Origin of the sequence: Nonomuraea sp. ATR24 (genome assembly GCF_041950485.1) — a bacterium.
GTDB classification, from domain to species: domain Bacteria; phylum Actinomycetota; class Actinomycetes; order Streptosporangiales; family Streptosporangiaceae; genus Nonomuraea; species Nonomuraea ceibae.
Genome location: NZ_JBGNUU010000007.1, coordinates 220,199 through 273,820 on the forward strand (window position 1 = coordinate 220,199; position 53,622 = coordinate 273,820).

The following is a 53,622-nucleotide window of genomic DNA, read 5'->3' on the forward strand; positions in this document are numbered from 1 at the left end:
ACGACCTGCGCGCCGCCGTGGCGATGGGCCAGCTCCGCAACATGCTGCGCGGCATGGTGGTCGACCGGCGCGAGCCGCCGGGGGAGATCCTGTCCCGGCTCAACATGGCGACCGAGACGCTGTACGGCGACGAGACGGCGACCTGCGTGCTGGCCAGGATCGAGCCGCACGACGGCGGCCACCGGCTCAACTACGCGGTCGCCGGGCACCCGCCGCCGCTGCTGGTCACGTACGCGGGCGAGGGGCGTTTCCTGACGGCGGGGGCCAACCCCCTGCTCGGCGTGCCCTACCCCCGCGAGTACGTCTCGGCGCGCGAGCCGCTGCCCCCGGGGGCGACGCTGCTCCTCTACACCGACGGCCTGGTGGAGCGGCCAGGGGAGAACCTCGACGACGGCCTGGCCCGGCTGAGCGAGCACGCGGGCGAGCTGGCGCGGGCGCCGCTGGAGCAGTTCTGCGACGAGGTGCTGAGCCGCATGCCGGTCTCCGGGCAGGACGACATCGCCATGATCGCGCTGCGCATGCCCGGCCCCGGCTAGCGGGACGGTCGGGCGTCGCCGTCGTCGACGGCCTTGGCGGCCCGGACGCCGGCCACGCCGCCCGCCACGGTCATCACGAGCAGGCCGGCGATCGTCACGTAGGCGGCGGTGACCTGCCCGGACGGCATGAGCCACACGGCCGCGCCGCCGGCCAGCCCGATGCCGCCCGCGACCAGCATGGGGACGCCGGCGGCCTTGTTGGCGGCCCGGAAGGCGGCCTCGCTGCGCATCGTGCCGGGGGTGCGGACGCCGACGGCGCCGTTGCGGGGCAGCCGCTCGGTCAGGCCGAGGAAGCCGGTGACGACCACGGTGAGGCCTCCGGCCGCGAGCACGTACGGGAGGATCTCCACCATTCGATCGTGAAGCGGGGCGAAGGCCCGTACCAGTCACAGATCCCTGTGCTGGAAGGACACCGCGGTGAGCGCCCACATCATCGCCACCCACGCCGCCGCCCACCCGAGGTAGGCGGCCGAGAGCGGCGCCGCGCCCAGGAACGGGAAGCCGTCGAACTCGGCGCCGAACCGCGCCAGGACCACCGGGTCCTGCAAGGCGTGCATGGCGCCGCGCCACAGCCCGTCGGTGGGCAGCAGCATCCGTGAGACGGCGCCGACGCGCGCGACGCCCTCGTTGCCGAGCGCCTCGCCGATGCCGCCCACCACCCCGGCGACCCAGGTGGCGCCGAACAGCCCCACCGCGACGACGCCGGAGGCCATCGGCGAGACGACCGTGGCCAGCAGCAGGCCCAGCGTGAGCAGCACGACCGTCTGCCCGGCGAGCAGCGCCAGGGCGGTCGCCGGTCGCGGCGGCCAGTAGCCGACCGTCGCCAGGACGACGAGGCACTGCGCCAGCCCGGCGAGCACGACGAAGCCGCTGCCGAACGCGGCCAGGCCCAGCCACTTGCCCAGCAGAACCGCCGAGCGGCGGACCGGCCGGGCCAGCACCGCGAGCGCGATGCCCGACTCGGTCTCGCCCGACAGCGTGGGCCCGGCGAGGAAGGCGGTGCCGAGCGCCGCGATCAGGCTGAGGCCGAACATCACCAGGTTGAGCAGCTGGGAGGCAGCCAGCCTGGCCTGGCCGCTGGTGAGCGTGCCGAGGCCGCTCTCCGCCGCCAGCCGGGAGAACCCCCAGCCGCTCAGCAGGAGCAGCGCGGCCGTGAGCACGACGACGGCCAGCAGCGCGCGCCGCCGGGAGGCCTCGCGCAGGGTGAGCGCGGCGACGGTGAGGACCGTCATGCGGCGTCCTCCTGACCGGCCCGCAGGATGCCGAGCAGGCGCTCCTCCAGGCTGACGCGCGCCGGCTCGACCGCGTGCACGCGCACGCCGAGCGCGACCAGGTCGCGCACCAGCTCAGGGACGGCCGCCTCGTCGTCGCCGGCCGGCAGCGCCACGGTGAACCCGTCGCCGTCCCGCCGCACGTCCCCGGTCGCGGCCAGCCGCGCCTGCGCCTCGGGGGAGAGGTCCGTCAGGCGCAGCCGCAGCTTGCGCCGCCCGAGCAACTCGCCGAGGGTCCCGGACGCGGCGACCCGGCCCCGGTCGAGGATGACGACGCGGTCGCAGACCCGTTCGACCTCGCCGATGAGGTGCGAGTTGAGCAGCACGGCGACGCCGCGCGCCTTCAGCGCCAGGACGATGTCGCGCACGTCGGCGCGGCCGAGCGGGTCCAGCGCGCTGGTCGGCTCGTCCAGGATCACCAGCTCGGGCCGGGCCACCAGGGCGACCGCCAGGCCGAGCCGCTGCTGCATCCCCTTGGAGAAGCCGCCCACGCGGTCGGCGGCGCGCTCGCCCAGCCCGACGAGGGACAGGCAGTCGTGCCGCTCCGGCGCGGGCACGGTGACGCCCGCCAGCCTGACGTGGAGGGCCAGCACCTCGGCCGCGCTCAGCCACGGCTGGTAGCGGAAGAGCTCCGGCAGGTAGCCGACGCGGGCGCGGGAGGCGGGATCGCCCGCGGGCCGGCCGAGCAGCACCGCCTCGCCCGCGTCGGGGCGGACCAGGCCGAGCAGCATCTTGATCACCGTGGACTTGCCGGCGCCGTTCGGGCCGAGCAGCCCGACCACCTCGCCGCGGCCCACCTCCAGCGACACGTCCTCGACGGCGGGCCGCCTGCCGTAGCGCCTGCGCAGGCCCGAGCACCGCACGGCGGGCGGGCTCGGCGGCGTGCCGCCGGTCATCGGAGGTCCCCGGCGACCGCCAGCACCTCGGCGGCGTCCAGCGCGCCCGCCACGGCGGTCACCACGCCGCCGTCCACCCACACGACGGCCGCCAGCGTCCGGTCGCGGGTGGCGATCACCGTGGCCGGCACCCCGTGCACGCTCGCCCGGGAGGTGGTGAACCGCCCGGCCGGCACGGGCAGCGGCAGGGTGTCCCGCTCCGGGCCGAACGCGCGCAGCAGCGCGGCGGCCTCGTCCGGCAGGCCGGGCAGCGTCAGCAGGTAGTCGCGCACGCTCGCGTACGGGACGCCGGACGACAGCGCGCGGGGCGCGACGGCGCGGCCGACGACGAGGGCGGGCACCCCGGCGGGCTGCGACCAGATCCCGGCCACACCGGGCCCGGCGACCAGGCGCACCCGCTGCCCGTCCAGCCCCGGCGGGGGCGGCGGCAGCGGCTGCCCGGCCTCGGCGGCGGCCTTGCCGGCCCGGTCCGCGGAGAACGTGAACGTCGCGGTCATCTCGCCCACGACCTGGTGGACGGGCTCGCCGGCGACGCCGCGCGGCAGCGTGCGCACCACGGGCACGTCGAGCCCGGTGCGCGCCTTGGCGGCCGCCGCGTCCGGGACCTCGCGCGGCCCGTCGCCGCCGGTCACCACGACGTCGCCGTACGCGCTCAGGTCGGGCAGGGCGACGAGGTCGGCGGCGCCGACACCGACCGGCTCGATCCGCTCGGTCCGGAAGATCGGCACCCAGTCGTTGGCGGCGGCCGTGCCCGCGCCCGCCAGGACGACGGCGACGGCGAGCGCGGCGGCCACGGGGCTGCGCAGGACGGCCCGGACGGCGCGCCGGGGCGGGTGTTCTGTGGGATGACGCATGACGGTTCGGCTCCTTGTCCCCTCGGGCACGGCGTCATCAAAGCAGACGGGTTTGCGGGCGCCGCGCAGCCTGTGTGCGGGTCCTGTGCAGGTCGTGCGCGCTTACGGAGTAGTTAACCCCGGCCATATCTGCAACCATCTAATGTCCTAGAACACTAGATAAATGGAGAAATGGTGATCGAGTTCTACCTGGACGCCAAGTCCGGCCTCGCGCCCTACCAGCAGATCGTCCAGCAGGTACGGCACGCGCTCCGGCTGGGGCTGCTCCACGAGGGCGACCAGCTCCCGACCCTCAAGGAGGTCGTGGCGCAGTTGGCGATCAACGCCAACACCGTCCTCAAGGCGTACCGGGAGCTCGAGCACGAGGGCCTGGTCGCCGCCCGGCCGGGCGTCGGGACGTTCGTGACGGCGACGCTCGCCGGCACGTCGCTGGCCGCGCACGGCCCGCTGCGGCTGGAGCTGCGGCACTGGCTGGCCAAGGCGCGCCGAGCCGGGCTCGACGACGAGAGCATCGAGGCCCTCTTCATGACCACATTCAGGACCGCCGCACAGGAGGACATCGCGTGAGTTCCGTCTTGGAGGCCCGCGGGCTGGGCAAGCGATACGGCAGGCGCTGGGCGTTACGCGAGTGCACCATCGACATCCCCGACGGGCACGTCGTCGGGCTGGTCGGGCCCAACGGAGCCGGCAAGACCACGCTGCTGAAGCTGGCCGGCGGCCAGCTTCAGCCGACGACCGGCGGGCTGTCGGTGCTGGGCGGCCGGCCCGCCGCCGGGCCCGCGCAACTGGCCAAGGTCGGCTTCGTCGCCCAGGACACCCCCGTCTACGCCGGGCTGAGCGTCGCCGAGCACCTGCGGCTGGGCGCCCGGCTCAACACCGGCTGGGACGCCGCAACGGCGCGCGAGCGGATCGCCCGGCTCGGCCTCGACCCCGCCCAGCGCGCCGGCCGGCTGTCCGGCGGCCAGCGCGCCCAGCTCGCCCTGACCCTCGGCCTGGCCAAGCGGCCCGAGCTGCTGATCCTGGACGAGCCGGTCGCCTCGCTCGACCCGCTGGCCCGCCGCGAGTTCCTGCAAGGGCTGATGGAGGCGACGGTCGAGCACGAGCTCAGCGTCGTGCTCTCCTCCCACCTGGTCTCCGACCTGGAACGGACGTGCGACTACCTGATCGTGCTGGTCGACTCCCGGGTCCGGATCGCGGGGGAGGCCGAGCGGCTGCTGGCCACCCACCACCGCCTCACCGGCCCGCGCCGCGACCCCGGCACGCTGCCCGCCGACCAGCACGTCGTCTCCGCCCGGCACACCGACCGGCAGAGCACGTACGTCGTCCGCACCGACCGGCCGATCCTCGACCCGGCGTGGACGGTCAGCCGGCTCACGCTGGAGGACCTGGTCCTGGCGTACATGGACGATTCCACCGCCGCCGGCCCGCGGCCCGCCCTGGAGGTGCGGCGATGATCTGGCTCACCTGGCGGCAGTTCCGCGGCGCGGCCCTGATGACGTCCGCCCTGCTCGTGGCGCTCGCCGCCGTCCTGGCGCCGACCGGCTCGCGGCTGGCCGCCGACTACGCGGCCGGGCTCGCCGCCTGCGCGCCCGGCGCGGAGTGCCTGCACTTCTACGACCGGTTCTTCGACGCGTACCGGATGCCGTTCCTGGCCGGCACCCTCGTGGTCCTGATCCTGCCCGCCCTCGTCGGCCTCTTCTGGGGGGCGCCGCTGATCACCCGCGAGCTGGAGGCCGGCACCCACCTGCTGGTGTGGAACCAGGGCATCACCCGCAGGCGCTGGCTGGCGGTCAAGCTGGCCCTCACCGGCCTGGTCGCGGCCGCCGCCGCCGGGGTCAGCGGGCTCGCGGTCACCTGGTGGTCGGGCCCGCTCGACCAGTCGGCGCCGGAGGGCTTCGCGCTCATGGACCCGCTGGTGTTCAGCGCGCGCGGCATCCTTCCGCTCGGGTTCGCGGCCTTCGCCTTCGTCCTCGGCGTGAGCATCGGCATGCTCGTCAAGCGGACGCTGCCCGCGATGGCGCTCACGCTGCTCGTCTTCACCGCGGTCCAGGTCGCCATGCCGCTGCTGGTCAGGCCGCACCTGATGCCGCCGGTCACCTCGACGTTCGACCTCACCCAGGAGAACGTCGACATGTTCGGCGTGCGCCGCGACGGGCTGACCACGGTGACCCTGACCCAGGCGATCCCCGGGCACACGGGGGCGTGGGTGCTGTCGAGCGAGCTCATCGACGGATCGGGCCGCACGCTGGCCGCGAGCGGTGACGAGGCGGTCGTCCACGGCGTCTCCATCACGTCCGGGCCCTGCGGGACACAGCAGGCGCGGCAGGGCCCGGGGGCCTGCCTGTCCGAGCTCAGCCGGCTCGGCTACCGGCAGCGGGCCGCCTACCAGCCCCTCGACCGCTTCTGGGCCCTGCAGTGGATGGAGACCGGCATCTACGCGCTGCTCACCGCCGCCCTGACGGGGCTGTCCTTCCGGTGGGTGCGGAGGCGCCTGTCATGACGGCCAGGACAGCGGCCGCCGGGCTCGCCCTGCTCCTGGCCGCCACCGCGTGCACGGCGCCCGCGCCGCCGCGCAGCCAGGGCGGCACAGGCGGAACAGCGGCCGGGACCGCCTGCGAGCGCCCCGCGGGCCCGCCCGCCGCCGAGACGGCCACCACGATCGACGTCATCGAGCAGGCGTACTTCTGCATCCTCGGCTCCTACTACGGCGGCGCCGCCCTGGACGCCCGCTCGCTGCTGACCGCCGGGTTCGCCGCGCTGGCGCGTGAACTCGACCGCCACGGCCGCGACCTGCCCGAAGCCACCATGCCCGCGCTGACCGGCGACCGGAAGGCCGACTGGGCCGCGTTCGAGACCGCCTTCCGGAAGATCACCGGCCAGGTCCCCGGGCTGGGCGACCAGCCGGCCGTCGTCACCCTGGTGGCCATCGTGGCCAGCCTCGGCGACAACCACGCCCGCTGGACGCACGGCCTCGCCCGGCCGCCGGGCCACTACGACGGCGACGGCTACGGCCTGGGCCTCCAGGCGAGCGCCGACGGCCCGCAGGTGCACGGCAACCCAGCCGCCGCCGTGCCCCCGCTGTTCGTCACGGCCGTGCACGGCGGCGCGGCGCGGGCCGCCGGGCTGCGGCCCGGCGACGTGATCGAATCGATCGACGGATCGGCCCCGTTCATCGGCGGGAAGGCCACGGCCGCGATCGCCGCCCTGTACGAGCCCTACCCCCGGGCCCGGCCGGTCCGGCTGAGCCTGCTGCGGGAGGGCACCGGCCGCCGCTGGAGCGTGACGCTCAGGCCCGGCCTCTACCAGCGGGACCTGGCCGAGCTGCAGGTGGTGCGGTCGAGGCTGCTGGACGACGACGTCGCCTACGTACGGGTGGCCGGGTTCGCGCCCGACTCGGCGAACCGGGCGCTCAGGGCGATCGCGCGGCTGCGCGCGGGCCGGACGCTCGCCGGTGTCGTGCTGGACCTGCGCGGCAACGGCGGCGGCAGCCCGGACGAGGCGGTGCGGCTGGTGAGCGCGTTCGCGCACGGCCAGGTCACCGCCTACCAGTGCGCGGGCGACGGCCGGTGCGAGGCGTCGCGCACCGACGACACCGTCGAGCTGGTCGGCCTGCCGCTGGTCGTGCTCGTCGACCGCAGCTGCGCCTCGGCGTGCGAGCACTTCAGCTCCGCCGTCAAGGCCCTGGGCGCGGGGCGGCTGGTCGGCACCAGGACCGCCGGGGTGATCTCCGGCCCGGCGCAGGCGTACCGGCTCGGCAACCACACCACGCTGAGCCTGCCGGGCAAGCGCCATCTCGGGCCGCGCCGCGAGGTGATCGACCGGATCGGCGTGCCGCCCGACCACTACGCGCCCCTGACCCCGCGCGACGCCGCCGCCGGGCGCGATCCCGCGCTGGCGCAGGGCCTGCGCCTGCTGAGGGAGGCCTCATGAGAGCGATCCTGGCGGCGCTCGCCGTCGTCACGCTGGCGACCGCGTGCGGCGCGCCCGCCCCGCCCCGGACGGCCGCCGCCCCGGCCCCGCCGGCCGGTCCCGCCACGCTGCCCGCCCCCACCGGCCCGCACCGGGTCGGCACCAGGACCATGTACGTGGAGGACGACTCCCGCCCCGACCCCTGGGATCCCGACGCCCGGACCCGGCGGCTCAAGGTCACGCTGTGGTACCCGGCCGAGCGGCGGGACGGGGAGCCAGCGCCGTACATGACGCCGAAGGAGTCGGAGCTCAACCTGAAGGGCGGCCGGATCGCGGGCGTCCCGTACGACCTGCTGAGCCGGACGCGGACGCACGCCGTCAAGGACGCCGAGCCGGCGGGGCGCGAGCTGCCGCTGGTGGTGCTGTCGCCCGGCTTCACCAAGCCGGTCAGCCTGCTCACGTCGCTGGCCGAGGACCTGGCCAGCCGGGGGTACGCGGTGGCGGGGATCGACCACACCCACGAGAGCTACGCGACCACGTGGCGGGACGGGACGGTCGCGGAGTGCCTGGCCTGCGACAGCGACACCGACCCCGGCTTCGGCGCCCGCGTGGTGCGCGGCCGGGCGGCCGACGTGTCGTTCGTCCTGGACCGGCTGGCGGACACCGAGCTGGTCGATCCGGGCAGGATCGCGATGGCGGGCCAGTCGATCGGCGGGGCCGCCGCCCTGGCGGCCATGGTGACGGACCCCCGGGTGCGCGCCGGGATCGACCTGGACGGCAGCACCTACGCCAGGATTCCCCGGGGCGGGCTCGCGCGGCCGTTCATGTTCGTCGGCACTCCGCAGCACGGGCCCGGCGGCGGCGACGGCTCGTGGGACCGGGACTGGAAGCTGCTGACCGGGTGGAAGCGCCGGCTCGTCGTGGCCGGGGCGGAGCACCAGTCGTTCACCGACGGGCCGGTGCTGACGGCCGCGTTCGGCGTCAGGCCCGCCACCGGGATCATGGCGGCGGGGCGCGCCGTGGAGCTCACCCGCACGTACGTGGCGGCCTTCCTCGACCGGCACCTGAGGGGCACGCGGCAGCCTCTGCTGGACGGGCCGTCGCCGCGACACCCCGAGGTCACGTTCGGCAAGGAACGCGCCTAGGACCGGACCTGACCAGGCGCGGGTCACGGCAGCAGGTGGCGCCAGCGTTCGGCGGACTCCAGGACGTCGAGGCTGATCCGCTCCAGGAAGGCGCCGCCGTGGGCGAGGCGGCGGCCGACGGGCGTCTCGGGGCCGAAGCTCTCGCCCGCCTGCTTGGCGGTCTCCGCCGCGTGGAGCGTCTGCCACGCGCTGGTCACGATCGCCTGGTACCAGGCGTCGTCGTCGACCACGTAGACGTCGCGGCGGCGTTGCGGATCGCGCTCGCGCCTGATCAGCCCCTGCTGGATCAGGTAGCCGACGGCCAGGGAGACCGAGGCGGGGCTGACCTTGAGCCGGTCGGACAGCCCGGCCGAGGTGAGCCTGCCCTCGTCGCTCAGCCACAGGGCGATGAGGACGCGGGCCATCATCCTGGGCAGCCCCATCGCGACCGCCATCTCGACGACGGTGTCCTCGGCCTGGGCGGCCCGGCCGGCATCGCCGTCGGCCGATCCGGCGGACCGGGGAGCGGCGTGGGGGCCGCGCCGGGCCCGCCGCTCGGTCGCCCGGTGGGCCTGCTCGGGCCGGTAGGCGGCGGGACCGCCGTTGCGGGCGATCTCCCGGCTGATCGTCGAGGTCGGCCGGTCGAGCCGCCGGGCGATCTCGGCATAGGGCAGCCCCTGGGCGAGCCCGGCCGAGATGCGCTGCCGGTCCCGCTGGGTCAAGCGTCCTCCAGGCATGCCGTCAGTATTGCGTTCGCCGCCATCCATTGCAACAAGTCGGTGCATTCGCCCCCATCGTCATTGCACCAGTTTCACGGCTCTGACCTGCGCAAATACAATCCGATTGATTGACAGCATTTCCGAACGCAACGTAGCTTTCAATGTATGTCGAACACGTACTATCGCGATGAGCCGGTCGCCCCGTCCCTGGACCGCGCGCCCGGCTGCCCCTTCGATCCCGCCCCCGCGCTCACCGCCCTGCGTGCCGAGCGGCCGATCGCCCGCCTGGCCACGCCCGAGGGCGCGCCCGGCGTGTGGCTGGCCACCGGCTACGGGGCGGTCCGGCAGATCCTCGCCGACCCGCGCTTCAGCTCCCGCTACGAGACCCTGTACCACCCGCTGATGGGCGGGCACCTGCCGCCGGCCCCCGTCGGCGACCTGACCGGCATGGACGCCCCCGAGCACACCCGCTTCCGCAAGCTGCTCACGGGCCGGTTCACCGTCCGCCGGATGAACCTGCTCACCGAACGGGTCACCGAGCTCACCCGCGAGCGGCTCGACGTCATGGAACGGCAGGGGCCGCCCGCCGACCTGCTCGACGTCTTCGCCCGGCCCGTCCCCGCGCTCATGATCTGCGAGCTGCTCGGCGTCCCGTACGAGGACCGCGACCGGTTCCAGGACCAGACGCGGACGCTCGCCGACGCCGGGACGGCGGAGGCCGCCGAGGCCCAGTACACCGCGTTCGCCGAGCTCGGCGTGTACCTGCGGGAGCTCGCGCTCGCCAAGCGCGCCCAGCCGACCGACGACCTCCTCAGCGACCTCGCGCGGGGCGGCGAGCTGGACGACGACGAGCTCGGCGGCGTGGCCGCCTTCCTGCTCAGCGCCGGGCTCGACACCACCGCCAACATGCTCGCGCTCGGCACCTACGCCCTGCTGCGCAACCCCGCGCAGCTCGCCGCCCTGCGCGCCGACCCCGGCCTGATCGGCGGCGCCGTCGAGGAGCTGCTGCGCTACCTGTCCATCGCCGCCCTCGGCATGCGCGGCGTGCGGGAGGACGTCGAGCTCGACGGCGTCCAGCTCCAGGCGGGCGACACGGTCGTCGTCGCGCTCGACGTCGCCAACCGGGACCCGGCCAAGTTCCCCGACCCCGACCTGCTCGACCTGCGCCGCGCCACCGCCGGGCACCTGGCGTTCGGCCACGGCGTGCACCAGTGCCTCGGCCAGCAGCTCGCCCGCGTCGAGATGCGCGTCGCCTTCCCCGCGCTGCTCGCCCGCTTCCCGGGCCTGCGCCTGGCCGTGCCGGAGCACGAGGTGCGGACGCGCACCGACCCCACGCAGGTGCAGGGCGTCATCAGCCTGCCCGTCACCTGGGACCGGAGGTGAGCGCGGTGGCGGACGCCGCCATCTCGGTGACCGGGCTGCGCAAGGCGTACGGGCCGCACCGCGTCCTGGACGGCATCGACCTCACCATCCCGCAGGGCACGATCTTCTCCCTGCTCGGCCCCAACGGCACGGGCAAGACCACCACGGTGCAGATCCTGTCCACGCTGATCAAGGCCGACGCCGGCGAGATCCGGGTGGCGGGGCACGACCTGGCCGCGGAGCCCGACAAGGTGCGTGCCGCGATCGGCGTCACCGGCCAGTTCTCGGCCGTGGACGGCTTCCTCACCGGCGAGGAGAACCTGCGGCTCATGGCCGACCTGCTCCACCTCGGCCGCGCCCGGGGCCGGGCACGCGCCCGCGACCTGCTGAAGCGCTTCGACCTCACGGAGGCCGCGGGCAAGCCGGCGGCCACCTACTCGGGCGGCATGCGGCGCAGGCTCGACCTGGCGATGACGATGGTCGGCACGCCCCGGCTCATCTTCCTCGACGAGCCGACCACCGGCCTGGACCCGCGCAGCCGCCGCACGATGTGGCAGATCGTCCGCGACCTGGTCGAGCAGGACGGCGTCACCATCTTCCTGACCACGCAGTACCTGGAGGAGGCCGACGAGCTGGCCGGCCGCATCGCCCTGCTCAGCCAGGGCGGGCTGGTCGCCGAGGGCACTCCGGACGAGCTCAAGCGGCTGGTGCCGGGCGGCCGCGTGGTCGTGCGTTTCGCCGACGCCGACGGCTACCGCAGGGTGGTCCCGCACCTGGGCGCCTCCTCGCGCAACGACGCGACGCTGACCGCACAGATCCCCAACGAGGGCGGCGTCAGGACGCTGAAGAAGCTGCTCGACTGGCTGGACGGCCAGGCCGTCGAGGTCGCCGAGCTGACCGTGCACAGCCCGGACCTGGACGACGTCTTCCTCACCCTCACCAAGGAGCCCGCCCGATGAACGCGGTCGTCGACTCGGTCACGATGCTGCGCCGCCAGGTCAAGCACATCTGGCGCTACCCGACGCTGATCATCACGTTCGCGGCCGTGCCCGTGGTGTTCCTGCTGCTGTTCGTCTTCGTCCTGGGCGGGACGATGGGCGTGGGCATCGGCGGCGACCGGGCCGCCTACACCGGCTACCTCACTCCCGGCATCTTGATCATGACGGTCGCGGCGGCCGCGCAGGGGACCGCGATCTCGGTGGCCACCGACATGACCGAAGGCATCATCGCCAGGTTCAAGACGATGGCCATCGCCCGGGTCTCGGTCCTGACCGGGCACGTGCTCGGCGCGATGGTGCAGACGTTCATCGCGATGGCGGTGGTGCTGCTGGCGGCGCTGCTGATCGGCTTCCGCCCGGCCGCCTCGGTGCTGGACTGGCTCGGCGTGGCCGCGGTGCTGGCGATGTTCACCTTCGCGATCACCTGGCTGGCGGTGGCGCTCGCGCTGATGTCCAAGAGCGTCGCCACGGCCAGCAACCTGCCGATGCCGCTGATGATGCTGCCGTTCCTGGGCAGCGGCTTCGTCCCGCCGGAGTCGATGCCGGCCGGGCTGCGCTGGTTCGCCGAGAACCAGCCGTTCACGCCGGTGATCGAGTCCCTGCGCGCGCTGCTGGACGGGCGCGCGCCGGGGGCGAGCCTGGCGCAGGCGGCGGTGTGGAGCGCGGTCATCGCGCTGACCGGCTATCTGCTGGCGCGGCGGCTCTACAACCGCTAGCCCGCGCGGGTCACAGGTGGATGGCGGTCTCGCTCGTCACGCGCGACAGCTTCTCGGGGTTGCGCACGTAGTACAGGCCGGTGACCAGGCCGTGCTCGACCCGCACGGCCAGGACGCCGTCGAGCTCGCCGTCGAGCCGGATCAGCATCGCGGGGCCGCCGTTGACCTGCGCCGGTTCGAGCGACATCGCGGCGCCGAACCTCTTCAGGCCGGTGGCGAAGACGCGGACGACCCGCTCGGCGCCGCGCACGGGCCGCAGCAGCGCCTGCTTGACGCCGCCGCCGTCGCTCAGGACGACGACGTCGGGGGCGAGGATGTCGAGCAGCCCCTGCAGGTCGCCCGTCTCGACCGCGCGCCGGAACGCCTCCAGCGCGCCCCGGATCTCGGCGGGCGAGGCGTCGCCGCGCGGCCGGCGGGCGGCGACGTGGGAGCGGGCCCGGTGGGCGATCTGCCGCACGGCGGCCGCGCTCTTGCCCACGGCGTCGGCGATCTCGTCGTAGCCCACGTCGAACACCTCGCGCAGCACGAACACCGCCCGCTCGGTCGGCGTGAGCGTCTCCAGCACCAGCAGCATCGCCATCGACACGCTGTCGGCCAGCTCCACGTCCTCGGCCACGTCGGGCGCGGTCAGCAGCGGCTCGGGCAGCCACGGCCCGACGTAGGACTCCTTGCGCCGGCCCAGGGCGCGCAGTCGCATCAGCGCCTGCCGGGTGGTGATCTTGACCAGGTAGGCGCGCGGGTCCTGCACGACCCCGAGGTCGACGCCCGCCCAGCGCATCCAGGTCTCCTGCAGCACGTCCTCGGCGTCGGCGGCGGAGCCGAGCATCTCGTACGCGACCGTGAACAGCAGGTTGCGGTGGGCGACGAACGCCTCGGTGGCGGGATCCGCGCCGCTGGACATGAGTGCTCCTGACTGGTCGTGCGCCATCGGTTTCGTGCACAAGATGCCACTTCCCCCGAATCTGTGACATCTCGACGTCACAAAGGCCGGGTCACCGGCATCTTCATGGCCGACCGAATGAACGACCCGCACATGACATGGGGAGTGGACATGGCAGTCCGTACGACGTCGGCGCTGATCACCGGGGGCAACAAGGGGCTGGGCCTGGAGGCCGCCCGGCGGCTCGGCGAGCTGGGGTGGACGATCTTTCTCGGCTCGCGTGACGAGGGCCGGGGGCGGGAGGCGGCCGGCAAGCTGGCCGCAGGCGGCGCGCACGTGGTCCTGGTGCCGCTGGACGTGACGTCGGAGGAGTCGGTGGCCGCCGCCGTCACGCTCGTCCGGGAGCACACCGACCGGCTGGACGTGCTGATCAACAACGCCGGCGCGTCCGGCAGGGGCGTTCCGCCCGCCGACGCGACGGCGGAGGAGATCCACGCCGTCTACGACACGAACGTGTACGGGCCGGTCAGGGTCACGCACGCGTTCCTGCCCCTGCTGCGCGAGGCCGAGTGCCCGCGGGTGGTGATGGTGTCGAGCGGCGCCGGCTCCTTCGCGGTGATCACCGACCCGGACCAGCCCTCCGCGTCGATGCACGAGCTCGCCTACGCCTCGTCCAAGGCCGCGCTGAACATGCTCACCGTCCGTTACGCGCAGGCGCTCCCGGAGATCAAGTTCAACGCCATCACGCCCGGCGAGGTCGTGAACCGCACCTACGCCGCCACCGACATGAACCACCACACCGGGACGCTGACCGTCACCGAGGGCACCGACTCGATCGTCAGGCTCGCGACGATCGGCGCGGACGGGCCGACCGGGACCTTCAGCGACCGGCTCGGCCCGATCTCGTGGTGAGCTCCGCCCCCGATCACCAGGGGCGGAGCTCGGTGAACAGCCGCAGCGTGACCGTCCTCGGCAGGAACCAGGCGGGCAGCCGCAGGTTCCGCGAGGAGAACACGGTCTCCAGGACGATCTTCACGTAGGGCCGCTCACCGGGGATCTCCGCGCACATGACCGTGACGGGGGAGCGCACCGCCTGGCTGCCGAAGCGCAGCCAGGCGTGCCCGTCGCGGTCGAGCTCGGCCGACTCCCAGCGCAGCACCGGCGGCTCGGCCCGGTGCGAGGGCAGGGGCAGCTCCAGCGCGAAGCCCGCCAGGGCGGCGTCGGGCCGCAGGTAGAAGGCGCCGTCGAGGCGCGTGGGCGCGAACAGGAGCCGGGGCCCCTTCAGGCCGCGCGCCGTCAGCTTCGCCTCGGTCGCCTCCAGGACGATGTGCCACGAGCCGGGGCCGGTGTGTGAAGGGATCGCCATGGCTCACCTCGCCGTGTCTCGAACGTGCGTCAGTCGCCCATAAGACGCCGCAGGCGCGCCGATTGTGACATCGGGCCACCCCGTGCGACGTCGCCGATGTCACATTTCCTGGCCCTGCGGCGTCTTAGTGGTGAACGCGGACAGAAAGGAAGTAGCACGCATGGAAACGGTCCCCGGCGGCGTCGCCCGGACATCGTCGTTCCTCGACGAACGCCTGGGAGCGGCCCGCTTCCTGAACCGCAACCTGCGCAAGATCTTCCCCGACCACTGGTCCTTCCTGCTGGGCGAGATCGCGCTCTACTCCTTCGTCATCCTGCTGCTCACCGGCACGTTCCTGACGTTCTGGTTCAAGCCGAGCATGAACCACGTGGTCTACGACGGCGTGTACGCCCCGCTGAAGGGCGTGCAGATGTCGGAGGCGTACGCCTCCACTCTGAAGATCAGCTTCGAGGTGCGCGGCGGGCTGCTCATCCGGCAGATCCACCACTGGTCCGCCCTGCTGTTCATCGGCGGCATGATGGTCCACGCGCTGCGCGTGTTCTTCACCGGCGCCTACCGCAAGCCGCGCGAGCTCACCTGGGTCATCGGCGTCACGATGCTCGCGCTGGCCCTGCTGGAGGGCCTGACGGGCTACTCGCTCCCCGACGACCTGCTGTCGGGCGCCGGCCTGCGGGTGACCCAGGGCGTGCTCATGTCGCTGCCGGTGGTCGGCACGTACGCGACCTTCCTGCTGTTCGGCGGCGAGTATCCGGGCGAGGACGTCGTCTCCCGCTTCTACGCGCTGCACATCCTGCTCATCCCGGGCATCCTGCTGGCGCTCGTCTCGGTGCACCTGGTGCTGATGTGGGTGCAGAAGCACACCCAGATGCCGGGCAAGGGCCGCACCCGCAAGAACGTCGTGGGCGCCCCGCTCTACCCGTCGTTCATGGCCAAGACCGGCGCGTTCTTCCTGTTCACGCTGGGCTCGGTGGCCGGGCTCGCCAGCTTCGCCCAGATCAACCCCGTGTGGCTGTACGGGCCCTACACCCCGGCCGACATCTCGGCCGGCTCCCAGCCCGACTTCTACCTGGGCTTCCTGGAGGGCGCGCTGCGCCTGATGCCCGCCTGGGAGGTCAACCTGTTCGGCACCGGCCAGGCGGGCACGGTGCCGCTGAGCGTCGTCGTCCCGGCGCTGGTGCCGCTCGGCCTCGTGCTCACGGGCATGGTGCTCTACCCGTTCCTGGAACGCTGGATCACCGGCGACCAGCGCGAGCACCACGTCCTCGACCGGCCGCGCAACAACCCGCACCGCACCGCGATCGGCATGACCACCGTCGTCTTCTACGGCGTGCTGTGGCTGCTGGGGGCCAACGACGAGCTCTCCGCCACCTTCCACATCAGCCTGAACACCACCACCTACGCCGGTCGCGTGCTGGTGATCGCCGGGCCCGTGCTCGCGTACGTCATCACGTACCGGATCTGCCTGGGCCTGCAGCGCTCCGACGCCGAGCTCGTCGGGCACGGCCTGCCGACCGGCGTGATCAAGCGGCTGCCCGGCGGCGCGTTCACCGAGGTGCACGCGCCGCTGGCCGAGGACATGGAGGCGCACCTGCGCGGCAAGGAGCCCGTGCCGATGCTCGCCGACGCCGCCCCCGCCGCCTCCGAGGTCCCGCCCGCCCGGCTGCGCGGCCCGCTCGGCCGGCTGCGCGCCCGCATGTCGCTCGCGTACGGCGGGGAGAAGGTCGCCCTGGACGAGGAGGAGCACGAGCGGACGCTCACGCGCTGAGGTCGAGGGCGTCCCGTACGGCGGGCGGCGATCGAGGGCAGGATGACACCGATGGGAAGGAACTCATGAACCCACGGGCGACCTCGGCACACCTTGAGGCCGCCCGCCTGAAGGAGAACACGATGGCCAAGTACCTGCTGCTCAAGCACTACCGGGGCGCGCCGGCCGCGGTCAACGACGTGCCGATGGACCGGTGGACGCCCGAGGAGCTGGCGGCCCACGTGCAGTACATGCGGGACTTCGCCGACCGGCTGGTGGAGTCCGGCGAGTACGTCGACAGCCGGGCGCTCTCGCCGGAGGGCACGTTCGTCCGCTACGACGGGGAGGGCCGGCCGCCGGTCACCGACGGCCCGTTCGCCGAGACCAAGGACCTGATCGCCGGCTGGATGCTCATCGACGTCGAGAGCTACGACCGGGCGCTCGAACTGGCCGCCGAGTTGTCGGCGGCCCCGGGCGCGGGCGGCGAGCCGGTCCGCGAGTGGCTGGAGGTCCGCCCGCTGCTGAGCGACGCGCCGGCCGACGCGGAGTGACGGGCGGTGGACGACTCCCTGCTGCGGATCCTCACCCCCGAGGTGATCGGCGTCCTCGTCCGTCGCGGAGCCGACTTCGCCGGGGCCGAGGACGCCGTGCAGGAGTCGCTGGCCGAGGCCGTGCGCGTGTGGCCGGACGACCCGCCGCGCGACCCCAAGGGCTGGCTGATCACCGTGGCGTGGCGCCGGTTCCTCGACGCCGCCCGCGCCGACGCCTCCCGGCGGCACCGCGAGGCGCGCGTCGAGGAGGAGCCGCCTCCGCTCCCCGGCCCGGCGGTGGACGACACGCTCCAGCTCCACTTCCTGTGCGCGCACCCGTCGCTGACGCCCGCCTCGGCGGTGGCGCTCACCCTGCGCGCGGTGGGCGGCCTGACGACGCGGCAGATCGCCCGGGCGTACCTGGTGCCGGAGGCGACGATGGCCCAGCGGATCAGCCGGGCCAAGCGGATCGTCTCAGGGGTCCGGTTCGACCGGCCGGGCGACCTCGCGACCGTGCTGCGGGTGCTCTACCTGGTGTTCAACGAGGGCTACTCGGGTGAGGTCGACCTGGCCGCCGAGGCGATCCGGCTCACCCGCCGGCTCGCGGCCATGACCAGGCACGAGGAGGTCGCGGGGCTGCTCGCGCTCATGCTGCTGCACCACGCGCGGCGCCCGGCGCGCACGGCCGCCGACGGCAACCTGGTGCCGCTCGCCGAGCAGGACCGCGGCCTGTGGGACACCCGCCTGATCGCCGAGGGCATCGACATCCTCCAGGCGGCGCTGGCCCGGGACCGCCTGGGCGAGTTCCAGGCCCAGGCGGCCATCGCCGCGCTGCACGCCGACGCCAGGACGGCCGAGGAGACCGACTGGGTGCAGATCGTCGAGTGGTACGACGAGCTCGTGCGGCTCACCGGCAGCCCGGTGGCGCGGCTCAACCGGGCGGTCGCCCTGGGCGAGGCCGACGGCCCCCGGGCAGGGCTGGCGGCCCTGGCGGAGCTGGACCCGGCCCTGCCGCGCCACACCGCCGCCGCCGCGTATCTGCACGAGCGGGCAGGCGACCTGGTGACGGCGGCACGGCTCTACGCGGAGGCCGCCGGGGAGGCGCCGAACCCGGCCGAGCGCGACCACCTGACCCGCCAGGCCGCCCGGCTGCGGGAGAGGGCCGGATAGCCGCCCTTCACGTCACGGGCGACGCCGCGCGGTGACCACGACCGCGGCGTACCCCATCGTGAAGGCGCCCCCCAAGGCGTCGACGGCGGCGCCGACGCCCGCCAGGACGTCGCGGAGCTTGCCGGGCGGGAGCTGGTTGTGGCCGCCGAACGTCGGAACCTGTTCCAGCCACTCGTCCCGGGTGTAGCGCCGTTCCCAGTCGAAGCGCCACCGCTCCGGCTCGTCGAACGCGTCCGCCTTCCGGATGCCGTCCTCGGCCCTGTCCAGCAGTGCGGTGTACGTCTCCACGTCGGGCACCGTACGGCTGAAGATCGGCAGCTCGGGCAGCACCCTGCGGTAGACCTCCGCGCAGGCTTCCGCGAAGTCGGCCGGAGGCTGGAACGCGTTCCAGAACAGCGCCAGCCGGCCGCCGGGCCGCAGCGCCTCCGCGGCCCTGGCGGCGCCCGCGACCGGGTCCACCCAGTGCCAGGCCTGCCCGGAGACGACCGCGTCGAAGGTCCGGCCGGCGCGGTCCCAGGTCTCGAAGGCCGCCACCTCGGTCTCGACCCCGGTGCGGCGGGCGAAGGCGGCCATCCGCTCGTCGGGCTCGACGCCGAGCACGCGGCAGCCCGCCTCCTGGAACTGCCGGGCCTCGATCCCGGTGCCGCTGCCGACGTCGAGCAGGTCGGCTCCGGGACTGCTCGCGACGATCCGCTCGATCAGGGCGCCGGGATAGCGGGGGCGGGTCCGGTCGTAGAGGGCTGCGTCCGCGCCGAACCCCTCGGCGACCTGGCGGGCATGATGGGGCTCGGAGGCCCCCAGCGATATAGTGGGCATGCGCCCACCATAGTGGGCAACTGCCCACTCGACAAGGAGGACGCACGATGCCGACCGGTGTGGCCATTCGCGACGTGCGCGATCAGCTGTTCGACGCGGCCGAGCGCATCCTGCTCCGCGACGGGCCCAACGCGCTGACCAGCCGGGCGGTGACCACCGAGGCGGGCTGCGCCAAGGGCGTCCTGCACCGGCACTTCGCCGACTTCGACGCCTTCCTCGCCGAGTTCGTGCTCGACCGCGTCCACCGGATGGCCCCGCAGATCACCGCCCTGCGCGAGGCCGCGGGCACCGGGACCGTCGCCGGCAACCTCACGGCCGCGCTGTCGGCCCTGTTCGAGTCGGTCGCGGTGGCGATCGTCGCGCTCGTCGTCTTCCGCGACGAGCTGCGCGCCCGGCTGCGCGAGACGTGGCCCGTCGGCATCCCGGTCCTGACGGAGGCCGCGACCATGCTGGCCGCCTACCTCGCCGCCGAACGCGAGCTGGGCCGCGTCGCCGCCGACGCCGACGTCGACACGCTCGGCGCCACCCTGATCGGCGCCGGCCACCTGCTCTACGCCGACCGCACCGGCGCCCGGCCCGAGCCGGACGCCGTGCACCGGATGGTGACCACGGTCGTCGGCGGCGTCACGCGCGGCTGAACCGCTCGGCGTTGGCGCGGATCGCCTCGCGCAGCCACTCGGCCGCGCCCGGCCGCGTGCCGGCCTCGATGCCCGCCCGGAAGCGCGGGTCGTCCACGTACAGCTCGCCCTTCAGCACGTGGAAGTCGTGCGTGGTGTCGTAGAACCAGCGCGAGATGTGCTGCCGCTGCGCCTCGGCCACGTCCATGGCCGCCTCGCCGGCCGGGTCGGCGCCGGCGTCCATCAGCTCGCGGATGCGCGCCTCGATCGCCGCGTTGTCGCTCTTGATCCGCTCCCAGTCCTCCTTGCCGTAGGTCGCGACCCGCTTCGCCGACTGCGCGTACGCCTCGGAGTCGCCCCACCGCTGCTCGACCTCGTCCAGGTACTCCTCTTCCCGGTCGGCCCACTCGCCCCAGACCTCACGCTTCTCCTCGGCGGTGAGGGGGGACGTCATCTTCTTCTTCGCCATGCCGGTGACCGTACGGACTCACGTCACGTGAGAGTCAAGCCGTCGTGTGACCGAATTTCTGAATTCCAATTTCTGGAAAACAGAAATGCTAGAGTGCGCCAATGACCGCCCCGGACGACGCCGTCACCGTGACCCCGTGCAAGCAGTGCGGAGCGGCGATCGAGCAGAAGCGGGGCCGGGGCCGGCCCAAGGAATACTGTCCGGGCCGCGACTGCCAGGCCACGGCCAAGCGCGAGCGGGAGCTGCGGCGGGCCACACCGGGCTTGGAAGGGGCGCTGGCCAGGGCCGAGCAGCTCTACGAGCGGATGGAGAGCGGGCTCGCGGCGGCCATCGAGCCGCTGGCGCGGGCGCTGGCCGAGGAGCTGAGCCCCGCCGGGGTCGAGGCCCGGCTCAGCGCCGTGCAGGCGGAAGCATACACGCGGGTGGCGATCGCGCGCACCGAGCGCGAGCAGGCCTTCGAGCAGGTACGACTGGCCCGCGAGGCCACCGAGCACGCCCGGCGGCAGACGGCCGACATGCGGGTGCGGCTGGAGGAGGCCGAGGCCGAGCGTGACACCGCGCTGGCCGACGCCGAACGGGCCAGGGAGCAGGCGCTCGCCGCGCTGCGGGAGGCGGCCAGCACCGAGCGGCAGGCGTTGCAGGCCGCGGAGGAGGCGGGGCGGCGCGCGGAGGCGGCCGAGCGGCGGGCCGAGGAGGCGGCGCGGCACGTCGAGCTGGTCGAGCGGGCCAGGGATCAGGCCGTTCAGGAGCTGGCCGAGCGCGTCGAGGCGGCCCAGGCGCGCACCGAGGAGGCCCGCGCGCAGGCCGTACAGGCCGCCGAGGAGGCCGAGCGGGCGCGGCGGGAGAGCGAGCGCGCCCGGGAGGAGACGGCGGCGGCCGGGCGCGAGCGTGACCAGGTGCTGCTCGACCTGCGGCTGGAGCGGGCGCGGCTGGAGGATCTGCGGGCCGAGCTGGAGGCGTCCCGGGCGGAGGCCGAGCGGCTGCGCGAACGCGCGGTGGCGGCGGAGCTGCGCAACCGCTGACCACAGCGAATGGCACGGCACGTGCCGTATTGACACGAGCGGAACGCCGCCCGCACACTTGCCCTCGAAACGGTACGACACGTGCCGTTCAGAGCATGAAGGGGAAGTCATGCGTGGCCATCCGCCGGCGCTGCGGCTCGCCGGCCTGTCCAAGACGTTCGGGCCCAAGCGCGCGGTCGACGCCCTCGACCTGGAGGTGCCCGACGGGTCGTTCTTCGGCCTGGTCGGGCCCAACGGGGCGGGTAAGACCACCTCCTTGTCCATGGCGATCGGCCTGCTGCGGCCGGACGCGGGCCGCGCCGAGATCTTCGGCGTCGACGTGTGGGCCGACGCGCCCGCCGCCAAGCGCCTCATCGGCGTCCTGCCCGACGGGCTCGCCCTGCCCGAACGGCTGACCGGCCGCGAGCTGCTGCGCTTCACCGGCCTGCTGCGCGGCATGGACCGCGCCGACGTCGACCGGCGCGCGGACGAGCTGCTGGCCGTCCTGGACCTGGACGGCGCCGGCCGCACGCTGGTGATGGAGTACTCGACCGGCATGCGCAAGAAGATCGGGCTGGCCACCGCGCTGCTGCACGCGCCGAGGCTGCTGGTGCTGGACGAGCCGCTGGAGGCGGTCGACCCCGTCTCGGCGGCGACGATCAAGGTCATCCTGCGCCGCTACGTCGAGGGCGGCGGGACGGTCGTGCTGTCCAGCCACGTCATGGCCGTGGTGGAGCAGCTCTGCGACCACGTGGCCGTGATCGCGTCCGGCCGGGTCGTGGCCGCCGGGCCGCTGGCGGCGGTGCGCGGCGGTCTGAGCCTGGAGGAGCGGTTCGTGAGCCTGGTCGGCGGCCAGCTGCCTGAGGTGGGGGAGCTGGCGTGGCTGGCGTCCTGATCCGGATGAAGCTGGCCGTCCTGCGCAACTCCATGACCGGCCCGCGCGCGGCCCAGATGATCACCGGCGGGCTGGTGGGGCTCGCGCTGGCCGCGGGCGTCCTGCTGCTGGCCGGACAGCACTACCCCGTCGCCGAGCTGCGGTTCGACCTCGTCGCCGCCGCGCTGGCCGTGTGGACGGCGGGCTGGCTGCTGGGCCCGGCGCTGTTCGGCGGCGGCGACGAGACGCTGCGCCCGGAGCATTTCGCGCTGCACTCGTTCACGCACCGCGCGCTGGCGACGGGGCTGGCCGCGACCGCATTCGTCGGCGTCGCCCCCGTGGTCACGCTGGTGGCGCTCGCCGCGCTCGTGGTCGCGGGCGTCACGGCCGGGCTCGGGCCGGCGGCCGTCGCCGTCGGCGTGCTCGCCGCCGTGCTGCAGCTCGGCGGCACGGTCCTGGCGTCCAAGCTGGTCACCGCGCTGCTCGGCCAGGTCATGCGGTCGCGCACGGGAGCGGCGCTGGCCGGGTTCGTCAGCGCCGCCCTCCTGGCCGGGACGCACTCGGGCTGGGTGCTGTCGCCGCTGGTGGGGGAGGCGCTGCGCACCGGGTTCCCCCCGGCGTTCTCCGCCTGGGTGCACGCCCTGCCGTCCGGGTGGGGCCTGACCTCCGTCCGGGCGGCCGGGCGCGGCGACTGGCTCACCACGGCCGCGGCCCTCGCCGGGCTGGCGGCGCTCGGCGTCGCCTGCCTGGCCGGCTGGTCGGTGCTGCTGCGCCGCCGGTTGACCACGCGCCGGGCGAGCGGGCGGCCCGTGCGCGCCTCCGCCGACCGGTGGGTACGCGGCCCGGTCACCGCCGTCGCCGCCCGCGAGCTGCGCACCTGGACCCGTGACCTGCTGCGTTTCCACCTCGCGTGCTTCGCGCTCGGCTACGCGATGGTGTTCTGCCTGCTGCCGCTGGCCGTCCGCGCGCCCGTCTTCCTGCCGTGGACCGGGCTGCTGTTCGCGCTGTGGACCGCCGCCGTGTCGGCCAACCTCTACGGCGAGGACGGCACCGAGCTGTGGGGCAAGCTGATGATCCCCGGCGCCGCCCGGCACGACGTCCGGGGCCGCCAGCTCGGCTGGCTGCTGGTCGCCGCGCCGCCCACCCTCGTCCTGACGATCGCCTTCACGGCGCTCTCCGGGCAGTACGCGCTGTGGCCGTGGCCGGCCGCGCTCGTCCCCGCGCTGCTGGGCGGCGGCGCCGGCGTGACCGTGCTCGTCTCGGTGCTGCGCCCGGTGCCGATGGCCGACCCGCACCGGCGCGGCGGCAACCTGCTGGACAACGGCACCGACTTCACCCAGGTGCTGCTGGTGCTGATCCTCACCGCGGCCTGCGCCGCGCCCGCCTTCTTCGCCGTACGCCTCGGTCCCGTGTGGGCGGGGCCCGTGGTGGGCGTGGTGAGCGGAGCGGCGCTGGCCTGGCTGCTCGGCCGGGTCGCCGCGGCCGTCCTGGGCCGCACCGCGCCGGAGCTCCTCCACCTGCTGCGCACCGGCTCCCGGCCCGCCCGCCGCCGGCCGTCCCTGCCTCTGGTCCCGCCCCGGGTGACGGCGGCCCACCGGGTCCGGCCGCAGCGGCCCGACGCCTGGCTGGAACGGCTCGGGCTCGACCTGGCCCCGGCCGGGCGGCGCGCGTACGTGATCGTCAGCCTGACGCTGTGCTGGGTGCCGCTGGTGGCGCAGGGCGTCGTCCCCGCGCTCATGCTGTCCGGCGGCGCGGCCGAGCGGTCCTGGTTCCTGGCGCTGCACGTGCCCGACGGGCTGCGCTGGCCGGTCATCGCGGTGATGATCGCGCTGGGGCTCGTGCTGCTGGTCACCGGGCTGGCGACAGGACTGTACTACCTGGCCAAGTCCCGGGTCCGCGCCGCGGGATGACCGTCAGGGGGCGTCGCGCAGCCCGAGGACGTAGGACGCGGTGAGCGCGACGGCACGGTCCCCGTCCTGGGACAGCTCCGTCAGGGTCCGGGAGGCCACGGCGCCCGGGATGTCGGCGAGCGCCTGAGGCAGCCGCCGGCGTGCCGCCGGATCGACTCCCGCGGGGGCGAGGCGATCGGCGAGCATGGTGGCGATCCGGTCGGCCAGCGCGGGATCGGCCGCCAGCGCGCTGAGCGCGTCGGCCGCCTCGACGTCCTTCGTCCCCTCGACGACCATGTCGACGAGCGTCGGGACCGCGTCGGCCACCCCGCGCGGCCCCAGGGCCAGGGCCGCGTGCCTGCGGACCACCGGGTCCGGGCTCGCCAGGGCGTCGCGCAGCGGCGCGGCCGCCTCCTCGCCGGGAAGCTCGGCGAGGGACCGGACGGCGCGCTCGCGCACCTCGGCCGCCGGCGAGGACAGACCCTCGGCCAGCAGCGCCGGCCCGTCGCCGCCCGAGCGCGCCAGTGCCCAGCGCAGCGCGCCCGCGACGTGCGGGTTCGACTCGCTGAGCACCGCCTCGGCCAGCGCCTCCACCGGCACCGCCGCCTCCTGGACCGACGACAGGGCCGCGTGCTGCCGCCTCCCGGCGCTCTTCGAGCCCAGCGCCTGGAGGAGCGCGACGGCCTGGAGGATGTCCTCCCACCCCTCCGGCTCCGCCGCGCCGATCCGGCGCAGCCGCGTCAGCAGCTCCGTCTCGGCGGCGATGCGCTCCTGGGTCCGGCGGATGAGATCGTCGACGAGCGCGTCCGGGGTGAAGTCGGGATCGTCGAGCGCGCGGCCGACGTCACGCAGCGACAGCCCCAGCGAGCGCAGGCTCTCGATGTGGAAGATCCGCCGGATGTCCTCGGCGGAGTACTCCCGGTAGCCGCCGCTGGTGCGGCCCGTCGGCCGCACCAGGCCGAGCGCGTCGTAGTGCCTGAGCATGCGCGCGCTGACCCCGGACCGTCGCGCCACCTCACCGATCAGCACCGCCTGCCGCTCCTCCTCACCTGTCGCTGCTGCTCACCCTGTCACTCCACCCTGTCACTCCACGCTCTTACTCCACGCCGAGCGCCACGGCGCGCTTGGCCTCCTCGATCGCGAACTCGAACCCGGCGTCGGGGTCGCGCAGCAGCAGCTCGGTGGCCGCCGCGTGCGTGCGCACCCGAGGGTCGTGGTCCGCCGCGGCGGCGCGCAGGGCCGGCTCGATCACCTCGCCGAGCGCCACCAGCGCCCGGCTGAGGCTCAGCTGCACCTCACGCCCGCCCCGCCCGAGCTGCGCGGCCAGCGCCACGGCCAGCTCCGGCCACTCGTCCTCGGGCGCGAGCGCGACCGCCGCCCGCCAGGCGCTCCGCGCCACCTCGTCGTCGGCGTCGGCCAGCACCCGCGGCGTGATCGCCGGCCAGGCCAGCCGATCCCCGATCTTGGACAGGGTGTGCAGCGCCTGGCTCCGTGCCTGCGCCCGCTCCGAGCGTACTTCCTCTACCAGCACCGGGACCGTCAGCGACGCCGGATGGCGCGTGAGCGCCCACGTCAGCATCTCCCGCACCTGGAAGTCGGGCTCGACCGCGCACCGCTCGACGAGCGCGCCGACGAACCCCGGGTCAGGCGTCGTGCCGGCCGCCATCGCGGCCCGCAGCCGCACCGACGCACCGTCGTCCGCCAACCCTCGCACGACCTGAACCGTAACCGTCTCCTGCAGCGGCATGGGGCCACCTCCTCGGCCCCAGTGAAGACCTTGTCACGGTGTCAAGGTCAACCGGGATCAAGCGCTCAGCCGGGCAGGCGCCACTTGCACAGCTTCTCGACACACAGCTCGGAGGTCGTCTTCCGGGGGTCCGGCGCCTTGATCGGCACCTTGCCGCCCCACCGCTCGTAGCGGGTGTCGACGTGGACGGTCTTCCCCACCAGCTCGTCGAGGCCGGCGGCGAGCGTGAACGTGCTCCGCACCCCGCTGACCAGGCCCGACGGGCTCAGCGTGAGGGTGTAGGAGACTCTCGTGCCCCCGTCCCAGCCGATGTGCGAGGCGTGCTCCGCCCACCGGGAGACCCGCTCGAGCTCCTTGAACGTGATCGCGCCGGTGACGGTGTCGCCGCTCCGCACCCCGTTCCTCAGCAGGGCGGCCAGCGTGGCGGGCTCGCCCGGGTTGACGAGCTGCTCGTCATACCCCAGCAGCTCGGTGTGCCAGAGGTGTGTCTGGTGGCGGTCCTGCCACCAGGTCTTGCCCTTCTTCAGCCACTTCCCCACAACACCGCCGGAACGGTAGCTGGTGCCGCCGATGCGGTGGTTGAAGCCGATGGCCCGCTCGGGACCGTGCACGCCGCCGGTGGTGGTGACGTCCAGGGCCTTGACGCGCCCCTCGGCGTCGAGCTCGAAGGCGCCCCTGCGCCGGAGCTCGGCCTGCTCGAAGGCGCCGTCGGCGAGGGTGGCCGTCTCGGTGAAGCTCACGCCGCGCCCGGGGCCCAGAACGGCCTTCAGCGCCTGGACAGGGTCCTTGGCCGCCGCCTGCGCGGGGGCGGCGCCCGCCAGCAGCGCGCCCAGTGCCGCCAACGAGATGATCAGCCGTCTCATGATGTGATCATGTCGCGGCCGGGTCACGTCGTGGGCACGGGCGGCACGCCGTTCCGTCAAGACCAGAGGCCGCAGTGGTGGGCGTTCTTCAGGTTGAACGGCCGTACCGCGCCGGGGGCGAGGAGGAGCGCACGGTCGGCGGCGTCCAGGCGGGGCCAGCGCGGGCTGCCCGGCCCGTTGGGGTCGCCGGTCCTGACGAACCCGGCCCAGTAGCCGACGAGCCGGTCGGCCAGGCGCCGCTGCTCGGGGCTGAGCCGCGGGGAGCGGGGGAAGTCGAACAGGTAGAAGGTCTCCGCGCCGTGCGCCGTGGCGGGGCGGACGTGGTCGGGCAGGGGGTCGCCGCCGGGCGTGGGGGCCGAGGGGTCGGCGAAGACGTACGCCCAGGCAGGCGCCTTTCTCGCGTGCTCGCGGCCCGACTTCCACGACGGGCAGATCCAGCCGCTGTCGCTGAACACGCGGGCGGTCGCCGCCGTGGGGGAGGGGAAGCGGCGCAGCGGGTAGCGCCGTTCGACCCGGGGCGCGGCGTCGGCGAAGGCGGTCCTGAGCAGGGCCGGGTACTGGCGGGCGGTGACACCTCCCGGGCGGGTGGCCAGGGTGAACTCGACGTGTTCGTCAAGGGTGTTGCCCTGCAGCAGCGGCACGGCCGCCTGCCCGCCCGCGGCGAACACCCGGGCGGGCTCGCGCGGGACGAGGCGGGTCCCGTACGCGAGCAGCGGGAAGCGGGCAGTGTGCGGCAGCAGCTCGGCGGTGCTCCTGCGGCGCAGGCAGGCCACGTCGGCGCAGCCCAGCTCCCCGGCCAGGGCCTGCCCGGCGGACTGGATCGTCTCGATCGGGTGCCAGGAGGAGATCGCGGGCATGCCCTCGCCCATCGCTCCGGCGGGGTGCTCGGTGCGGCACGAGCCGCTCTGGACGATCGCCCGGTGGAACAGGCCGCGGGCGGCCGGTGAAGTCATGAGGGTGCAGGCGCTCATGCCCCCGGCCGAGGCGCCGGCGAGGGTGACCGCGCCGGGGTCGCCGCCGAACGCGGCGATGTTGGCCCGCACCCAGCGCAGCGCCGCCACCTGGTCCTGGAGGCCGAAGTTGCCGGTCCTGCCGAGCTCGGGGTGGGCGAAGAAGCCGAACACGCCGAGCCGGTAGTTGACGGTCACGACCACGAGGTCGCCGGTCGTGACCAGCCGGGCCGGGTCGTAGATGGAGCCGGCGCCGGTGACGAACCCCCCGCCGGGCAGCCAGACCATGACGGGCCGGTTCTTCCCGGGGCGGGCCGGTGCGGTCACCTCCACGGTCAGGCAGTCCTCGCTCTGCGGGATGCCTTCCGGCATGTCGGGCGCGGAGGGCTGCGGGCACGCCGGTCCGGCTGCCGTCGCGTCGCGGACGCCGGGCCAGGGCCTTGCCGGCGCCGGTGGCCGCCAGCGTCGGTCGCCGACGGGCGGGGCGGCGTACGGGATGCCGCGGAAGCGGTGGACCCCGTCCTGGATCGTGCCCCGCACCGCGCCGGCCGCCGTCACGGCGACGGGGGCGGCAGGCGCGGCCGGGGAGGCCACGGCGGCCTGTTCCCCGAGGACGAGGGGCAGCAGGCCGATGGCCAGCGCTGTGACGTGCTTCATGGACGTGTCTCCCCTTGTTTCGTGGTTCGATCGAACCATAACAGGTTTATGGTGCGATCGAACCACGAAGCCGGGAGTCAGACGATCGGGGTCGTCTGGGCCAGCGCGATCAGCCACCGGCCGTCCTCCTTGACCAGCACGAACGTCAGCGCGCCACGCCTGCCGTCGTTGACGTGCTTGACCAGGGTGGCCAGCGCCACGTCCTCCCGCAGGAAGATGACGTCCTGCAGCTCGTTCGTGGTGAGGACGTCCTTCAGCGGGCTGCGCAGCGCCTTGGCCATGACCTCGCGCACCTGCTCACGGCCCCGCAGCCGGATGCCGGTGAAGTTGACGAGCGACACGTCCTCGGTCAGCAGTCCGGTGAAGCCGTCCACGTCGTTCTGCAGCTTCTCGGCGTCGCGGACGACCTGCTCGATCGCGGCCCTCTCGGTGTTCATGTCCGTCTCCTCAGCAAGAGCGGAGCGATTCGCTCCGGTTCGACCGCGACGTTACACCGGAGCGAATCGCTCCGCAAGTCTGCTAGGATCGCCGCGATGACGACCCGCACCAGCCGCACCGATCGCGCCGCACGCAACGACCGGGCGCTTCTTGAAGCCGCCCGCGCCGTCCTGGCCGAGGACGGCGCGCACGCCTCCGTCGCCGCCATCGCCGCCCGGGCGGGCGTCGGCATCGGCAGCCTCTACCGGCGCTACCGGACCAAGGAGGAGCTGTTCCAGCGGCTCGCCGTGCTGTCACTGGAGCACTGGAACGAGGCCGCCGAAGAGGGCCTGGCCGATCCCGACCCGTGGGCGGGGCTGGCCGGATTCGTCACCGCGTGCGTGGAGTTCGGCCAGGGCACGCTGGCCCCGATCGCCGGGGCCGTCGAGGTGAGCGACGAGATGGACGCCGCGTCGCGCCGCGGCGACGACCTGCTCGACGCCCTGGTGCGGCGTGCCCAGGACGCCGGGGTGCTGCGCCCCGACGTCGCCGCCGTCGACGTCGCCCTGCTGATCGAGCAGCTCGGCCGCTCCCCGCTGGTGGATCAGCTCCGCAAGCAGGGCAGGGACGACCTGCTTCCCGCCGCCGTCCGGGCCCGCGCCCGCCTGGTCGCGATCGCGCTCGACGGGCTGCGCCCCGGCGCCCCCGGCGGCCTGCCCGGCGACCCGCCGGGCGAGGAGCTGTTCACGGGCCGCTGGGCCTGACCGTCACGCTCACGACGGCGGGCGCAGCAGGTGCTCGCCGGCCAGGTGGACGGCTTCGAGCGTGCTGTAACCGGGGTGGTCCACGGCCATGAAGTAGCGCCCGATCGCCAGCGAGAACGCCAGGATGCTGCGCGCCTCGACCTCCCTGGGATCGGCGACGAAGGCCCCGAACATCTCGCGCAGGAAGTCCATGCGCTCGTTGTCCACGCGCCGCAGCCGCGCGGCGACGGCCTCGTCATGCCGCGCCCAGGCCCGGACCGCGAGGTCGACCCGGTGGAAGTCGTCCGTGAAGGTGAGCTGGCCGACCCGGCGGATGCGGTCGGCCGGGTCGCCGCCCTCGGCTTCGGCCTGGGCGATGAGCTCGCGGGTGCAGCTGCGCTCCCACTCGTCCAGCATCTCCGCCAGCAGCGCGGGCCGGCCGTCGAAGTAGCCGTAGAACCCGCCCTTGGTCACGCCGAGCGTGGCGGCCAGCGTCTCGACGCGCACCGCGTCGGGGCCGCCCCGGGCGAGCGCTTCGAGGCCCGCCTCGATCCAGCGGGCCCGGGTCGTGCGTGGTGTGGCGGGGATCGCAGCCACCTCCGTTGATCGCGTCCGGGTTTGTACGTTACCGTACACATCGTTCTGTACGGCTCCGTATAGATCACGGCCACCGGAAGGGGACGTCACGATGGACTCCACGAAGCCGCTGCTCCGCTGGGCGAGCGGGATCATGGTCGTGCTGGGCGCGGGGCACCTGACGCTGCTGGCGCTCATCGCGTGGGACGACATCACCGGCTGGGCGAGCCGGGGGCTGTGGGCGGCCGTCCCGCTCGCGCTCACCGGCGGCGCCGCCCCGACCGTCGGGTCACTGCAGAACGAGGTCACCTTCTGGGCTGGCCCCGGCAGCTTCAGCGTCCCGCTGATCCTGCTCGGCTGCCTGATCTGGCGCCTGGCCGGACGCGGCGTGCCCGTGCCCGCCTGGGCCGGCTGGGGACTCGCCGCCTGGTGCGCGGTGGGCGGGATCCTGCTCGTGCCGTCCCCGTACGTCGCGGGGGTCGTCGCCGGGCTCCTCGTCGTCGTGGCGGCGCGCAAGGGCGCGCGTCACGGCGTCCACGTGTAGGTCGGCACGATCGAGCGCTCGAAGAACGCGTCGGGCAGCCGCGGGAGCGCCAGGTCACGCAGGGCCGTCAGGGGACCGGAGGTCCAGTGCGCGGGCGCCGCGGCCTGGCGCGAGAGGCGGACGATCTTCTGGGTGCGCGGCCTGCGGACCCGGTCGTACTCCGCCAGCCCGGCCCGTACGCCCCGGGTGTCGACGGCGGCGGCGAGCGTGACCGCGTCCTCCAGCGCCTGGCAGGCGCCCTGCCCGAGGTTGGGCGCCATGGCGTGCGCCGCGTCGCCGAGGAGCGCGGCCCGGCCCTGGACGTAGGAGGAGAGGCCGGGCAGCTCGTAGGTGTCGTGCTGCAGCACGGTCTCCGGGTCGGCGTCGGCCAGCAGGGCGGGGATGGGGTCGTGCCAGCCGGCGAAGCGCTCGCGCAGGTGGTCGAGGCCGTGACGGGAGCCGGCCGGGGCGTTGGCCATCAGGTAGCAGTAGACGCTGCCGTCGGGCATCGGCTGGTGCCCGAACCGCTGCCCCTCGCCCCACGTCTCCACGCTGCCCTCGATGGGCCGGGACGCGACGATGAGCCGCCAGGTGGTGTATCCGACGTAACGCGGCCCGCGCAAGTGCGGCCAGAGGGAGCGCCGGGTGACGCTGCGCACGCCGTCGGCGCCCACGACCAGGTCCGCCGTGGAGGCGCCGCCGCTGTGGGCCACCGTGCCGTCGGGCCCGACGTGCCGCACGTCGACCCCGGCGCGCAGCACCTCGCCCGGCAGGGCGGAGCACAGCAGGGCGACCAGGTCGGCGCGGTGCACGATCACCCACTGGCCGAACCTGCGCTTCAGGTCGGCGGTGTCGTTGCGGATCAGCCAGCTCCCGCTCGCGTGCCGCACGCCGGCGAGGGGTTCGGCCTGCCCGCCGGCGCGCAGCGCGTCGCCCAGGCCGAGCACGTCCAGCGCGCGCAGGCCGTTGGGCTGGATCGACAGCCCCGCGCCGATCTCGGTGAACGCGGGAGCGCGTTCGAGGACCTCCACCTGCCAGCCGCGCTGGTGGAACGCCACGGCGGCGGTGAGGCCGCCGATGCCGCCGCCCACGATGATCACTTTCATGGTCTCTCCTTGACGTTGGGGTCGGGAAGGGTCAGTGCAGGCCCCGTTTGCCCGGGGCCCAGAACGGTTTGACCTTGATCGAGGTGCGCGGCCAGCCGCGCTCGCGGACCAGGTGGTCGCGCACCATCTGGCAGGTCCTGGCCTCACCGGCCACGTAGGCGGCCCCGGCGTCGCCCGGCAGGTCCAGCTCCGCCACGGCCGCGAGCAGCACGCGGGAGGAGGCGGCCGGCGCGCCGTGCCGGTGGACGCGGCGCAGCGGCGGGTCGCCCGGCATCGGCAGGTCGTGCTCGGGGCCTTCGCTCTCCAGCACGCCGAACACCTCGGCCGAGCCGTCCAGCCCGGCGATCATCGGCCCGAAGGCGGCGCCGGCCGTCTCGTCGCCGACGAACACGTGGAAGTCCGCCTCGCGGGTGAAGAAGTCGCCCTGCGGCCACCAGAACGTCACCCGGTCGCCCGGCCGGACCGCCCGGGCCCACTCCAGGCCGATGCCGTCGCCGTCGTACAGGTGGATCCGCAGCTCCAGGGCCCGGCGGCCGGGGGAGAGCTCCCAGATCGTGTACGTGCGCAGCGTGTCGGCCGGGCGCATGATCCCCGCCACCGAGAGCGGGTCCTTGAGCTGGATCCTGACGTGCTGGCCAGGGGTGTAGGGAAAGTCCACGGGCCGGTCGGTCTCGAGGCGCACGCGCCGCATCGTGGGCGTGACGTGCTCGGCGACGGCGACGGTCGCCTCCATGGCGTACTTGCCGAAGACGGCGGCCAGAGGGTTGCGCGGCATGTCAGGAGTCCTCCTGGAGAGCCCGTAAGTTTGCTTAGAGCCATTAAGGAAACATAGATGCCCTAGAATGTCAACGCGGCGCGGGCGATGCGGTCTACTGGCCCGCATGACCGTCGCGCGTTCCCTGTTGCTGTTCGCCTTGGCCGCCCTCGCCGAGATCGGCGGGGCCTGGCTGATCTGGCAGGGCGTGCGCGAGCAGCGGGGCCTGCTGTGGATCGGGGCCGGCGTCGTCGCGCTCGGCCTGTACGGGTTCGTCGCGACGTTGCAGCCGGACGCGAACTTCGGCCGCATCCTCGCCGCGTACGGCGGCGTCTTCGTCGCCGGGTCGCTCGCGTGGGGGATGGCCGTCGACGGCTTCCGGCCTGACCGGTGGGACGTCATCGGCGCGCTCGTCTGCCTGGCGGGCGTCCTGGTGATCATGTACGCGCCGCGCGGCTGAGACCGGTTGCGCGGGGCTCGCCTCGGAGTGTCGAATGGGAGCGGCACCCGCGCAACACCGGCGAACCGTGGGGAGACGCGATGAGGCCGTTGGCCATCGCCCTGGTGGCGGTCCTGCTGGCCGCCGGGTGCTCGGCGCAGCGCCGGGACAAGATCACGGTCGCGTGCGGGGCGAGCGAGCGGTGGTGCTCGATGATGGTCAAGCGGTTCTCCGACGCCACCGGCGTGGAGGCCGACTTCGTCCGGCTGTCGAGCGGGGAGGCGCTGGCCAGGCGCGGCCTGAAGCCGGTCCGCTCCTGGACGGACCTGCTGGACGAGCGGCTGCGCGGCGGCGTCGCCATCGCCCACCCGGCCACCTCCGGCACCGCCTACACCGCGCTGTGGACCCAGGCGCTGCTCAACGGCGGCGACCAGGACGCCGCGCTCGCCTACATGCGCCGGCTCCACCCGAACGTGCTGCGCTACAACGCCTCCGGCAGCGCGGCGGCCGTGCAGGCGGCCAAGGAGGAGGCGGCGGTCGGCATCGTCTTCTCCCACGACTGCGTCGCCGCCCAAGAGCAGGGCTACCCGAACCTGGAGGTGACCTTCCCCCAGGAGGGCACCGGCTACGAGCTCGGCGGCCTGGCCGTGCTGGCCGGGGCGCACAACCCGGCCGGCGCGCGCGTACGTCGACTGGGCGCTCAGCGGCGCCTCCCAGCGGCTCGGACCGCTCGTGCGGTTCTACGCGCTGCCCACCAACACCGAGGTGCCCGCCCACTCCAAGGCCGCGGACCCGGCGGCCGTCAAGCTCGTCCCCTACGACGTCGAAGCCGCCGGCCGCGCCAAGCAGTCACTCGTCGCCAGGTTCGGCGCCGAGGTCGCCGAGCCACCCGCCTGAAGCGGCTAGGAGCAGCCCTCGAACTGGGGGACGGCGATCACCGACAGGTCGATGCCCGACCTGCCGAACCACTTGTCCAGCAGCATGTGGGCGGTGCCGTCCTGGTACATCTGGGTGATCGCCCGGTTGAGCTCCTCGCAGCCGTCGACGTCGCCCTTGCGCACGCCGATCGAGGTGCGCTGCTCGTTGAACGTCGCGCCCACCAGGTGCAGGTCGACGCCCGGCTTGGTGAGCAGCCCCGCCAGGATCTGGGCGTTGGTCGAGATGGCGTCGATCCGGCCGTCCTCGATCATGTCCAGGCAGACGTTGTAGTCGGGCGCCTCGACGGGGATCGCCCGGACCCGGCGTTCGCCGACGATCCGCTGGGCGATGTTCGTGCCGCGCACCCAGCAGATCCTGCGCCCCTCCAGGTCCCGTACGTCGCGGATGGCGTCCTTGTCGGCGGGGCGGACCGCGATGTCCTGGAAGTCCACGTGGTACGGCCCGGCGAAGTCGATCACCTTCTTGCGCTCCGGGGTGACCGACATGTGGGCGAAGACCAGGTCGGCGCGGCCGCCGGTCAGCACGGTGAGCTGGTCGCCCGCGGTGATCTCCAGCCAGCGGATCCGCTTGCCCAGCCGGGAGACCAGGTTCTCGGCCACGTCGATGTTGAAGCCGTGGTAGGCGCCGTCCGGCCCCTTGAAGCTGATCAGCGGCACGTCGGAGCGGATGGCGACGACCACCTCGTCCTTGTCCACGAGCGATTCCGGCCGCGCCGTGCCGCAGGCGGTGAGGAGCAGGAGCAGGCAGATCAGCAGTCTTCTCACCGGTACTCCCTGAGTCGTGGCCACACGCCGGCCAGGACGAGCAGGGCGCCGGCGGCCAGCCCGGCGGGGACCAGCCGCCACAGCGTCTCCAGCGCCCCGTCGCCGCTGTCGATGGCCCGCTCGAAGTCGGACTCGTGCCGCCGGACCAGCTCCTCCAGCACCTTGTCGTAGCCCTCGTACGCCTGGGTGAGCTCGCCGTCCCAGAACTTGATCGCCGCCGCGCCCGACATGCCGCGCATCCGCGCGTCGGCCTGCTGGAACCTCTGGTAGGCGGTGAACAGCCTGGTCCGGTCCGCGCCGGTCACGCCGCCGAGCAGGCCCTGGAAGCCCGGGCCGAGCTTGCTCTGGTAGTCGGGCAGGCTCGTGGACTCGACGGCGGCGATCGCGCGCGCCTTGTCGAGGAAGGTGTGCTCGTAGGTGTCCTTGCGCCCGGGGTCGAGCAGGTAGCGGCTCTGGTCGCCGTGCATGCTCCTGCTGATCGCCCGCGCCCTGGTCAGCGTCAGGACCGCGTCGAACCCGCCGCGCTTGGCCTCCTCCAGAGCCCGGCCCTGCCGCTCGATCAGGACGGCGCCGGTCACCAGCCCGGCCGCGCCCAGCACGGTCGCGACCACCAGGGCCGGCGCGAACACCCTGCGGAACCTGCGCGTCAGGTAGGTCTGCAGGCCCACCAGGCAGGCGAGCGCGAGCAGCCCGGTGACGACGACCGCGGTGCGGGCCAGCGCGGTGGCCGACCGCTCGGCGTCGTGCGCCCGCCGCACGATCGTGCCCGTCTCCAGGGTCAGGTTGTACGCCTTGGGCAGCAGCTCGCGGTGCATGAGGTCGGTGGCCCGCTGGTAGGCGGCGACCACGGGGGCGGGCGGCTGACCAGCGGTGTGCCCGGACTGCCGGTCGAGCAGCCGGGCCTCGGCCGTCAGCCGTTCGTAGCGGCCCAGCCCCTCGATCAGCGCCTCGACCGTACGCTGCTCGGTGGGGTTGTCCAGGGCCAGCCGGTAGGCCTTGAGCAGGCTTTCGGAGATCTCCAGCCGCCGCTGGTCGTAGGCGGTAAGGTCGGCCTGCTGCTGCGGGCCGTACTCCCTGCCCAGCAGCAGCGTCTCGGCCACCAGCGCGTCCATCTCGGACATCTGCCGATACAGGCCGGTGGTGGCGAGGACCTGCGGCCCGGCGTCATGCCCGATCGTGCGCAGGCTGGCGCCCGTACTGGCCGCGCCGGCCAGGATCGCTGCCAGCAGCAGCGCCAGCGACAGCAGCGACAGCCCGGCGAGGGTGCGCACCCGCCTGGGCACCGCCGCCGCGCGCCGGACCGGCGGCGTCACCGTCACCGTCATGGGCGGCTCCGGCGGGCGTCGTCAGGAACCTGGCCGTGCACCGCGCCTCCCGGGATCGGCTCGTGCTGCCAGTCGAGCATGAACGCGCGCGCCGCCGGTCCGCAAGAGGCTTCCGCGTCAGTAGTAGCCCTTGGTCCCGTCGACGAGCTCGCGGACGGTGTCGAGGTGGCCGGCGTGGCGGGCCGTCTCCTCGACCATGTGGATGAGCATCCAGCGCAGGCTGGCGGCGGCGGAGCGGAAGTCGGGATGCTTGCCCACGTCGTCCAGGGAGTGCGCGGCGATGATCTCGTTCGACACGGCGCACTGCCGCTCGTACTCCTCCAGCAGGCGGGCCAGCGGGACGTCGTCGACCATCATGTCGGCGTCCTCGGGACCGTCCTCGTCGAACTGCGGGCCGACGGCCGGGCCGCCCATGAACAGCACCTCGAACCAGCAGTGCTCGACCCAGCGCAGGTGCGACACCAGACCGGCCACGGTCATCAGCGGCGAGTCCGGCAGGACCGGGCGGTGCGCGTCCTCCTCGGAGAGGCCCTCGCACTTCCAGTGAACGATGGCGCGCTGCATGTCGAGCCAGCCGACGAGCTGGGTGCGCTCGTCCGCGACGAAGGGGGGCCTGGTGCGTGAGGGTGTCATGGGTCTGGACGCTACTGCGTCCGCATCGCCCGGCGCATCCTGATATCGCCCAGGTCACGGGACCTGGGCGGAGGACCGTACACCGCTCGGTCAGAGGGCGGGGTTGGCGTCCGGGCCCTCGGTGCTGAGCAGGACGACCGTGGCGTCCGGGCCGAGGCCCAGGGCCGCGCGGCGGGCGGCGGCGCCGTCGCCGGTCAGGGCAACGCGGGCGCCCGCCAGCGAGGCCGCGCCGCACGGGCCCGCCGCGACCCCGTGCCCGGCCAGCTCCCGCGCGGCGGCGGCGCTGTCGTCGTCGCCGATCGCGACCGCCGCGTCCAGGCCGTCTCTCAGGTACGGCCACGCCAGGCTGGACGGGGTGCCGCAGTTGAGCCCCGACATGATCGTGTCGCCGGTCCCGACGCTGACGGGCGCGCCCCGCCGGAGACTGGCCAGCACGCAGGCGGCCGATTCGGGCTCCACCGTCATCAGCGCCACAGGGGCGGAGCCGGAGCGGTAGTGGATCACCGCCGCCTGGGCGAGCGACCCCACGCCCGCCGGGACGACGACCAGGTCCGGGGTGCCGAGCTGCTCGTCGATCTCGGCGAACAGCGTCGAGTAGCCCGCCACGATCCACCCGGGCGTCTCCTCGTAGCCGGGCCAGGCGGTGTCCTGGACGAGCACCGAGCCCGGCTCCTCCGCCGCCTCGGCGGCCCGGCGCACCGCCTCGTCGTAGTCGCCGGCGACCTCGGTGACCCGCGCCTCCTCGGCCGCGATGGCCGCGACCGCCGCCGGGTGCACGCCCTCCGGCACGAACACGTGCGCCCGCTGCCCGAACCGCCGCGCCATCCGCGCCACCGCCCGGCCGTGGTTGCCGTCGGTGGCGGTGACCAGCCGTACGGGATCGTTCCCGGGGCGGGCGGCCAGGATCCGGTGGATCGCCCAGGAGGCGCCCAGGGCCTTGAACGCGGGCAGGCCCAGCCGGTTCGACTCGTCCTTGACCAGGAGCCGCCCCACCCCGAGCGGCCAGGCCAGGCCGGGGACCTCGGTCAGCGGGGTGGGCGCGTATCCGGCCAGGCCGGCGTGGAACTCCCGCACCCCGGCGGGGGCGGGCCCGCAGGTCCAGCGGCGGGCTGCGGGACGGTCGTACCAAGTTTCGTGGTGCACCCGCCCCACGTTGCCCGCCGCGCCCGCGTCCCGTCCAGCGTCATCGCCGCTCAACCGGTGCGGCGCCGCAGCCTGAGCACGTTGTCCGTACGGGTGCCGGGGGTGCCGTCGGGGCGCGTCTGGACGCGCTCGTGCTCCTCGGCGAGCTCCACCTGCCAGGCGCCGTCGCGGAGCTCCAGGCTGCGCAGGACCTCCTGCGGGGTGGGGAAGTGCACGTCGGGGTGCGGGTTCTCCTCCCAGGAGGGGAACCCGGCGTGCCCGACGATCAGCAGCACCCCGCCCGGGGCGACGGCCTCGGCGGCCCGGCGCAGGACGCGTTCGCGGGGCAGCTCGGCGTAGGAGTGCAGGAAGTGCGCCGAGACCAGGTCGTAGACGCCTTCCGGGAAGGACCGGCCGAGGTCGTGCCGCTGCCAGTCGACGCGGTCGGCGACGCCCGCCTCGGCCGCCTGGCGGGCGGCGCGTTCCAGGGCCACGCCGGAGACGTCCACGGCCGTGACGCGCCAGCCGCGACCGGCCAGCCAGATGGCGTCGGCGCCCTCCCCGCATCCCAGGTCGAGCGCGGTGCCGGGCGGCAGGTCGGCGGCCTCGCGGACCAGGATGTCGTTCGGGTTGCCGCTCCAGACGCGGTCACTCTCGCTGTAGCGGGCGTCCCAGAACTCCTCCCCGCCGAGAACCTGAGTGCCGCCGTGCTCGGCGGGGTGGCCGACGGTCCCGGTGCCGCCGTGCTCGGCGGGGTGGGTGCGGCGGGCGGCGACGGCCTCGCGGGTCTCCTCGGCGACGAGGTCGGCGTTGATCGCGCCGGCGGCCTTCACGCCCGCCGCGACCGAGCCGATGACGACCTCGGCGACGTTGGCGACGTTGCCGGCGACCCAGACGCCGGGCACCTCGGTGGCTCCCGTCGGGTCGGCGGCGATGTGCGAGCCGAGCACGTGCCCGGCCATCTCGTGGTCGACCGGCTCCAGGCCGAGCCCGGCCAGGACGCCCGCCCGCGCGGTGAAGCGCGGCGCCACGACGACGGCCTCGACCGGGACGGCCCGCCCGTCGGCCAGGTTCACGCCGGTGAGCGCGTCGTCCGTCACCTCCAAGCCGGTGACCTTGCCGCCGACCACGGCGATGTCGCGGGCCGCGAGCTGTTCGAGGTCCTCGCCGGTCGGCGACGGCACGTCGTTGAGGAACAGCGTCACGCGGTCGCTCCACTGCCGCCACAGCAGCGCCTGCCGCACGGCCATGGGGCCGCTCGCCAGCACGCCGATGCGCCGGTCGCGCACCTCGTAGCCGTGGCAGTAGGGGCAGTGCAGCACCTCGCGGCCCCAGCGTTCGGCGAGCCCGGCGACCTCGGGCAGCTCGTCGACCAGCCCGGTGGTCACCAGCAGGCGCGCGGCCGTGCGGGTGGTGCCGTCCTCCAGCTCCACGCGGAACCCGCCGCCGTCCAGCCGTTCGGCGGTCACGGCCACGCCGGTGACGATCTCGGCGCCGTACGAGACCGCCTCCTCGCGGCCGATGGCCAGGAACTCCGACGGCGCGATGCCTTCGCGTCCCAGGTAGTTGTGCATTCCGGACGCCGGGGCGTTGCGCGGCAGGCCCGAGTCGATCACGAGCACCGAGCGGCGCGCCCGCGCCAGCGTCAGGGCGCCACTCAGTCCGGCGGCGCCGCCTCCGACGACGATCACGTCATACTGCGTCTTCATCATGGCGTGATGGTGCGTCAGCCTCCGCCATCCTGGCAAACATTCTTGCTAAAACAGCAACATGCCTCCGCCCGCTTGTCTCGAAATCAAAGTCTCATAATCATTTGTTTTTGAGACTGCGGTAGACGGTCGCTCTTGAGACGCCGAAAGCGGTGGCGATCTCCTCGGCGGAGCGCCCCTCGGCGTGCATCGCGCGGGCCCGCGCGGTCTGCTCCGGGGTCAGCGCGGCCGGCCGCCCGCCGCTCCTGCCCCGCGCGCGCCCCCGCCCGGCAGGGACTTCCGACGGGTGGGACACTTCCAGGGAGCGGGGGGATTCGGGCAGGCGGGGCGGCTCGGACGGGCGGGGCGGTTCGCCGAGGAGCGCGCGGGCGCCGTCCAGGATGAGGGCCCTGAGCCGGTCGGCGGGCACGTCGCGGAACAGGACCACCGGGTCGGCCAGCCCGGCGACCGCCTGCGAGGCGCGCACCCGCTGCTCCAGCCCGCCGCCGGGCCCCGCCACCAGCTCGTTGGCCAGCGCGATCGCGGCACGGAACCGCTCGGCCACCGGCGCCTGGACCAGCAGCGTCATGTCCTTGACCAGCATGGTGAGCGTCTCGCGGTGGCGCAGGTGCACGTCCACGTAGCCCTCGACGGCCCGCCACCGCACCTCGCCGGGGTCGCCGCACGCCTCGGCCTCGGCGAGCACCGCCTCCAGCTCGTCGAGCAGGGGCAGCGTGAGCTGGTGGAGGATCTCCTCCTTGGAGTCGAAGTGGTAGTAGAGGGCGGCCTTGGTGATGCCGACCCGGTCGGCGATGGACTGCATGGACGTCGCCCGATAGCCGCGGGCGGCGAGCAGGGTCCTGGCGGCGGCGAGGATCCGCTGGGGTGTCATGGATCTCACTTACCTATGGTCAGTTCCGGGGCTAGAGTGCTTACCGACAGTCAGTCTACGGCTTCGAGGTGATCCGTATGTTCGAGCGGACCCAGGTGTCCTTCACCGTCGGCGGCGTCCGGTGCGCCGGCTACCTCTACCTGCCCGCGGGCGCCGGGCGGGTGCCCTGCGTGGTGCTGTGCCACGGATTCAGCGGCACGATGGACCGCCTGTTCCCGTACGCGGAGGGGTTCGCCGGGGAGGGGTTCGGCGCGCTCGTGTTCGACTACCGGAGCTTCGGCGAGAGCGGCGGTGAGCCCCGGCAGCTTCCCGACCTCGCCGGGCAGCGCGACGACCTGCGCGCGGCGCTCGCCTTCGCCCGCGCCCACGAACGCGTCGACCCGGCGCGGGTGGCGCTCTGGGGCAACTCGCTCGGCGGCGCGCACGCCATCGTCGTGGCCGCCGACGATCCCGAGGTCGCCGCCGTGGTCGCGCAGATCCCGTTCAACGGGTTCCCGAAAGGGGTCGAGAACCGCGACACCTCCCAGACCCTGCGGCTGATGAGCTCCATCGTGTGGGACGCGGTGCGCGGCAGGCTCGGGCTGAGCCCGCACTACATCCCCATGGTGGGCCGGCCCGGCGAGCGGGCGGTCACGGCCACCCCCGAGGCCGACGCGCACATCCGCACGCTGACCGGCGGGAACACGAAGACGCTGTGGCGCAACAGCATCGCCCCCCGGGCGCTGCTGGACATGATGCGCTACCGTCCCGCCGAGGCCGCGGCGCGGCTGCGCTGCCCGCTGCTCGTCTGCGCCGCCGCCGACGACCACGAGACGCCGCTGGAGACGAGCCGGGAGCTCGCGGACCGGGCGCCGCACGGCGAGCTGCGCGTCTTCCCCGGCACCCACTTCACCTTCTACACCGACCCCGAGCTGCGCGAACGCGTGGCCGTCGACCAGGTCGCCTTCTACCGCAGGGCGCTCGCGGAGGTCGGCTGACCCCCTCACCTCTCAGCACCATACGGTACGGTATGGTCGCTGGCATGGCGTCAAAACGCGACTGGCTGCGCACCGGGCTCCGCGTCCTCACCGAGGACGGTGCCCGGGCGCTGACCATCGAACGGCTGTGCGGGGAGCTCGACCTCACCAAGGGCTCCTTCTACCACCACTTCAAAGGCATGGCGGGCTTCAAGACCGACCTGCTCGCGCACTTCGAGGCCGAGCACACCGCGCGCTTCATCTCGGCGGTGGAGGAGGCGGAAGGGACCGCCGACGCCCGGCTGCGCGCCCTGGTCGACCTCGTCCTCGACGACGAGAGTGTCAGCGAGGGCCTGGACTCGGCGGTGCGCGCCTGGGCGCTCCAGGACGCCGAGGTACGCGCCGTGCAGGAGCGCGTCGACCGCACCCGCATCGACTACCTGCGGGTGCTGTGGCGCGACCTCGGCGGCCCGGAGAGCGATGTGGACCCCATGGCCCACCTGCTCTACCTGGTCCTCATCGGCGCCCAGCAGATCATCCCGGCCGTCCCCGCGCCCCAGCTGCGCGACATCTACCAGCGCGCGCTGCGGCTGGCCCCGCAGAAGGAGGCGGAGCCCGCATGAACGCGCTGACCCGCTGGATCCCCCGGCTCGTCATCGCCACGGCGCTGCTCCACTTCGCCTGGGCGTTCGTCCAGCCCAACGCGTGGGGCGCGATCGCCGCCGACGGCTTCTACCGCAGCCTCGCCGACGACAGCCTCCCCGACTACTACGCCCGCGAGACGAGCGTGTGGTTCATGGTCGCCGGGGTCGCGCTGCTGGCCATGGGCACGATGGCGGCGCACGTCATCCGCACGACCGGGCGGCTGCCCGCGCAGCTCGGCTGGTACCTGCTCGTCCTCGGCCTCGGGCTGTGCGTCCTCTACTTCCCGGTCACGGGCGGCTGGCCGGTGCTCGTCATCGGCGTGCTCAGCCTCGTCGCCTCCCACCGCGCTCCCCAGCCGGCGGAGCGGTAGGAGTCTCTTCCAGGAACGACCCGATCGACCGCCCGGCAGCTCGCCGACCAGGCCGGTGAGGTCCTTGTCGTACGGGTCGCGCACAGCGGGGCAAAGCATCGGCCTGGGGACGGCCATCTTGTCCCCGGGCGCGGACCGCCCGGCCCGTTCCCGGTAAGAGGACGGGCATCCGCTGCCGTCTGAAGGAGATCCACTCATGCGTGGAGCAGTGCTGTACGCCCCGGGTGACGTCCGTGTCGAGGACCGCCAGGACCCGGCGATCATCGAGCCGACCGACGCGGTCATCCGGCTGACGGCCACCTGCGTCTGCGGCTCGGACCTGTGGCCGTACCGGGGCGTGGAGCAGGTGGACGGGCCCGCCCCGATGGGGCACGAGTACGTCGGGGTGGTGGAGGAGGTCGGCAGCCAGGTCACGACGGTCAGGCCGGGCCAGTTCGTGGTCGGCTCGTTCTGGGCCTCGGACAACACGTGCGAGATCTGCCGGGCGGGCTACCAGAGCGGCTGCGTCAACCGGGTGCTCATGGGCGCCCTCGGCACGCAGTCCGAGTTCGCCCGCATCCCGCTGGCCGACGGCACGCTGGTCGCCACGCCCGGCCTGCCGGACGCGGACCTGGTCCCGAGCCTGCTGGCCGCCTCGGACGTGCTCGGCACCGGCTGGTTCGCCGCGGTGGCCGCCGGGGCGGGGCCGGGCAGGACCGTCGCCGTCGTCGGTGACGGCGCGGTCGGCCTGTGCGCGGTCCTGGCCGCCAGGCAGCTCGGCGCCGAGCGCATCATCGCGATGAGCCGCCACGCCCCGCGCCAGGAGCTCGCCCGCCAGTTCGGCGCCACCGACGTCGTCACCGAGCGCGGCGACGACGGCGTGGCCATCGTCAAGGAGCTGACGAACGGGCTCGGCGCCCACAGCGTCGTCGAGGCGGTCGGCACCCAGCAGTCGATGATGCAGGCCATCCGCTCCACCCGGCCCGGCGGCCACGTCGGCTACGTCGGCGTCAGCCACGACGTCGCGCTGCCCGGCGACGAGCTGTTCTTCTCCCTCGTGCACCTGCACGGCGGCCCCGCCCCGGTGCGCCAGTACCTGCCCGAGCTCGTCGAGCTGATCTGCGACCGCGCGATCGACCCCGGCACGGTCTTCGACCTCACGCTGCCCCTGGAGCGGGCCGCCGAGGGCTATCGGGCGATGGACGAGCGCCGCGCCGTCAAGGTCCTCCTGCAGCCCTGACCCCGCGCCCAGGGCGTGCGCGCCGCCCTGGACGCCGGGATCAATGACGACGAATGCGGGACGGCGTGGTCGGCATCACGCCCGGGTGGTGGACGGCGGCCGGACTGCCCGGCCGCCGTCCACGCGCGTCCGTCAGACCCCGAACGCCGCCGGGTAGCGGATCGTGCCGGTCGGCACCGGGCGGGCCGGGTCGAGGGCCAGCGCCATCATGTACTTGTCCTCGACCTCGAACGGCGGCCGGACGCCGAAGCCGGACGCCGGGGTGAAGCCGAAGCGCGGGTAGTACTCGGCGTGGCCGAGCACCAGCACGAGGTTCTCGCCCTGCTCGCGGGCGGCGCGCAGGGCCCCTTCGATGGCGGCCGAGCCGGCGCCCGTCCGCTGGTGCTCGGGCGAGACCGCGCACGGGCCCAGGGTGAGCGCGGGCTCACCGTCGACGTGGCAGCGGGTCAGCAGCGCGAACCCGGCCAGCTCGCCGTCGGCCGTCTCGGCGACCCACGACAGGCCGGGCAGCCACGCCTCGGGGTCGGCCCGCAGCGCCTCGACCAGGTCGGCCTCGTGCGCGCTGGGGAAGGCGGCGAGGTTGACCTCGCGGATGCGGGCGAGGTCGGCGGTGGTCTCGGGGCGGGTGATCCAGGAGGTGGTCATGGTGTCCGTTTCCGTGGTGGCCTGCGGGCGCAGGACGTAGCCGGTGTACTGGTATTCGGCGCCGTGGTCGCGGCGCATGGCGATCTCTTGGAGGGTGGCTTCGACGGCCTCGCGCATCCCGGGCACGGCCGGGTCGGCGGCGCGGGCCCGTTCGGCGAGCGGCGTGTAGTACTCGTCGAACCAGTCGCCGTCGGGGAGCGGGTGCACCGCGACGACGTCGTAGCCGGCGGCGCGGGCGGCGGCGGCGTTCTGCTCGTGGGTGCGCAGCCGGTAGTGGCCGTCCCAGAACGCGCGTGCCTCGGGCGAGGGGGAGCCGGTGCTCCACTCGCACTCGGTGACGACCAGCGTGCCGCCGGGGGCGAGCAGCCGCCGCCACACGCGCAGCGCCGTGTCGAAGCCGATGTGGTAGACGGAGCCTTCGGCCCAGATCAGGTCGAAGCTCCCGTCGGGGAAGGACAGCTCGGCCATCGACGCCCGCAGCGTGCGGACGGGCAGCCCGGCCTCGCGGGCGGCGAGGTCCAGGTCGTCGAGGAACGGCTGGTGCAGGTCGACCGCGGTCACCTCGGCGCCGGCCTCCCGGGCGAGAAGCAGCGCGGCCGGGCCCCGGCCGCAGCCGGCGTCCAGCACGCGCGGGCGCGCCGGCAGCGGCCCCGCCAGGTCGAGCAGGCGGCGGGTGGTCGCGTCGGAGCCTGGGCCCTCCCGGCGCAGGCCGTCGTGCAGGGCGAAGAACGCGGTCACGACCGGATCGGCCACCGCGGGCGGCGTGTCGGCGGTCATGACTGCTGGTCCCTGAACTTGTAGGTGGCACGCAGATGGCTGGTGATGGCCTTCTGCCTGTCGGTGCGCTCGCCGCGCAGCCGGGCGTCGGTCCGCGCGGCGGCCCACGCGTTCTCGCGCTGCAGCTTGCGGTAGCTGTTCAGGCGGCGTTCGGTCAGCTCGCCCGCCTCGATGGCGGCCTGCACCGCGCAGCCTGGCTCGGTGTCGTGGGCGCAGTCGCCGAAGCGGCAGTCGCGGGCCAGCGCCTCGATCTCGGCGAAGGTCCGCTCCAGGCCGTCCGCGGCGTCGTACAGGCTGATCCCGCGCAGGCCGGGGGTGTCGATGAGGACGCCTCCGGACGGCAGCGGGACGAGCTCGCGCCGGACGGTGGTGTGGCGGCCCTTGCCGTCACGCTCCCGCACCGCGCCGATGGCGAGCAGGTCGTCGCCGAGCAGCGCGTTGCCGAGGCTGGACTTGCCCGCTCCGGACGAGCCGAGCAGGACCGTGGTGCCGCTCAGCGACGCGGTGAGGACGTCGATGTTCTGGCCGGTGGTGACGCTGGTGACCAGGATGTCGACGCCCGGTGCGAGCGTGGCCGCCTCGGCGCGGGCGGCTTCGGCGTCGGCGGCCAGGTCGGCCTTGGTGAGCACGACCAGCGGCCGGGCGCCGCTCTCCCAGGCCAGGGCCAGCATGCGTTCCAGCCGGGCCCCGTCCAGCGGGGCCGCGAGCGAGAGCGCGATGGCGACGACGTCGACGTTGGCGGCCAGCACCTGCCCGTGGGAGGTGCCGGACGCCGACGAGCGGACGATCGCGCTGCTGCGCGGCAGCAGCGCCACCAGCTCCGGCTCGGGGCCCGGCCGCAGCGCGGCCCAGTCTCCGGTGCAGGGCGCCAGGAGCGGATCGGGGGAGTGCAGCGCCGCGAGACCGGCGCGTACGGGGCCGGCCGCGGTGACCGCGTCACAGCGGCCGCGGTCGACGCGCACGATCCGGGCCGGCACCAGACCGGCCGCCCGGTGAGGGGCGAAGTCATCGTCGAGCGCGTCGGTCCACCCGTATCGGGTCAGACCGTCGTCGGATGGATCGGTGAAAAGTTGTGGCAACGTGAGACACCTTGCGGGAAGGGGCCCCGACGAGACGCAGGCATCACCCCGCCACGCAAGCCCGACGGCTTACGGCAAGGGGTGGAAGTGGGTCAGACCGGGGCCCGGGACGTGAGGAATGTCCGGGCGCTGCGCAGGGCAGCGGTCTTCACCGCGGTCATCAAACCTCACCTCCCTCCAGCCGAATCCGAACCAACGGCACGTAGCTTACCAGGTTCGTCAGCCCCGCCGTCCCGGCCAGTCCGGCCGATCCTCGACGGGGGTCGTACGGTGCCGGCGCTCGGCGGGGGAGCGCGGCGGCCCCACCCAGAGCACGGCGGCCGCGACCAGCGCGGAGAGGATCAGCAGGGCGCCCAGCAGAATTTCGAAGAACATGAGGACTCCTTCGGCCTCGACTGCGAGGACGAAGGTCTTCCCGCACCCTCCCGCGCCGGGAAGGGCCGTCCCGCCGGGCCTGCGGAGGCCGTGATGACGGCCGGGACGTCGGACGGCGGGTACTCCCCTCCGTGCTTCCTCCACTATCGTCCCGGGGCCCCGCACCGGTCAATCGGTCTCCCGGCGGTGGCTCGTACCGGCGGGTTCGCCTACCCTTGGGGGGCGAGGGGAGTACTTCCCAAGCGCCGGCCCGGTCAGTACGGACGTGACCTCGTCCCCGGGCGGCCGCCCGCACGCCGCGGGTGAAGGAGACCTCGAACGGCTCTCGTTCGAGGAGGTTCCATGCTCGCTCCACCCGGTTCGATGACGGCTGCCCAGCTGGAGACGATCGGCTCACCCGGCCTGTGGGCGGTCACGATCGCCGGCCTGGTCCTGCTGCTGGGCGTCGACTTCGTCCTGACGCGGCGCCCGCACGAGGTGCGGATGCGCGAGGCGGTCGGCTGGTCGGGGTTCTACCTGGCGCTCCCGCTGCTGTTCGGCGTCTACGTGTGGAGCGCGTTCGGCGGCGGCGTGGCGGTGGAGTTCTACACCGGCTACGTGGTGGAGAAGTCGCTGTCGGTGGACAACCTGTTCGTGTTCATGCTGCTGCTGTCCGCGTTCGCGGTGCCGCGCGAGCTGGCCCAGCGGGTGCTGCTGTACGGGATCATCGGGGCGCTGGTGTTGCGCGCGGTGTTCATCGCGCTGGGCGCCGCGGTGCTGCAGAGCGGCACGTGGGCGTTCCTGCTGTTCGGCGGCATCCTGGTCGTCACCGCCTGGAAGATCCTCAAGGAGGCGCTGAGCGGCCGGGAGCAGCAGGTCGACATCGACTCGATGCGCTCGGTGCGCCTGCTGCGGCGGTTCATGCCGGTCACCGGCGACTACCGGGGCTCCCGCCTGACGGTCCGCGAGGGGGGCCGGCGCGCCCTGACCCCGCTCGCGCTCGCCATCGTGGCCGTCTTCGCCACGGACATCGTCTTCGCCGTCGACTCGGTGCCCGCGGTGTACGGCGTGACCGAGGACCCGTTCCTCGTCTTCGTCACCAACGCCTTCGCCCTGCTGGGGCTGCGCGCGCTGTACTTCGTGCTGCAGGGCGTACTGGAGAAGCTGCGGCACCTGAACCACGGGCTCGGCGTCATCCTCGGCTTCATCGGCCTCAAGCTCGTGCTGCACTGGGCGCACGGCATCTGGCCGGCGGTGCCGGAGATCCCCACGCTCGCCTCGCTGGGGGTGATCGTCGCGGTCCTGACGACCGTCACGCTCACCAGCCTGTACGCCAACCGGCGCGTCACCGCCCCGCCCGTGGAGAGGTGACCCGCCGGTCAGCTCCGTTCGCCGGCTAGGTCCGCTTGGCGGGTTCGCGCTTGAGCAGGGCCAGCATCTGCTGGATCTGCTCCTTGCGGGACGCCTCGACGCGGGTCGCCCACTGCTTCACCTCCGGGTTGGCGCCGCCTGCCGTTTCGGCGCCGGCCATCTGGACGGCGTCGTCCTGGTGGGCGATCAGCAAGTTGAGGAAGTCACGTTCGAAGCTCTTGGACTTCTTCAGGTCGGCGATCTGCTTCCGGTCGGTCTCCGGCATGCCGCCGTGGTGGTCGTGCGAGTCCGAGGCGGCGGTCAGGGGCTGCGACCAGGCGTGCAGCCAGCGCAGCATCATCTCGACCTCGTCCTGCTGGGTGAGCGCGATGGCCGACGCCAGCGTCTTCAGCTCCGGCGTCTTCGCCCTGGCGGCGCCCACTTCGGCGATCTCGATGCCCTGGCGATGATGCTGGACCATCATCTGGACGAACATCACGTCCTCGGCGTTGACCGGATCGCCTGCGGACCGGGTGGGTCCGCAGGCGACGACCAGCAGCAGACTCAGGACTGTGGCGGTCCAGCGTGCCGCTGTTCCGGCCAATTCCTAGATCCGCTTCCAGAGGGCGGCCACGTTCGGCGGCTCCCAGCCGGTGAGGGCGGTGTGCGGCTGCAGGCACTCGTAGGTCGCGCCGCCGTAGGTGACTCTGTCACCCGTCCGGTAGGCCGTGCCCGCGCTCCACGTGCCGCCGGGCTGCGTCGACGTCGGCGTGGGGGTGGGAGTCGGCGTCGGGGTCGGGGTGGGCGTGGGGGTCGGCGTGGGCGTCGGGGTGGGGGTGGGCGTGCTGCCGCCGCCGAAGTCGACGTCCGAGCAGGTGTAGAAGGCCTCGTTGCTGCCGACCACGCGCTGCCAGATCGAGTAGAGGATGTGCCTGCCGCTGCGCTGGGGCAGGTTGATGGTCCAGTTCGTGAACGTGGTCGGGTTCTGGCCGTTGAACGTCTTGATGTGGACGAGGTCCGACCACTTGAGCGGCATGGTCGGGTTCCAGCCGTCGCGCGTGATGTAGAACTCGAAGTTGCTGTTGCCGTGCGGCGCGGACGCGTGGTAGGTCAGCGTGAAGTTGCCCGGCCGCACCTGGGTCGCGGGCCAGTCGGCGCGCTGCAGGTCGAGCCCGCGATACTTCTCGCGGCCCGCGCTGCAGAGCTTGCCGTCGGGGATGAGCTGGCGGTGCCGCCCGCCCGCTTCGAGCAGCGAGACCTCGTTCCAGTCGTAGAACGCCTGGGGCCCGCTGGCGGCCACGGCGGCCTTGCAGGCGTCGGACTTCGGCGCCTCGGGGCCTTCGTTCTTGCAGACGTAGACGCGGCTTGGCGGGTTGGACATGGTTCCGTGGGCGTGGGCCGCGGAGGCCGGCAGCAGGACCAGCATTCCTGTGGCGGCGGTCATGGCGGCGACTGTGCTCTTGCGCACCTGTGCTCCTGGGGGGATGAGACAGGAATAAAAAGGAAACCTTCCTAAGAGTTAACGATATTTGACGGGCAGGCAACCTGTCCAGGTCAAGGCGCCGAGCTTCGGATCGGCGTGAAAGTTGACGAGTTCACCCCGCTGTGTCATTCTGAAGGCGGCACCGAGGTTGACGCTTATAGTACGTGTGGACATCCGTTTCCTGTTTGCGTTATGCTGCTCCCTCGCGCTGCCCTTCCACGCCCTGGCTCCTGCCGGGGCGTTCGGCATGCGCGCAGTCCGATTCCGTCCGTGCCTTCCGGAAGGACATCCCTTGGCAGCCTCGCGCAACGCCTCCGCCGTACCCGCCGGTCCCCGTCGCGTCTCTTTTTCGCGCATCCAGGAGCCCCTCGAAGTTCCTGACCTTCTCGCCCTGCAGACCGAGTCGTTCGACTGGCTGCTGGGCAACGAGAAGTGGAAGGGCCGGGTCGAGGCGGCTCGCCAGGCCGGTCGCAAGGACGTCCCGACCCAGTCGGGCCTCGAAGAGATCTTCGAAGAGATCAGTCCCATCGAGGACTTCTCGGGGACCATGTCCTTGTCGTTCCGCGACCATCGGTTCGAGCCGCCCAAGTACTCAGTCGATGAGTGCAAAGACAAGGACATGACCTTCTCCGCCCCGATGTTCGTCACGGCGGAGTTCATCAACAACACCACCGGTGAGATCAAGAGCCAGACGGTGTTCATGGGCGACTTCCCGCTCATGACGCCGAAGGGCACCTTCATCATCAACGGCACCGAGCGTGTGGTGGTCTCGCAGCTGGTGCGTTCGCCGGGCGTCTACTTCGACCGCAGTGTCGACAAGACGTCCGACAAGGACCTGTACGGCTGCAAGGTCATCCCGTCGCGGGGTGCCTGGCTCGAGTTCGAGATCGACAAGCGTGACAGCGTCGGTGTGCGCATCGACCGTAAGCGCAAGCAGGCCGTCACCGTGCTTCTCAAGGCGCTGGGATGGACCAACGACCAGATTCTCGAGCGGTTCGGGCAGTACGAGTCGATGCGGGCCACGCTGGAGAAGGACCACACGGCCGGTCAGGACGACGCGCTGCTCGACATCTACCGCAAGCTGCGGCCGGGTGAGCCGCCGACCAAGGAGTCGGCGCAGACCCTGCTGGAGAACCTGTACTTCAACCCCAAGCGTTACGATCTGGCCAAGGTCGGCCGCTACAAGATCAACAAGAAGCTCGGGGTCGGTGCGGAGATCACACAGGGCACGCTGACCGAGGACGACCTGGTCGCGATCATCGAATACCTCGTAAGGCTGCACGCCGGCGAAAGCGCGCCGGGAGAGGTGGAGACCGATGACATCGACCACTTCGGCAACCGCCGCGTCCGCAGCGTCGGCGAGCTGATCCAGAACCAGGTCCGCCTGGGCCTGGCCCGGATGGAGCGCGTCGTGCGCGAGCGCATGACAACGCAGGACGTCGAGGCGATCACGCCGCAGACGCTGATCAACATCCGCCCGGTCGTCGCGGCGCTGCGCGAGTTCTTCGGCACCTCGCAGCTCTCGCAGTTCCTCGACCAGACCAACCCGCTCGCGGGACTGACCAACAAGCGGCGGCTGTCCGCACTCGGGCCCGGCGGCATGTCACGGGAGCGCGCCGGGTTCGAGGTGCGTGACGTGCACCCGTCCCACTACGGCCGGATGTGCCCGATCGAGACGCCCGAGGGGCCGAACATCGGCCTCATCGGCTATCTCGCGAGCTACGCCCGGGTCAACGCCTTCGGCTTCGTCGAGACTCCGTACCGGAAGGTCGTCGACGGGAAGGTCACCGACCGGATCGACTACCTGACGGCCGACGAGGAGGACCGCTTCGTCAAGGCGCAGGCCAACACGGTGCTCAACCCCGACGGGTCGTTCGCCGAGTCGCGCGTCCTGGTGCGCACCAAGGGCGGCGAGACGGAGCTGGTCCGGGTGGCCGAGGTCGACTACATCGACGTGTCGCCGCGCCAGATGGTGTCGGTGGCGACGGCGATGATCCCGTTCCTGGAGCACGACGACGCCAACCGGGCCCTGATGGGGGCGAACATGCAGCGGCAGTCGGTGCCGCTGATCAGGAGCGAGGCGCCGCTGGTCGGCACCGGCATGGAATACCGTGCCGCGACCGACGCCGGTGACGTCATCAGCGCCGAGAAGGCCGGCGTGGTCGAGGAGGTCTCCGCCGACTACGTCACGGTCATGAACGACGACGGCACCCGGACGACGTATCGAGTGGCCAAGTTCAAGCGCTCCAACCAGGGCACCTCGTTCAACCAGAAGCCGATCGTGGCCGAGGGCGACCGGGTGGAGGCGCGTCAGGTCATCGCCGACGGCCCGTCCACCGACGGCGGCGAGATGGCCCTCGGCAAGAACCTGCTGGTCGCGTTCATGCCCTGGGAGGGGCACAACTACGAGGACGCGATCATCATCTCGCAGCGGCTGGTGCAGGACGACGTGCTGTCCTCGGTGCACATCGAGGAGTACGAGGTCGACGCGCGTGACACCAAGCTGGGCCCGGAGGAGATCACCCGCGACATCCCGAACGTCTCCGAAGAGGTCCTGGCCGACCTCGACGAGCGCGGGATCATCCGCATCGGCGCCGAGGTCGTCCCCGGCGACATCCTCGTCGGCAAGGTCACGCCCAAGGGTGAGACCGAGCTGACCCCGGAGGAGCGGCTGCTGCGCGCGATCTTCGGCGAGAAGGCCCGTGAGGTCCGCGACACCTCGCTGAAGGTGCCGCACGGCGAGCGCGGCACGGTCATCGACGTGCGGACGTTCTCGCGCGACGCCGGTGACGAGCTGCCGCCCGGCGTCAACGACCTGGTACGGGTGCACGTCGCGCAGAAGCGCAAGATCACCGACGGCGACAAGCTGGCCGGCCGCCACGGCAACAAGGGCGTCATCTCCAAGATCCTGCCGGTCGAGGACATGCCGTTCCTGGAGGACGGCACCCCGGTCGACATCATCCTCAACCCGCTGGGCGTGCCCGGACGGATGAACATCGGCCAGGTCCTGGAGACCCATCTCGGCTGGATCGCGGCCCAGGGCTGGGACATCTCCGGCATCGAGGACGCCTGGGCCGAGCGGCTGCGCGACAAGGGTCTCGAACGGGTCGAACCGCGGACCAAGATGGCGACACCGGTGTTCGACGGGGCCGGCGAGCGGGAGATCATCGGCCTGCTCGGGAGCACGATCGCCAACCGCGACGGCGACCGGATGGTGGAGCGCAGCGGCAAGGCGCGGCTGTTCGACGGCCGCAGCGGCGAGCCGTTCCCCTATCCCATCGCCGTGGGCTACATCTACATCCTCAAACTGAACCACCTGGTCGACGACAAGATCCACGCGCGTTCGACCGGCCCGTACTCCATGATCACCCAGCAGCCGCTCGGCGGTAAGGCCCAGTTCGGCGGCCAGCGTTTCGGTGAGATGGAGGTGTGGGCGCTGGAGGCGTACGGCGCCGCCTACGCCCTGCAGGAGCTCCTGACGATCAAGTCCGACGACGTCGCCGGCCGCGTGAAGGTCTACGAGGCCGTCGTCAAGGGCGAGAACATCCCCGAGCCCGGCATCCCCGAGTCCTTCAAGGTGCTGATGAAGGAGATGCAGTCGCTGTGCCTGAACGTCGAGGTGCTCTCCAGCGACGGCATGTCCATCGAGATGCGCGACGCCGACGAGGACGTCTTCCGCGCCGCGGAGGAGCTCGGCATCGACCTGTCCCGGCGTGAGCCGAGCAGCGTGGAGGAGGTCTGAGGCGATGAGTTTCCGGCGCGGGGCGGGTCTCACCCCGCGAACGGACGGAAGGAGCTGGTTCCCGTGGACCTGCACAGCGTGGTGTGCGTCAGCGACCTGGAGAGATCGCGGAAGTGGTTCGAGGCGTTCTTCGGGCGGCCCGCGGACGAGATCATCGGTGACGAGCTGCTGTGGCAGGTCGGCGAGAACGCGTGGGTCGTCCTCGACGACCGGCCGGTCCGGGCCTCACGGGTGGGCGGCACGATGATCACGTTCGGGGTGACCGACCTCGACGACATCCTGGCCCGGCTGGCCGCGCACGGCATCGGGCACGAGCCCGTGGAGACCTACGGCAACGGCGTGCGACACGTGGAGATCATCGACCCGGACGGCAACAGCCTGTCGCTCGCCCAGGCGCCCGCCCCGTGACCCGTCAGCCGACGTCGTAGGTCAGGTGCGTCGCCGTCGAGGTCACGGTGACGCTCCGCCTCACCAGCGGGCGCGGCGGCCCGCCGGCGAACAGCGGCGTCCCCGAGCCCAGCATCACGGGCGCGAGGTGCAGCGTCAGCACGTCGACCAGCCCGGCGGCGAGCGCCGAGCCGACCGTGGCGCCGCCGCCCATGAGGAAGACGTCGAGGTCCGCGCCGCCGGCCGCCGACGCCGCCTCGGCGCGCTCGCGGGCGGCGTCGACGGCGTCGGCCAGGCCGGTGGTGACGAACGTCCAGTCGAGCTCGTCGAGCCGCACCCGCTCCGGCGGCGAGCTCGTCACCACCACGAACGCCGGCTTGCCGACCTCGCCGGCGCCGTAGCCGGAGGTGTCGTCCCAGCCGTGCGGCCCGTCCACCACGTCGAACAGCCGGCGGCCGAGCACGACGGCGCCCGAGCGGGCGGTCGTCTCGCGCAGGATCCGGCGGTCGTCGGGGTCGTCGGAGAACGCCCAGGTGTGCAGGGCCTCGCCGCCGTCACCCAGCCCGTTGTCGGGGCCGGGGCGCGGTCCGGTGACGAAGCCGTCGATGGAGACCGAGATGTCGGCGATGATGCGCGTCATGCCTCAACAGACTAAGCCGCCCTCCGCTGTCAGGGGCGGCCCGTAAGGTGATCGGCCATGGGCGTTCTGGTCGACTACTTCACCACGGGCTCCGAG

At 73.3% G+C, this 53,622-nt stretch carries 59 protein-coding genes and 2 pseudogenes (2 of these 61 only partly in view); 30 read left to right on the forward strand and 31 right to left on the reverse strand.

Annotation, left to right across the window (positions count from 1 at the left end; translation table 11 throughout):
* A protein-coding gene (locus ACBI99_RS20250; RefSeq protein WP_375073062.1) for a SpoIIE family protein phosphatase crosses the window boundary here: on the forward strand, positions 1-536 show its end. The gene continues 1,534 nt to the left of window position 1, outside the view; the window shows 536 of its 2,070 coding nt (coding positions 1,535-2,070); the start codon falls outside the window, past its left edge; its stop codon occupies positions 534-536.
* On the opposite strand, the gene ACBI99_RS20255 is transcribed toward ACBI99_RS20250, so the two are convergent.
* From ACBI99_RS20255 to ACBI99_RS20270, 4 genes are read right to left on the reverse strand one after another with little or no spacing between them, the layout of a single operon-like run.
* Positions 533-886 carry an SdpI family protein gene (locus ACBI99_RS20255; RefSeq protein ID WP_375073063.1) on the reverse strand — a complete coding sequence of 118 codons (354 nt, stop codon included), beginning with the start codon at positions 884-886 and terminating at the stop codon, positions 533-535. The two genes, ACBI99_RS20250 and ACBI99_RS20255, sit on opposite strands and share 4 nt — an antisense overlap.
* Positions 887-922: 36 nt before the next feature.
* On the reverse strand, positions 923-1,768 hold the full coding sequence (locus ACBI99_RS20260; RefSeq protein WP_375073064.1) for a hypothetical protein: 846 nt from the start codon (positions 1,766-1,768) through the stop codon (positions 923-925).
* Positions 1,765-2,703 (reverse strand): ABC transporter ATP-binding protein, encoded by a 939-nt coding sequence (locus tag ACBI99_RS20265; RefSeq protein WP_375073065.1) that lies wholly within the window; start codon positions 2,701-2,703, stop codon positions 1,765-1,767. Before ACBI99_RS20265 ends, ACBI99_RS20260 begins: the two co-directional genes overlap by 4 nt.
* Complete coding sequence (locus tag ACBI99_RS20270) at positions 2,700-3,557, reverse strand: hypothetical protein (protein WP_375073066.1); 858 nt, start codon at positions 3,555-3,557, stop codon at positions 2,700-2,702. Before ACBI99_RS20270 ends, ACBI99_RS20265 begins: the two co-directional genes overlap by 4 nt.
* Positions 3,558-3,731: 174 nt before the next feature.
* Here ACBI99_RS20270 and ACBI99_RS20275 point away from each other — a divergent pair, with 174 nt between their 5' ends.
* From ACBI99_RS20275 to ACBI99_RS20295, 5 genes are read left to right on the forward strand one after another with little or no spacing between them, the layout of a single operon-like run.
* Entirely contained in the window at positions 3,732-4,124 is a 393-nt protein-coding gene (locus ACBI99_RS20275; RefSeq protein WP_357587968.1) for a GntR family transcriptional regulator, read from the forward strand.
* On the forward strand, positions 4,121-5,011 hold the full coding sequence (locus ACBI99_RS20280; RefSeq protein WP_357587970.1) for an ABC transporter ATP-binding protein: 891 nt from the start codon (positions 4,121-4,123) through the stop codon (positions 5,009-5,011). The genes ACBI99_RS20275 and ACBI99_RS20280 overlap by 4 nt, the downstream gene beginning before the upstream one ends.
* Positions 5,008-6,057 carry an ABC transporter permease gene (locus ACBI99_RS20285; RefSeq protein ID WP_375073067.1) on the forward strand — a complete coding sequence of 350 codons (1,050 nt, stop codon included), beginning with the start codon at positions 5,008-5,010 and terminating at the stop codon, positions 6,055-6,057. The genes ACBI99_RS20280 and ACBI99_RS20285 overlap by 4 nt, the downstream gene beginning before the upstream one ends.
* A complete protein-coding gene (locus tag ACBI99_RS20290) occupies positions 6,054-7,487 on the forward strand; it encodes a S41 family peptidase (protein WP_375073068.1) in 1,434 nt (477 codons plus the stop codon). The genes ACBI99_RS20285 and ACBI99_RS20290 overlap by 4 nt, the downstream gene beginning before the upstream one ends.
* Complete coding sequence (locus ACBI99_RS20295; RefSeq protein ID WP_375073069.1) at positions 7,484-8,611, forward strand: alpha/beta hydrolase family protein; 1,128 nt, start codon at positions 7,484-7,486, stop codon at positions 8,609-8,611. Before ACBI99_RS20290 ends, ACBI99_RS20295 begins: the two co-directional genes overlap by 4 nt.
* 23 nt (positions 8,612-8,634) lie before the next feature.
* On the opposite strand, the gene ACBI99_RS20300 is transcribed toward ACBI99_RS20295, so the two are convergent.
* Positions 8,635-9,312, reverse strand: coding sequence for a helix-turn-helix domain-containing protein (locus ACBI99_RS20300; protein ID WP_372455372.1), 678 nt, complete (start codon positions 9,310-9,312; stop codon positions 8,635-8,637).
* 162 nt (positions 9,313-9,474) lie between these two features.
* On the opposite strand from ACBI99_RS20300, the gene ACBI99_RS20305 reads away from it, so the two are divergent.
* Genes ACBI99_RS20305 through ACBI99_RS20315 form a run of 3 tightly spaced genes read left to right on the forward strand, consistent with a single transcriptional unit; the run spans position 9,475 to position 12,385 of the window.
* Positions 9,475-10,692: a cytochrome P450 gene (locus ACBI99_RS20305; RefSeq protein WP_375073070.1), complete on the forward strand. Its 1,218-nt coding sequence runs from the start codon at positions 9,475-9,477 to the stop codon at positions 10,690-10,692.
* 5 nt (positions 10,693-10,697) lie between these two features.
* Positions 10,698-11,630: an ATP-binding cassette domain-containing protein gene (locus ACBI99_RS20310; protein ID WP_375073071.1), complete on the forward strand. Its 933-nt coding sequence runs from the start codon at positions 10,698-10,700 to the stop codon at positions 11,628-11,630.
* Complete coding sequence (locus tag ACBI99_RS20315) at positions 11,627-12,385, forward strand: ABC transporter permease (RefSeq protein WP_219507651.1); 759 nt, start codon at positions 11,627-11,629, stop codon at positions 12,383-12,385. The genes ACBI99_RS20310 and ACBI99_RS20315 overlap by 4 nt, the downstream gene beginning before the upstream one ends.
* A 10-nt stretch (positions 12,386-12,395) precedes the next feature.
* On the opposite strand, the gene ACBI99_RS20320 is transcribed toward ACBI99_RS20315, so the two are convergent.
* Complete coding sequence (locus ACBI99_RS20320; RefSeq protein WP_219507653.1) at positions 12,396-13,286, reverse strand: RNA polymerase sigma-70 factor; 891 nt, start codon at positions 13,284-13,286, stop codon at positions 12,396-12,398.
* A gap of 150 nt (positions 13,287-13,436) precedes the next feature.
* Here ACBI99_RS20320 and ACBI99_RS20325 point away from each other — a divergent pair, with 150 nt between their 5' ends.
* The gene (locus ACBI99_RS20325; protein ID WP_219507655.1) at positions 13,437-14,177 is read left to right on the forward strand and encodes an SDR family NAD(P)-dependent oxidoreductase; all 741 of its coding nucleotides are present in this window, start codon (positions 13,437-13,439) and stop codon (positions 14,175-14,177) included.
* A 13-nt stretch (positions 14,178-14,190) separates the two neighbouring features.
* On the opposite strand, the gene ACBI99_RS20330 is transcribed toward ACBI99_RS20325, so the two are convergent.
* Positions 14,191-14,631 carry a hypothetical protein gene (locus ACBI99_RS20330; RefSeq protein WP_357587982.1) on the reverse strand — a complete coding sequence of 147 codons (441 nt, stop codon included), beginning with the start codon at positions 14,629-14,631 and terminating at the stop codon, positions 14,191-14,193.
* Positions 14,632-14,791: 160 nt separating this feature from the next.
* On the opposite strand from ACBI99_RS20330, the gene ACBI99_RS20335 reads away from it, so the two are divergent.
* The 3 genes from ACBI99_RS20335 to ACBI99_RS20345 all read left to right on the forward strand — a co-directional run bounded on the left by ACBI99_RS20335 (position 14,792) and on the right by ACBI99_RS20345 (position 18,075).
* On the forward strand, positions 14,792-16,396 hold the full coding sequence (locus ACBI99_RS20335) for a cytochrome bc complex cytochrome b subunit (protein ID WP_375073072.1): 1,605 nt from the start codon (positions 14,792-14,794) through the stop codon (positions 16,394-16,396).
* Positions 16,397-16,518: 122 nt separating this feature from the next.
* Positions 16,519-16,926: a YciI family protein gene (locus ACBI99_RS20340; protein WP_219507661.1), complete on the forward strand. Its 408-nt coding sequence runs from the start codon at positions 16,519-16,521 to the stop codon at positions 16,924-16,926.
* 6 nt (positions 16,927-16,932) lie between these two features.
* The gene (locus ACBI99_RS20345; RefSeq protein ID WP_375073073.1) at positions 16,933-18,075 is read left to right on the forward strand and encodes an RNA polymerase sigma factor; all 1,143 of its coding nucleotides are present in this window, start codon (positions 16,933-16,935) and stop codon (positions 18,073-18,075) included.
* 12 nt (positions 18,076-18,087) lie between these two features.
* Here ACBI99_RS20345 and ACBI99_RS20350 read toward each other — a convergent pair whose 3' ends face one another.
* A complete protein-coding gene (locus tag ACBI99_RS20350; RefSeq protein WP_375073074.1) occupies positions 18,088-18,891 on the reverse strand; it encodes a class I SAM-dependent methyltransferase in 804 nt (267 codons plus the stop codon).
* A gap of 47 nt (positions 18,892-18,938) precedes the next feature.
* Here ACBI99_RS20350 and ACBI99_RS20355 point away from each other — a divergent pair, with 47 nt between their 5' ends.
* Positions 18,939-19,529 (forward strand): TetR/AcrR family transcriptional regulator, encoded by a 591-nt coding sequence (locus ACBI99_RS20355; RefSeq protein ID WP_219507666.1) that lies wholly within the window; start codon positions 18,939-18,941, stop codon positions 19,527-19,529.
* On the opposite strand, the gene ACBI99_RS20360 is transcribed toward ACBI99_RS20355, so the two are convergent.
* Positions 19,516-19,977: a TipAS antibiotic-recognition domain-containing protein gene (locus ACBI99_RS20360; protein WP_357587992.1), complete on the reverse strand. Its 462-nt coding sequence runs from the start codon at positions 19,975-19,977 to the stop codon at positions 19,516-19,518. The two genes, ACBI99_RS20355 and ACBI99_RS20360, sit on opposite strands and share 14 nt — an antisense overlap.
* A 101-nt stretch (positions 19,978-20,078) precedes the next feature.
* On the opposite strand from ACBI99_RS20360, the gene ACBI99_RS20365 reads away from it, so the two are divergent.
* The 3 genes from ACBI99_RS20365 (at position 20,079) to ACBI99_RS20375 (ending at position 23,762) form a co-directional block, all read left to right on the forward strand.
* Positions 20,079-20,999, forward strand: coding sequence for a hypothetical protein (locus tag ACBI99_RS20365; protein ID WP_219507669.1), 921 nt, complete (start codon positions 20,079-20,081; stop codon positions 20,997-20,999).
* A 109-nt stretch (positions 21,000-21,108) separates the two neighbouring features.
* Positions 21,109-21,873: an ABC transporter ATP-binding protein gene (locus ACBI99_RS20370; protein ID WP_357587994.1), complete on the forward strand. Its 765-nt coding sequence runs from the start codon at positions 21,109-21,111 to the stop codon at positions 21,871-21,873.
* Positions 21,858-23,762, forward strand: coding sequence for a hypothetical protein (locus ACBI99_RS20375; RefSeq protein ID WP_375073075.1), 1,905 nt, complete (start codon positions 21,858-21,860; stop codon positions 23,760-23,762). The genes ACBI99_RS20370 and ACBI99_RS20375 overlap by 16 nt, the downstream gene beginning before the upstream one ends.
* 3 nt (positions 23,763-23,765) lie before the next feature.
* On the opposite strand, the gene ACBI99_RS20380 is transcribed toward ACBI99_RS20375, so the two are convergent.
* The 5 genes from ACBI99_RS20380 to ACBI99_RS20400 form a co-directional block, all read right to left on the reverse strand.
* Positions 23,766-24,770, reverse strand: coding sequence for a MerR family transcriptional regulator (locus ACBI99_RS20380; protein WP_357587998.1), 1,005 nt, complete (start codon positions 24,768-24,770; stop codon positions 23,766-23,768).
* 67 nt (positions 24,771-24,837) lie between these two features.
* Positions 24,838-25,488, reverse strand: coding sequence for a HEAT repeat domain-containing protein (locus tag ACBI99_RS20385; protein WP_375073076.1), 651 nt, complete (start codon positions 25,486-25,488; stop codon positions 24,838-24,840).
* A gap of 65 nt (positions 25,489-25,553) precedes the next feature.
* Positions 25,554-26,351: a hypothetical protein gene (locus ACBI99_RS20390; protein ID WP_219507678.1), complete on the reverse strand. Its 798-nt coding sequence runs from the start codon at positions 26,349-26,351 to the stop codon at positions 25,554-25,556.
* 56 nt (positions 26,352-26,407) lie between these two features.
* Positions 26,408-27,958, reverse strand: a complete 1,551-nt coding sequence (locus tag ACBI99_RS20395; protein WP_357588002.1) for a carboxylesterase family protein — start codon at positions 27,956-27,958, stop codon at positions 26,408-26,410.
* Between the two features lie 77 nt (positions 27,959-28,035).
* Positions 28,036-28,395, reverse strand: coding sequence for an SgcJ/EcaC family oxidoreductase (locus ACBI99_RS20400; protein WP_357588004.1), 360 nt, complete (start codon positions 28,393-28,395; stop codon positions 28,036-28,038).
* A 96-nt stretch (positions 28,396-28,491) separates the two neighbouring features.
* On the opposite strand from ACBI99_RS20400, the gene ACBI99_RS20405 reads away from it, so the two are divergent.
* The gene (locus ACBI99_RS20405) at positions 28,492-29,139 is read left to right on the forward strand and encodes a TetR/AcrR family transcriptional regulator (RefSeq protein WP_219507684.1); all 648 of its coding nucleotides are present in this window, start codon (positions 28,492-28,494) and stop codon (positions 29,137-29,139) included.
* Positions 29,140-29,148: 9 nt separating this feature from the next.
* On the opposite strand, the gene ACBI99_RS20410 is transcribed toward ACBI99_RS20405, so the two are convergent.
* Positions 29,149-29,715: a TetR/AcrR family transcriptional regulator gene (locus ACBI99_RS20410; protein ID WP_308125861.1), complete on the reverse strand. Its 567-nt coding sequence runs from the start codon at positions 29,713-29,715 to the stop codon at positions 29,149-29,151.
* 91 nt (positions 29,716-29,806) lie between these two features.
* Between ACBI99_RS20410 and ACBI99_RS20415 the strand changes: the two genes are divergently transcribed.
* Positions 29,807-30,238 carry a hypothetical protein gene (locus tag ACBI99_RS20415; RefSeq protein ID WP_375073077.1) on the forward strand — a complete coding sequence of 144 codons (432 nt, stop codon included), beginning with the start codon at positions 29,807-29,809 and terminating at the stop codon, positions 30,236-30,238.
* On the opposite strand, the gene ACBI99_RS20420 is transcribed toward ACBI99_RS20415, so the two are convergent.
* Entirely contained in the window at positions 30,220-31,323 is a 1,104-nt protein-coding gene (locus tag ACBI99_RS20420) for an FAD-dependent monooxygenase (protein ID WP_375073078.1), read from the reverse strand. The genes ACBI99_RS20415 and ACBI99_RS20420 overlap by 19 nt on opposite strands.
* Positions 31,324-31,354: 31 nt before the next feature.
* Positions 31,355-32,098: a siderophore-interacting protein gene (locus ACBI99_RS20425; protein WP_375073079.1), complete on the reverse strand. Its 744-nt coding sequence runs from the start codon at positions 32,096-32,098 to the stop codon at positions 31,355-31,357.
* 106 nt (positions 32,099-32,204) lie between these two features.
* On the opposite strand from ACBI99_RS20425, the gene ACBI99_RS20430 reads away from it, so the two are divergent.
* Positions 32,205-32,537 (forward strand): YnfA family protein, encoded by a 333-nt coding sequence (locus ACBI99_RS20430; RefSeq protein WP_219507693.1) that lies wholly within the window; start codon positions 32,205-32,207, stop codon positions 32,535-32,537.
* Here ACBI99_RS20430 and ACBI99_RS20435 read toward each other — a convergent pair.
* Positions 32,515-32,901: a hypothetical protein gene (locus tag ACBI99_RS20435; RefSeq protein ID WP_375073080.1), complete on the reverse strand. Its 387-nt coding sequence runs from the start codon at positions 32,899-32,901 to the stop codon at positions 32,515-32,517. The genes ACBI99_RS20430 and ACBI99_RS20435 overlap by 23 nt on opposite strands.
* Between ACBI99_RS20435 and ACBI99_RS20440 the strand changes: the two are divergent.
* Both ACBI99_RS20440 and ACBI99_RS20445 read left to right on the forward strand, forming a co-directional pair.
* Positions 32,876-33,130 (forward strand): annotated as a pseudogene (locus tag ACBI99_RS20440) (hypothetical protein); the annotation flags it as partial. The gene ACBI99_RS20435 and the pseudogene ACBI99_RS20440 sit on opposite strands and share 26 nt — an antisense overlap.
* 118 nt (positions 33,131-33,248) lie before the next feature.
* Positions 33,249-33,413: a hypothetical protein gene (locus tag ACBI99_RS20445; RefSeq protein ID WP_375073081.1), complete on the forward strand. Its 165-nt coding sequence runs from the start codon at positions 33,249-33,251 to the stop codon at positions 33,411-33,413.
* Positions 33,414-33,418: 5 nt separating this feature from the next.
* On the opposite strand, the gene ACBI99_RS20450 is transcribed toward ACBI99_RS20445, so the two are convergent.
* The 6 genes from ACBI99_RS20450 to ACBI99_RS20475 form a co-directional block, all read right to left on the reverse strand.
* Positions 33,419-34,219, reverse strand: a complete 801-nt coding sequence (locus ACBI99_RS20450; protein WP_219507696.1) for an ABC transporter substrate-binding protein — start codon at positions 34,217-34,219, stop codon at positions 33,419-33,421.
* Positions 34,216-35,544, reverse strand: a complete 1,329-nt coding sequence (locus ACBI99_RS20455; protein WP_375073082.1) for a hypothetical protein — start codon at positions 35,542-35,544, stop codon at positions 34,216-34,218. The genes ACBI99_RS20450 and ACBI99_RS20455 overlap by 4 nt, the downstream gene beginning before the upstream one ends.
* A 117-nt stretch (positions 35,545-35,661) precedes the next feature.
* Entirely contained in the window at positions 35,662-36,177 is a 516-nt protein-coding gene (locus tag ACBI99_RS20460; protein WP_219507699.1) for a DinB family protein, read from the reverse strand.
* A 90-nt stretch (positions 36,178-36,267) separates the two neighbouring features.
* Positions 36,268-37,320 (reverse strand): diaminopropionate ammonia-lyase, encoded by a 1,053-nt coding sequence (locus ACBI99_RS20465; protein WP_375073083.1) that lies wholly within the window; start codon positions 37,318-37,320, stop codon positions 36,268-36,270.
* A gap of 50 nt (positions 37,321-37,370) precedes the next feature.
* Positions 37,371-39,011 carry an FAD-dependent oxidoreductase gene (locus ACBI99_RS20470; RefSeq protein ID WP_375073084.1) on the reverse strand — a complete coding sequence of 547 codons (1,641 nt, stop codon included), beginning with the start codon at positions 39,009-39,011 and terminating at the stop codon, positions 37,371-37,373.
* 97 nt (positions 39,012-39,108) lie between these two features.
* A complete protein-coding gene (locus ACBI99_RS20475) occupies positions 39,109-39,879 on the reverse strand; it encodes a TetR family transcriptional regulator (protein ID WP_375073085.1) in 771 nt (256 codons plus the stop codon).
* Positions 39,880-39,956: 77 nt separating this feature from the next.
* Between ACBI99_RS20475 and ACBI99_RS20480 the strand changes: the two genes are divergently transcribed.
* From ACBI99_RS20480 to ACBI99_RS20495, 4 genes are all read left to right on the forward strand, one after another.
* Positions 39,957-40,856, forward strand: a complete 900-nt coding sequence (locus tag ACBI99_RS20480; RefSeq protein ID WP_375073086.1) for an alpha/beta hydrolase — start codon at positions 39,957-39,959, stop codon at positions 40,854-40,856.
* A 44-nt stretch (positions 40,857-40,900) separates the two neighbouring features.
* The gene (locus tag ACBI99_RS20485) at positions 40,901-41,458 is read left to right on the forward strand and encodes a TetR/AcrR family transcriptional regulator (protein WP_364180199.1); all 558 of its coding nucleotides are present in this window, start codon (positions 40,901-40,903) and stop codon (positions 41,456-41,458) included.
* Positions 41,455-41,850, forward strand: a complete 396-nt coding sequence (locus ACBI99_RS20490; RefSeq protein WP_375073087.1) for a DUF6463 family protein — start codon at positions 41,455-41,457, stop codon at positions 41,848-41,850. Before ACBI99_RS20485 ends, ACBI99_RS20490 begins: the two co-directional genes overlap by 4 nt.
* 196 nt (positions 41,851-42,046) lie before the next feature.
* On the forward strand, positions 42,047-43,069 hold the full coding sequence (locus tag ACBI99_RS20495) for a zinc-dependent alcohol dehydrogenase family protein (protein WP_375073088.1): 1,023 nt from the start codon (positions 42,047-42,049) through the stop codon (positions 43,067-43,069).
* Positions 43,070-43,201: 132 nt separating this feature from the next.
* Here the strand turns inward: ACBI99_RS20495 and ACBI99_RS20500 are convergent, their stop codons facing one another.
* From ACBI99_RS20500 to ACBI99_RS20515, 4 genes and pseudogenes are all read right to left on the reverse strand, one after another.
* Entirely contained in the window at positions 43,202-43,714 is a 513-nt protein-coding gene (locus tag ACBI99_RS20500) for an N-acetyltransferase (protein ID WP_364180221.1), read from the reverse strand.
* A gap of 219 nt (positions 43,715-43,933) precedes the next feature.
* Positions 43,934-44,491, reverse strand: a pseudogene (locus tag ACBI99_RS20505) (class I SAM-dependent methyltransferase); the annotation flags it as partial.
* A complete protein-coding gene (gene rsgA / locus ACBI99_RS20510; protein WP_375073089.1) occupies positions 44,488-45,570 on the reverse strand; it encodes a ribosome small subunit-dependent GTPase A in 1,083 nt (360 codons plus the stop codon). The gene rsgA and the pseudogene ACBI99_RS20505, both read right to left, overlap by 4 nt.
* 219 nt (positions 45,571-45,789) lie before the next feature.
* Positions 45,790-45,945, reverse strand: coding sequence for a hypothetical protein (locus ACBI99_RS20515; RefSeq protein ID WP_375073090.1), 156 nt, complete (start codon positions 45,943-45,945; stop codon positions 45,790-45,792).
* 342 nt (positions 45,946-46,287) lie between these two features.
* On the opposite strand from ACBI99_RS20515, the gene ACBI99_RS20520 reads away from it, so the two are divergent.
* Entirely contained in the window at positions 46,288-47,295 is a 1,008-nt protein-coding gene (locus tag ACBI99_RS20520; RefSeq protein ID WP_375073091.1) for a TerC family protein, read from the forward strand.
* Positions 47,296-47,320: 25 nt separating this feature from the next.
* Here ACBI99_RS20520 and ACBI99_RS20525 read toward each other — a convergent pair whose 3' ends face one another.
* On the reverse strand, positions 47,321-47,878 hold the full coding sequence (locus ACBI99_RS20525; RefSeq protein ID WP_357588026.1) for a DUF305 domain-containing protein: 558 nt from the start codon (positions 47,876-47,878) through the stop codon (positions 47,321-47,323).
* 3 nt (positions 47,879-47,881) lie between these two features.
* On the reverse strand, positions 47,882-48,742 hold the full coding sequence (locus ACBI99_RS20530; protein ID WP_219507713.1) for a lytic polysaccharide monooxygenase: 861 nt from the start codon (positions 48,740-48,742) through the stop codon (positions 47,882-47,884).
* Positions 48,743-49,049: 307 nt separating this feature from the next.
* Here ACBI99_RS20530 and rpoB point away from each other — a divergent pair, with 307 nt between their 5' ends.
* Both rpoB and ACBI99_RS20540 read left to right on the forward strand, forming a co-directional pair.
* Positions 49,050-52,499 carry a DNA-directed RNA polymerase subunit beta gene (gene rpoB, locus ACBI99_RS20535; protein WP_375073092.1) on the forward strand — a complete coding sequence of 1,150 codons (3,450 nt, stop codon included), beginning with the start codon at positions 49,050-49,052 and terminating at the stop codon, positions 52,497-52,499.
* A 63-nt stretch (positions 52,500-52,562) separates the two neighbouring features.
* Positions 52,563-52,907 (forward strand): VOC family protein, encoded by a 345-nt coding sequence (locus ACBI99_RS20540; RefSeq protein WP_375073093.1) that lies wholly within the window; start codon positions 52,563-52,565, stop codon positions 52,905-52,907.
* A gap of 4 nt (positions 52,908-52,911) precedes the next feature.
* On the opposite strand, the gene ACBI99_RS20545 is transcribed toward ACBI99_RS20540, so the two are convergent.
* Positions 52,912-53,526 carry a dihydrofolate reductase family protein gene (locus ACBI99_RS20545; RefSeq protein WP_364183884.1) on the reverse strand — a complete coding sequence of 205 codons (615 nt, stop codon included), beginning with the start codon at positions 53,524-53,526 and terminating at the stop codon, positions 52,912-52,914.
* A 57-nt stretch (positions 53,527-53,583) separates the two neighbouring features.
* Between ACBI99_RS20545 and ACBI99_RS20550 the strand changes: the two genes are divergently transcribed.
* Positions 53,584-53,622, forward strand: the 5' portion of a protein-coding gene (locus tag ACBI99_RS20550) for a hypothetical protein (RefSeq protein ID WP_375073094.1). The gene runs 354 nt beyond the window's last position; the window shows 39 of its 393 coding nt (coding positions 1-39); the start codon lies at positions 53,584-53,586; the stop codon falls past the right edge of the window.

Bases quoted from the DNA above. Each gene is read 5' to 3' on its own strand.
- ACBI99_RS20260 (WP_375073064.1), bottom strand. From the start codon at position 1,768: ATGACGGTCCTCACCGTCGCCGCGCTCACCCTGCGCGAGGCCTCCCGG.
- ACBI99_RS20265 (WP_375073065.1), bottom strand. From the start codon at position 2,703: ATGACCGGCGGCACGCCGCCGAGCCCGCCCGCCGTGCGGTGCTCGGGC.
- ACBI99_RS20270 (WP_375073066.1), bottom strand. From the start codon at position 3,557: ATGCGTCATCCCACAGAACACCCGCCCCGGCGCGCCGTCCGGGCCGTC.
- ACBI99_RS20285 (WP_375073067.1), top strand. From the start codon at position 5,008: ATGATCTGGCTCACCTGGCGGCAGTTCCGCGGCGCGGCCCTGATGACG.
- ACBI99_RS20290 (WP_375073068.1), top strand. From the start codon at position 6,054: ATGACGGCCAGGACAGCGGCCGCCGGGCTCGCCCTGCTCCTGGCCGCC.
- ACBI99_RS20295 (WP_375073069.1), top strand. From the start codon at position 7,484: ATGAGAGCGATCCTGGCGGCGCTCGCCGTCGTCACGCTGGCGACCGCG.
- ACBI99_RS20305 (WP_375073070.1), top strand. From the start codon at position 9,475: ATGTCGAACACGTACTATCGCGATGAGCCGGTCGCCCCGTCCCTGGAC.
- ACBI99_RS20315 (WP_219507651.1), top strand. From the start codon at position 11,627: ATGAACGCGGTCGTCGACTCGGTCACGATGCTGCGCCGCCAGGTCAAG.
- ACBI99_RS20320 (WP_219507653.1), bottom strand. From the start codon at position 13,286: ATGTCCAGCGGCGCGGATCCCGCCACCGAGGCGTTCGTCGCCCACCGC.
- ACBI99_RS20325 (WP_219507655.1), top strand. From the start codon at position 13,437: ATGGCAGTCCGTACGACGTCGGCGCTGATCACCGGGGGCAACAAGGGG.
- ACBI99_RS20330 (WP_357587982.1), bottom strand. From the start codon at position 14,631: ATGGCGATCCCTTCACACACCGGCCCCGGCTCGTGGCACATCGTCCTG.
- ACBI99_RS20335 (WP_375073072.1), top strand. From the start codon at position 14,792: ATGGAAACGGTCCCCGGCGGCGTCGCCCGGACATCGTCGTTCCTCGAC.
- ACBI99_RS20340 (WP_219507661.1), top strand. From the start codon at position 16,519: ATGGCCAAGTACCTGCTGCTCAAGCACTACCGGGGCGCGCCGGCCGCG.
- ACBI99_RS20350 (WP_375073074.1), bottom strand. From the start codon at position 18,891: ATGCCCACTATATCGCTGGGGGCCTCCGAGCCCCATCATGCCCGCCAG.
- ACBI99_RS20355 (WP_219507666.1), top strand. From the start codon at position 18,939: ATGCCGACCGGTGTGGCCATTCGCGACGTGCGCGATCAGCTGTTCGAC.
- ACBI99_RS20360 (WP_357587992.1), bottom strand. From the start codon at position 19,977: ATGGCGAAGAAGAAGATGACGTCCCCCCTCACCGCCGAGGAGAAGCGT.
- ACBI99_RS20365 (WP_219507669.1), top strand. From the start codon at position 20,079: ATGACCGCCCCGGACGACGCCGTCACCGTGACCCCGTGCAAGCAGTGC.
- ACBI99_RS20370 (WP_357587994.1), top strand. From the start codon at position 21,109: ATGCGTGGCCATCCGCCGGCGCTGCGGCTCGCCGGCCTGTCCAAGACG.
- ACBI99_RS20385 (WP_375073076.1), bottom strand. From the start codon at position 25,488: ATGCCGCTGCAGGAGACGGTTACGGTTCAGGTCGTGCGAGGGTTGGCG.
- ACBI99_RS20390 (WP_219507678.1), bottom strand. From the start codon at position 26,351: ATGAGACGGCTGATCATCTCGTTGGCGGCACTGGGCGCGCTGCTGGCG.
- ACBI99_RS20395 (WP_357588002.1), bottom strand. From the start codon at position 27,958: ATGAAGCACGTCACAGCGCTGGCCATCGGCCTGCTGCCCCTCGTCCTC.
- ACBI99_RS20400 (WP_357588004.1), bottom strand. From the start codon at position 28,395: ATGAACACCGAGAGGGCCGCGATCGAGCAGGTCGTCCGCGACGCCGAG.
- ACBI99_RS20405 (WP_219507684.1), top strand. From the start codon at position 28,492: ATGACGACCCGCACCAGCCGCACCGATCGCGCCGCACGCAACGACCGG.
- ACBI99_RS20415 (WP_375073077.1), top strand. From the start codon at position 29,807: ATGGACTCCACGAAGCCGCTGCTCCGCTGGGCGAGCGGGATCATGGTC.
- ACBI99_RS20420 (WP_375073078.1), bottom strand. From the start codon at position 31,323: ATGAAAGTGATCATCGTGGGCGGCGGCATCGGCGGCCTCACCGCCGCC.
- ACBI99_RS20425 (WP_375073079.1), bottom strand. From the start codon at position 32,098: ATGCCGCGCAACCCTCTGGCCGCCGTCTTCGGCAAGTACGCCATGGAG.
- ACBI99_RS20430 (WP_219507693.1), top strand. From the start codon at position 32,205: ATGACCGTCGCGCGTTCCCTGTTGCTGTTCGCCTTGGCCGCCCTCGCC.
- ACBI99_RS20455 (WP_375073082.1), bottom strand. From the start codon at position 35,544: ATGACGGTGACGGTGACGCCGCCGGTCCGGCGCGCGGCGGCGGTGCCC.
- ACBI99_RS20460 (WP_219507699.1), bottom strand. From the start codon at position 36,177: ATGACACCCTCACGCACCAGGCCCCCCTTCGTCGCGGACGAGCGCACC.
- ACBI99_RS20470 (WP_375073084.1), bottom strand. From the start codon at position 39,011: ATGATGAAGACGCAGTATGACGTGATCGTCGTCGGAGGCGGCGCCGCC.
- ACBI99_RS20475 (WP_375073085.1), bottom strand. From the start codon at position 39,879: ATGACACCCCAGCGGATCCTCGCCGCCGCCAGGACCCTGCTCGCCGCC.
- ACBI99_RS20480 (WP_375073086.1), top strand. From the start codon at position 39,957: ATGTTCGAGCGGACCCAGGTGTCCTTCACCGTCGGCGGCGTCCGGTGC.
- ACBI99_RS20485 (WP_364180199.1), top strand. From the start codon at position 40,901: ATGGCGTCAAAACGCGACTGGCTGCGCACCGGGCTCCGCGTCCTCACC.
- ACBI99_RS20490 (WP_375073087.1), top strand. From the start codon at position 41,455: ATGAACGCGCTGACCCGCTGGATCCCCCGGCTCGTCATCGCCACGGCG.
- ACBI99_RS20495 (WP_375073088.1), top strand. From the start codon at position 42,047: ATGCGTGGAGCAGTGCTGTACGCCCCGGGTGACGTCCGTGTCGAGGAC.
- ACBI99_RS20500 (WP_364180221.1), bottom strand. From the start codon at position 43,714: ATGACCACCTCCTGGATCACCCGCCCCGAGACCACCGCCGACCTCGCC.
- ACBI99_RS20515 (WP_375073090.1), bottom strand. From the start codon at position 45,945: ATGTTCTTCGAAATTCTGCTGGGCGCCCTGCTGATCCTCTCCGCGCTG.
- ACBI99_RS20520 (WP_375073091.1), top strand. From the start codon at position 46,288: ATGCTCGCTCCACCCGGTTCGATGACGGCTGCCCAGCTGGAGACGATC.
- ACBI99_RS20545 (WP_364183884.1), bottom strand. From the start codon at position 53,526: ATGACGCGCATCATCGCCGACATCTCGGTCTCCATCGACGGCTTCGTC.